This window comes from Streptococcus mitis, from assembly GCF_001579045.1.
Lineage (GTDB): Bacteria > Bacillota > Bacilli > Lactobacillales > Streptococcaceae > Streptococcus > Streptococcus mitis_D.
Genome location: NZ_KQ970262.1, coordinates 252,149 through 294,448, shown reverse-complemented (window position 1 = coordinate 294,448; position 42,300 = coordinate 252,149). Strand labels below are relative to the sequence as shown.

At 41.3% G+C, this 42,300-nt stretch carries 44 protein-coding genes, 4 pseudogenes and 1 other annotated feature; of the genes and pseudogenes, 46 read left to right on the top strand and 2 right to left on the bottom strand.

From position 1 onward, the window contains the following. Positions 1-29: 29 nt before the first annotated feature. The 15 genes and pseudogenes from SMIDD28_RS12485 (at position 30) to SMIDD28_RS04310 (ending at position 10,877) form a co-directional block, all read left to right on the top strand. Positions 30-839 carry a hyaluronate lyase N-terminal domain-containing protein gene (locus SMIDD28_RS12485; RefSeq protein ID WP_061424986.1) on the top strand — a complete coding sequence of 270 codons (810 nt, stop codon included), beginning with the start codon at positions 30-32 and terminating at the stop codon, positions 837-839. Between the two features lie 8 nt (positions 840-847). Further along, the gene (locus SMIDD28_RS04370; protein ID WP_061424984.1) at positions 848-1,249 is read left to right on the top strand and encodes a hypothetical protein; all 402 of its coding nucleotides are present in this window, start codon (positions 848-850) and stop codon (positions 1,247-1,249) included. A 3-nt stretch (positions 1,250-1,252) separates the two neighbouring features. Then, positions 1,253-1,630 (top strand): annotated as a pseudogene (locus SMIDD28_RS12115) (gp58-like family protein); the annotation flags it as partial. A 138-nt stretch (positions 1,631-1,768) separates the two neighbouring features. Next, positions 1,769-2,734 (top strand): annotated as a pseudogene (locus tag SMIDD28_RS12110) (tail fiber domain-containing protein); the annotation flags it as partial. Then, positions 2,727-2,930: a hypothetical protein gene (locus SMIDD28_RS04360; protein ID WP_061424980.1), complete on the top strand. Its 204-nt coding sequence runs from the start codon at positions 2,727-2,729 to the stop codon at positions 2,928-2,930. The pseudogene SMIDD28_RS12110 and the gene SMIDD28_RS04360, both read left to right, overlap by 8 nt. After that, a complete protein-coding gene (locus tag SMIDD28_RS04355) occupies positions 2,930-3,571 on the top strand; it encodes a hypothetical protein (protein ID WP_061424978.1) in 642 nt (213 codons plus the stop codon). Before SMIDD28_RS04360 ends, SMIDD28_RS04355 begins: the two co-directional genes overlap by 1 nt. A gap of 9 nt (positions 3,572-3,580) precedes the next feature. Then, complete coding sequence (locus SMIDD28_RS04350; protein WP_061424977.1) at positions 3,581-4,042, top strand: hypothetical protein; 462 nt, start codon at positions 3,581-3,583, stop codon at positions 4,040-4,042. Continuing rightward, a complete protein-coding gene (locus tag SMIDD28_RS04345; protein WP_061424975.1) occupies positions 4,032-4,508 on the top strand; it encodes a hypothetical protein in 477 nt (158 codons plus the stop codon). Before SMIDD28_RS04350 ends, SMIDD28_RS04345 begins: the two co-directional genes overlap by 11 nt. Before the next feature lie 4 nt (positions 4,509-4,512). Next, complete coding sequence (locus SMIDD28_RS04340) at positions 4,513-4,845, top strand: hypothetical protein (RefSeq protein ID WP_061424973.1); 333 nt, start codon at positions 4,513-4,515, stop codon at positions 4,843-4,845. Positions 4,846-4,850: 5 nt separating this feature from the next. Next, positions 4,851-5,495 carry a hypothetical protein gene (locus SMIDD28_RS04335; RefSeq protein WP_061424971.1) on the top strand — a complete coding sequence of 215 codons (645 nt, stop codon included), beginning with the start codon at positions 4,851-4,853 and terminating at the stop codon, positions 5,493-5,495. A gap of 14 nt (positions 5,496-5,509) precedes the next feature. After that, positions 5,510-5,845: a phage holin gene (locus tag SMIDD28_RS04330; RefSeq protein WP_061424969.1), complete on the top strand. Its 336-nt coding sequence runs from the start codon at positions 5,510-5,512 to the stop codon at positions 5,843-5,845. Beyond that, positions 5,845-6,801: an N-acetylmuramoyl-L-alanine amidase family protein gene (locus tag SMIDD28_RS04325; protein ID WP_061424967.1), complete on the top strand. Its 957-nt coding sequence runs from the start codon at positions 5,845-5,847 to the stop codon at positions 6,799-6,801. The genes SMIDD28_RS04330 and SMIDD28_RS04325 overlap by 1 nt, the downstream gene beginning before the upstream one ends. 516 nt (positions 6,802-7,317) lie before the next feature. Then, complete coding sequence (locus tag SMIDD28_RS04320; protein ID WP_061424965.1) at positions 7,318-8,118, top strand: dihydroorotate dehydrogenase electron transfer subunit; 801 nt, start codon at positions 7,318-7,320, stop codon at positions 8,116-8,118. Then, positions 8,081-9,067, top strand: a complete 987-nt coding sequence (locus SMIDD28_RS04315) for a dihydroorotate dehydrogenase (protein ID WP_196756355.1) — start codon at positions 8,081-8,083, stop codon at positions 9,065-9,067. The genes SMIDD28_RS04320 and SMIDD28_RS04315 overlap by 38 nt, the downstream gene beginning before the upstream one ends. A gap of 97 nt (positions 9,068-9,164) precedes the next feature. Continuing rightward, complete coding sequence (locus SMIDD28_RS04310; RefSeq protein WP_061424961.1) at positions 9,165-10,877, top strand: glucosaminidase domain-containing protein; 1,713 nt, start codon at positions 9,165-9,167, stop codon at positions 10,875-10,877. Between the two features lie 206 nt (positions 10,878-11,083). Here SMIDD28_RS04310 and pavA read toward each other — a convergent pair whose 3' ends face one another. Next, entirely contained in the window at positions 11,084-12,739 is a 1,656-nt protein-coding gene (pavA, locus tag SMIDD28_RS04305; RefSeq protein ID WP_061424960.1) for an Rqc2 family fibronectin-binding protein PavA, read from the bottom strand. Positions 12,740-12,843: 104 nt separating this feature from the next. On the opposite strand from pavA, the gene ybeY reads away from it, so the two are divergent. From ybeY to SMIDD28_RS04150, 31 genes and pseudogenes are all read left to right on the top strand, one after another. After that, positions 12,844-13,341: an rRNA maturation RNase YbeY gene (ybeY, locus tag SMIDD28_RS04300; protein WP_000275156.1), complete on the top strand. Its 498-nt coding sequence runs from the start codon at positions 12,844-12,846 to the stop codon at positions 13,339-13,341. Further along, complete coding sequence (locus tag SMIDD28_RS04295) at positions 13,322-13,717, top strand: diacylglycerol kinase family protein (protein ID WP_061424958.1); 396 nt, start codon at positions 13,322-13,324, stop codon at positions 13,715-13,717. The genes ybeY and SMIDD28_RS04295 overlap by 20 nt, the downstream gene beginning before the upstream one ends. A gap of 16 nt (positions 13,718-13,733) precedes the next feature. Beyond that, positions 13,734-14,633 (top strand): GTPase Era, encoded by a 900-nt coding sequence (era, locus tag SMIDD28_RS04290; protein ID WP_000143264.1) that lies wholly within the window; start codon positions 13,734-13,736, stop codon positions 14,631-14,633. 48 nt (positions 14,634-14,681) lie between these two features. After that, positions 14,682-15,506, top strand: coding sequence for a DNA-formamidopyrimidine glycosylase (mutM, locus tag SMIDD28_RS04285; RefSeq protein WP_061424956.1), 825 nt, complete (start codon positions 14,682-14,684; stop codon positions 15,504-15,506). Next, a complete protein-coding gene (gene coaE / locus SMIDD28_RS04280; protein ID WP_061424954.1) occupies positions 15,506-16,111 on the top strand; it encodes a dephospho-CoA kinase in 606 nt (201 codons plus the stop codon). The genes mutM and coaE overlap by 1 nt, the downstream gene beginning before the upstream one ends. After that, positions 16,098-17,296: pseudogene (locus SMIDD28_RS04275) on the top strand (multidrug efflux MFS transporter). Before coaE ends, SMIDD28_RS04275 begins: the two are co-directional and overlap by 14 nt. After that, on the top strand, positions 17,296-17,445 hold the full coding sequence (gene rpmG, locus SMIDD28_RS04270) for a 50S ribosomal protein L33 (RefSeq protein WP_061424952.1): 150 nt from the start codon (positions 17,296-17,298) through the stop codon (positions 17,443-17,445). Before SMIDD28_RS04275 ends, rpmG begins: the two are co-directional and overlap by 1 nt. A 39-nt stretch (positions 17,446-17,484) precedes the next feature. Then, positions 17,485-17,718 carry a preprotein translocase subunit SecG gene (gene secG / locus SMIDD28_RS04265; protein ID WP_000282517.1) on the top strand — a complete coding sequence of 78 codons (234 nt, stop codon included), beginning with the start codon at positions 17,485-17,487 and terminating at the stop codon, positions 17,716-17,718. A 100-nt stretch (positions 17,719-17,818) separates the two neighbouring features. Further along, positions 17,819-20,173, top strand: a complete 2,355-nt coding sequence (rnr, locus tag SMIDD28_RS04260) for a ribonuclease R (RefSeq protein ID WP_061424951.1) — start codon at positions 17,819-17,821, stop codon at positions 20,171-20,173. Further along, positions 20,136-20,603, top strand: a complete 468-nt coding sequence (gene smpB, locus SMIDD28_RS04255) for an SsrA-binding protein SmpB (protein ID WP_050074052.1) — start codon at positions 20,136-20,138, stop codon at positions 20,601-20,603. The genes rnr and smpB overlap by 38 nt, the downstream gene beginning before the upstream one ends. A gap of 15 nt (positions 20,604-20,618) precedes the next feature. Further along, on the top strand, positions 20,619-21,479 hold the full coding sequence (tehB, locus tag SMIDD28_RS04250) for an SAM-dependent methyltransferase TehB (protein WP_061424949.1): 861 nt from the start codon (positions 20,619-20,621) through the stop codon (positions 21,477-21,479). Positions 21,480-21,600: 121 nt separating this feature from the next. Next, positions 21,601-21,789 carry a type II toxin-antitoxin system HicA family toxin gene (locus SMIDD28_RS04245; protein WP_001122912.1) on the top strand — a complete coding sequence of 63 codons (189 nt, stop codon included), beginning with the start codon at positions 21,601-21,603 and terminating at the stop codon, positions 21,787-21,789. Positions 21,790-21,816: 27 nt separating this feature from the next. Further along, on the top strand, positions 21,817-22,194 hold the full coding sequence (locus SMIDD28_RS04240) for a type II toxin-antitoxin system HicB family antitoxin (protein ID WP_033688727.1): 378 nt from the start codon (positions 21,817-21,819) through the stop codon (positions 22,192-22,194). Positions 22,195-22,273: 79 nt separating this feature from the next. Next, positions 22,274-23,227, top strand: a complete 954-nt coding sequence (locus tag SMIDD28_RS04235) for a competence protein CoiA (protein WP_061424947.1) — start codon at positions 22,274-22,276, stop codon at positions 23,225-23,227. An 18-nt stretch (positions 23,228-23,245) separates the two neighbouring features. Then, positions 23,246-25,048, top strand: coding sequence for an oligoendopeptidase F (gene pepF, locus SMIDD28_RS04230; RefSeq protein ID WP_061424945.1), 1,803 nt, complete (start codon positions 23,246-23,248; stop codon positions 25,046-25,048). Between the two features lies 1 nt (position 25,049). Continuing rightward, complete coding sequence (locus SMIDD28_RS04225; RefSeq protein ID WP_004259562.1) at positions 25,050-25,763, top strand: O-methyltransferase; 714 nt, start codon at positions 25,050-25,052, stop codon at positions 25,761-25,763. Positions 25,764-25,829: 66 nt separating this feature from the next. Beyond that, positions 25,830-26,768: a peptidylprolyl isomerase PrsA gene (prsA, locus tag SMIDD28_RS04220; protein WP_061424943.1), complete on the top strand. Its 939-nt coding sequence runs from the start codon at positions 25,830-25,832 to the stop codon at positions 26,766-26,768. 205 nt (positions 26,769-26,973) lie between these two features. Further along, complete coding sequence (gene ftsW / locus SMIDD28_RS04215) at positions 26,974-28,197, top strand: cell division peptidoglycan polymerase FtsW (protein WP_061424941.1); 1,224 nt, start codon at positions 26,974-26,976, stop codon at positions 28,195-28,197. Positions 28,198-28,221: 24 nt separating this feature from the next. Next, positions 28,222-30,918, top strand: a complete 2,697-nt coding sequence (ppc, locus tag SMIDD28_RS04210; RefSeq protein WP_061424939.1) for a phosphoenolpyruvate carboxylase — start codon at positions 28,222-28,224, stop codon at positions 30,916-30,918. A 96-nt stretch (positions 30,919-31,014) separates the two neighbouring features. Beyond that, positions 31,015-31,232: a binding site (T-box leader), on the top strand. A gap of 217 nt (positions 31,233-31,449) precedes the next feature. Continuing rightward, positions 31,450-32,445: a tryptophan ABC transporter substrate-binding protein gene (trpX, locus tag SMIDD28_RS04205; RefSeq protein WP_000792149.1), complete on the top strand. Its 996-nt coding sequence runs from the start codon at positions 31,450-31,452 to the stop codon at positions 32,443-32,445. Positions 32,446-32,513: 68 nt separating this feature from the next. Beyond that, entirely contained in the window at positions 32,514-33,380 is an 867-nt protein-coding gene (locus SMIDD28_RS04200) for an ABC transporter permease (protein WP_061424937.1), read from the top strand. Continuing rightward, positions 33,377-34,135, top strand: coding sequence for an ABC transporter ATP-binding protein (locus tag SMIDD28_RS04195; protein WP_061424935.1), 759 nt, complete (start codon positions 33,377-33,379; stop codon positions 34,133-34,135). Before SMIDD28_RS04200 ends, SMIDD28_RS04195 begins: the two co-directional genes overlap by 4 nt. Before the next feature lie 89 nt (positions 34,136-34,224). Further along, positions 34,225-35,985 carry a DNA primase gene (gene dnaG / locus SMIDD28_RS04190; protein WP_061424933.1) on the top strand — a complete coding sequence of 587 codons (1,761 nt, stop codon included), beginning with the start codon at positions 34,225-34,227 and terminating at the stop codon, positions 35,983-35,985. A gap of 2 nt (positions 35,986-35,987) precedes the next feature. After that, positions 35,988-37,097, top strand: a complete 1,110-nt coding sequence (rpoD, locus tag SMIDD28_RS04185) for an RNA polymerase sigma factor RpoD (RefSeq protein WP_061424932.1) — start codon at positions 35,988-35,990, stop codon at positions 37,095-37,097. Positions 37,098-37,111: 14 nt separating this feature from the next. Then, positions 37,112-37,441 (top strand): metal-sulfur cluster assembly factor, encoded by a 330-nt coding sequence (locus SMIDD28_RS04180; protein WP_061425273.1) that lies wholly within the window; start codon positions 37,112-37,114, stop codon positions 37,439-37,441. Between the two features lie 115 nt (positions 37,442-37,556). Beyond that, complete coding sequence (gene cpoA / locus SMIDD28_RS04175) at positions 37,557-38,600, top strand: alpha-galactosylglucosyldiacylglycerol synthase (protein WP_061424930.1); 1,044 nt, start codon at positions 37,557-37,559, stop codon at positions 38,598-38,600. A 15-nt stretch (positions 38,601-38,615) separates the two neighbouring features. After that, entirely contained in the window at positions 38,616-39,941 is a 1,326-nt protein-coding gene (locus tag SMIDD28_RS04170) for a glycosyltransferase family 4 protein (RefSeq protein WP_061424928.1), read from the top strand. 28 nt (positions 39,942-39,969) lie between these two features. Beyond that, complete coding sequence (locus tag SMIDD28_RS04165) at positions 39,970-40,146, top strand: PspC domain-containing protein (protein ID WP_016399487.1); 177 nt, start codon at positions 39,970-39,972, stop codon at positions 40,144-40,146. 58 nt (positions 40,147-40,204) lie between these two features. Beyond that, complete coding sequence (locus SMIDD28_RS04160) at positions 40,205-40,339, top strand: DUF4044 domain-containing protein (RefSeq protein WP_000863859.1); 135 nt, start codon at positions 40,205-40,207, stop codon at positions 40,337-40,339. Between the two features lie 63 nt (positions 40,340-40,402). Continuing rightward, positions 40,403-41,712, top strand: a pseudogene (obgE, locus tag SMIDD28_RS04155) (GTPase ObgE). 9 nt (positions 41,713-41,721) lie between these two features. After that, the gene (locus tag SMIDD28_RS04150; RefSeq protein ID WP_007284777.1) at positions 41,722-41,880 is read left to right on the top strand and encodes a hypothetical protein; all 159 of its coding nucleotides are present in this window, start codon (positions 41,722-41,724) and stop codon (positions 41,878-41,880) included. A 43-nt stretch (positions 41,881-41,923) separates the two neighbouring features. Here the strand turns inward: SMIDD28_RS04150 and SMIDD28_RS04145 are convergent. Continuing rightward, a partial coding sequence (locus SMIDD28_RS04145) for an arginine repressor (protein ID WP_061424925.1) occupies positions 41,924-42,300 on the bottom strand: 377 nt, incomplete at its 5' end.

The window sequence follows — 42,300 nt, the reverse complement described above, 5'->3', positions numbered from 1 at the left end:
CCAACTTTTATTTTTGATGGAGGTATAACATGACGGAGACAATCCCGATAAGGGTACAACATAAGCGCATGTCGGCGAGTGATTGGGCAAGTAGCACTCTGGTCTTGCTTGATGGCGAGTTGGGCATTGAGAGCGACACAGGAAAGGTCAAGGTCGGAAATGGCAGTGACCGTTTCTCAGCCTTGCAGTATCTAACAGGTCCTAAAGGTGACCGTGGCGAACGTGGGGAAACAGGACCACGAGGTGCGGACGGTGTTATGCGATTCGAGAACCTGACAAGCCAACAGAGAGAGGGCTTGCGAGGAGATAACGGTCATAGCTTAAATGCCAATGTTCGTATCGAGGGAACCTATCGAAATGGTGCGACTAGTCAGTTGAATTTGATCGCGGACGTCTACTACGACGGAACACGGTTAACTAGTGGCTATACTGTTGATTACTACTATCGAGGTTTTGGAAATAACAACTGGCAAAGCTTGCCAAACCAAACGCCTGATGCAAATGGAAAGTTTGGCCAGTGGAACGCCTCTCAGCGTTCAGGAGGCTGGCTTGAGGTCTACATCGTTGTAACCTACAATGGCATTAAAGCAGCTGCAAGCACACGTCTTGATAATGTTAGCGATGGTGCCAGAGGCGCCGCAGGAGAACGTGGCCCAGCAGGACCAGAAGGTCAACGAGGACCCCAAGGAAATGCGGGTCCAGCAGGAGCGCCAGGGCAAAACATCATCAATCAAAACAGTGGGCAACCGATGAAATATTGGGCTGGCACAAGGTCTCAATATGACGCGATTCCTAACAAGGATAGCAATACTATCTATGACATCTATAGTAGTTCGTAGGAGGTAGTATGGCTAGAGAAGAAATTTACGTGGGTGGCAAGGAAATTATCCAGCGGTATGTAGGTGATAGGCTTGTTTGGGAGAAAGTTCGTTTTGAATTAGTTGGGACATTTTCTTGTTATATGGTAAAAAACGAATATAGAAAAAATATTACTATCTATTTTAGAGATTATGATGCTTTAGATACTTTGGTAAATGGTATTTATTATTTAAAATCAATAGAATATGGACTGAAATATCCATTCGTGAAAACAGTACTATCAAAAGAGTTTAGCTTTTCAGCAAAACTATCTTTTGAAAAAAATAGCGATTATGTTTACGGTTACTACAACTGGGTTCCAGCAGGTGAAACTAAACCTCGAGACTACATTTATATAGACATTCCATTCTATAAAAAAATAGGAGGCTAACACATGGACATAACCATTCAAAACGTTCGTTCGCCTGCTCTTGAGCATAACGGACGGTATTACAAGGTATTTCAGCCACGGACACGAGACGAACTGCTAAAACTGCACCACATGGGATGTGTGGGGGACACAGTGCTGACGGATATTCAGCTGGAGCAGGGGGATTTCCCGACTAGCTTCGTGGAGCCTACTGTAACGCAACGTACCCTGTCAGGTCTCTTCAAGGATATGCGTTCTATTGAAATAGAACTGAAAGACCCGAACAGCACTCTCTGGGGTAAAATCCAGCAGAATAACCAAGGGGCGCTGACCCAGTTCTTCGATACGAATATCAAAAGTGCCATCGCTCAGACGGCCAGAGAAATCAGGCAGGAAGTGCGAGACGCTGCTAACAGTGCGAGGGTACAAGTGACGCCTGAAGGTGTGACCATCGGTTCAACTACCTTAACTGGTGAGCAGTTAGCCTCTACTATTTCCGCAAGTCCGAGAGGGGTTGATATCATCGCTCCGCATGTTCGAGTACAGTCGGATATGTTGGTAGATGGTGCTGTAACAGCTAGAAAAATGGCTGCTGGTTCTGTCACTGCTGACCATATCCAAGCAGGTGCCATCACAGGCGATAAAATCAGCGTAGACGATGCCCTGATTCGGAACCTGACCGCTAGAGATGCCTTGATTGACAAGCTGACATCTAAGGAAATCTTCACAACCAAGATTGAATCTGTTGTATCTAGCTCAACTTTCTTACAGGCTTATCAAGGTGAAATTGGAGGGTTTACCATTGGTCGTTTTAATCAAGGAAGAGGTCGCTGGATTTCTGGTGTCAACCAATTCTCGGTCGGCATGGGAAACGGAGAAGGAGGCAGTTATAACGGTGAAAATACTGCTTTTTGGGCTAATTGGGGCTATAGTTGGGATAGACCTGGGCCTAATGCTTGGTATGTAACAACATCAGGGAATATGTATTGCAGAAACGGAGCAGACTTTCACGGTAAAACGGATTTTTCCAAAACATCAAGTTCTAATTTTTATGGAACGACTTATTTTGAAAACTCTCCAACGTTCAAGAACGGAATCCATATGTACGAACAGGAAATTTTGGGAAATGGTTGGAGTCCGAGGGAGGGACATCAAAATAAGGTCGTGTGGTGGAACCAAGTAGGCGAGGGAACGGTAAAACACTGGATAGATAAATCTTCAGATAGACGCTTGAAAGAAAACATCACAGAAACAGCTGTGAAAGCCTTGGATAAAATCAACAGACTGAACTTAGTCGCTTTTGATTTCATAGAAAGCAAGAAACACGAAGAAATCGGTTTGATTGCTCAAGAGGCTGAGACTATCGTTCCAGAAGTTATCTCACGAGATCCTGAGAATCCAGATGGCTATCTGCACATCGACTATACCGCATTCGTCCCCTACTTGCTGAAGGCAATCCAAGAACTAGATCAGAAAATAAAAGAATTGGAGAACATACATGGATAATCACACAATCGACAAGCTAGTAGCTGAGTCACTCGTTAACCGTTTGGCTGAGGGCGAATTGAATCGTGCGCATTTAGAGGCACGCTATACGCTGACTTTGGCTGAATTGCAGGCCTTTAAGGCAGTGCTGGAATATAGCCCAGCACTCAAAGAGTTATTTGACGAAACACAAGCTGAAATGAAAGGAGCTAACTAATGAATTACGAAGTAGCAATCAAGCCTTATTTGAAAGGCGCAGAAAATGTAACAGTAGTCGCAATTAAGATGGAAAATAATGGACGCTATAGCTACGAACAGGTAGAACTTCATGGTGACCATACACAGGATAATGAAGCGACTTTGATTCAAGCGGTGCTGGACCATATCCGCACTGAACTTGACCCAACGAGCGCCATCGTGCAAGCGCAGGCTAAGTTACAAGAAACTCAGGCTAAACTTCAAGAAGCAGAACAGAAACTGGCTGAGACAGAGGCTAAACAGACAGCTACAGACCAAGCTGTTAAGCACAATCAGGAAGAGACAGACCGCTATGGAAAGATTATCCATGCGGTCGTTTTAAATGCAGTAGCAGGCAAGACAATCGCTTATGGAACCAACTACAAGGAGTTGGTAGAATTGATTCCACTTGCTGAAGTTGGTAAACGCTACATGGCACATGACTTGATTACCCTTGAAGACCCAACACACGTTGAAGTGGACGGTGAAGGTAAACGTATCTTGATTCAGTTGAACAAGGAATTTACCTACAACGGTGAACCTGCAAGTGACTTTGCCCGAAACGGCCGTCTTGAAATGGACGGAACAGGCGCAGCGTGGAAGTACGAGCCTAAAGAATAGAGGTGCTTTATGGACGTCTTACAATCAACAGAGCATTTCTTCATGAACGTTTTGCCAGTTGCTACACCAATCGTCGTGGCATGGATGGGTTATAAAATGCCGAAGAAAACGAAAGAACAGACAGACCAAATCATTTCAGAATTGAGTGAAGTCAAGAAACAAATCAAAGATGTCCAGATTACTGCTGACGAGAACAACGCCAAAATTGACGAAGTACAGACAAAACTCAAACTACACGACGATGCGCACCTCGTAACAATGAGGATGCGCCTTGACCGTGATATTCGCAGAGCTATTCGTCGAGGTTTTACCACCAAGGATGAGTTCTATGTAGTCGAAAACATGCACAATAGCTATAAGGCTCTTGGTGGCAATGGCTACATCGACCACTTGTACAACAATTTTGAAGCGTTGCAAATCAGAGACGACATCTTAATTGAAAATGAGAAAGGGGCGCAGAATGGTCTGTAATCTCAATACGACCAATCTCGCACAAGTTGATGGCGGTTACCTCATTAAACAGGGTGATGTAGCTTCAACCTTTGGATTTGTCCTCTTAGATGAAGATTATCGAGCTGTCCCCTCTCTGGAGGGGGAGGTGGCGGTCGTTAGTCTGACCATGGACAAGTACCAGTGGAAGAAGAGGGTGACTGTCACAAACTCAGGCGTGAATTTTAATCTGGACGCTATCTTGCCAATTGGGAAATACCGCTTAGAGATTAGCGCTGGCGGATATATATTCCCGAGTGACAAAACGACACATATCAAGATAGTGGCTTCAGATAAGGAATTGGTCACAGAAGAAGTCCACGCTCTTAAGGAGCTGGATATCGCAAAGGAAATTGAAAAACAGCTTGCAGGTAGAACTGTAGGCGAGAGCCCAGTAGGTCAGGAATTGCCAGACCTACTCTTTTATTACAATTTAGGAAAGGTATAAAAAAATGGAAACTACAAAATTAACAGCATTTGCGCAGGCAGTAGGAGCAGATATCAAGGAAGTGAAACAAAGCGTCAGCACTAAAGTAGAAACTTCAGCGATGACACAGGCTATCTCACAAGCAGTCACTCAAGCTAAAACGGAAGTTAAAGCTGAAATCTTGGGAGAAGGTACCCCTGAAAACCTTGACACTTTGAAAGAAATTGCGGAAAAAATTACAAGCATGGGCAATGACGCTGGTGGTGCCCTCCTTGGCAAAATCACAGAAGTAAGTGGTCGTGTAGACCAGATTGCTGATCTTGATTTAGTAGCAACCTATAACGCAGCGAAAGCGTGATTGCCATGAGCAATTTAGAGGAATTTGCTCAAGCGGTTGGCCGTGATGTGAAACGATTCGAAACGGATTACACAAGCAAAGCAGATCTTGAAGCAAAAGATTACATCGAAGGGAAATCAGAATATCAAATCTTGAAGCACCAAGTGGAATCTTTAGTAAAGCAAACGCAGACTTTACAGGAGCAGCTGGCTCTTATTAAACCTGCACCGAGAAGGGCGCCGATGGCCTATACATTGGATAGATCAAGCGTTCCATGGACAATCTGGTTTGATAACGGATGTGGTTTGCAAATAAATGGTCATCCCACCAATGGGGCTGTCTATGGTTATGGTAGAGGTGTAAATTGTAGCTCTACTAGATGGGAGTATTTAACGCTTGTACAAAATATCATTTCATGTTCAAGAGGAACACTTACACTTGAATATTTAAAATCTAACATTATAAATGCTGATTTGTGGAGCTCTAATGTCACTACATTAAATCCTGTAAAAAATAAAGATGATTATGATTGGATCAATGCACGTTTTCATGAACAAAAGAGTCTTCAACCATGGGAATGGACTAAGCATTCTAACGTTATTAGAGTTATGTACGAATTGGGTATTTGGGACGCTAAAACCGTTGAAAGCTTAGGCGCAGTAAGGCGCTAGAAAGGAAAAAGCACATGACACAAATTACTGAAATTATTCTTGCATCCGCTACAGGGATTTTAACAATCCTTGCAGGTATTGCAGTCAAATCAATTAAAGACTACCTCATTCAAAAAGGTGGAGAAAAGGCGGTAAAAATCGCTGAAATCCTAGCTAAAAACGCAGTTCATGCTGTGGAGCAGGTAGCTCAAGAAACTGGCTTTAAAGGTGAGGAAAAGCTAGAACAAGCTAAAGTACATATGCTTGCAGAGCTTAAAAAGTACAATGTCACTATGACTAATAGAGAACTTGAAATGTTTGTAGAATCAGCAGTGAAGCAGATGAATGACGCATGGAAGGGACAAGAGTAATGGATATTGATACAAGCAGATATAGAGAAGACTTGCCTCAAGTAGGCTATGCGCCATACCGTCAAGTGCATGCACACTCAACAGGCAACCGTAACTCAACGGTGCAAAATGAGGCTGACTACCATTACAGAAAAGATCCTGAATTGGGCTTCTTTTCACACGTAGTCGGTAATGGTCGTGTTATGCAGGTAGGACCTGTTGATAATGGTGCCTGGGATGTTGGTGGTGGTTGGAATGCAGAAGGTTATGCGCAAGTTGAACTGATTGAAAGTCATGAATCGAAAGAAGAGTTTCTGATTGACTATCGTCTCTATATCGAACTCTTGCGTAATCTAGCAGACGAGGCTGGTATACCGAAAACGCTTGATACAGACGACTTGGCAGGTATCAAGACACACGAATACTGCACGAATAACCAACCTGACAACAACTCAGATCACATTGACCCTTATCCCTATCTTGCCAAATGGGGTATTAGCCGTGAACAGTTTAAGCAGGATATTGAAAACGGGTTAGGCTCTGAAAGAGGCTGGCAGAAGAATGATACAGGCTATTGGTATGTACACTCAGACGGCTCTTATCCAAAAGACAAGTTTGAGAAAATCAACGGAACCTGGTATTACTTCGACGGGTCAGGCTACATGCTTGCAGACCGCTGGAAGAAGCACTCAGACGGCAACTGGTACTGGTTTGATAACTCAGGAGAAATGGCGACAGGTTGGAAGAAAATCGCTGAGAAGTGGTACTATTTCGACGCAGAAGGCGCCATGAAGACAGGATGGGCCAAGTACAAAGACACTTGGTACTACCTAGACGGTAAAGAAGGCGCTATGGTATCAAACGCCTTCGTCCAATCCGCAGACGGCACAGGCTGGTACTACATCAAACCAGACGGAACAATGGCAGATAAGCCAGAGTTCACGGTAGAGCCAGAAGGCTTGATTACGACTAAATAATTTCAAAAAATAAAATGAAAGGAAAACTTTTCTAAAATGGTATCTACCGCAGGCTCAGGCTTGCGGTTTTTTTGATACCCAAAATGATACCCATAATCATTGACTATGTATTTTTACGGTAATTTTTGGGAATGTAACTTGTTGATTTTTCAAGATTTTGAAAGCTATTGCATAATAGTTTTCTTTTATTGCAACAACAAGTTTCTGTTTACCCAATCGCAAAATAAAAAGGTCCAGTGAACCTTTTTATCCCGAGCCTTGAAATAATCTCGTGAAGTCAAGTAGAATGTTCGTTTTCTACTTGACTTTTTTTTAGCTGAAAGAGTATACTAATAAAAATTTAACCTTTAAGGGGAGTCCAGAGAGACTCACAAGGTGTCAGATAAAAGAATAGTGCAATTTTCTAGAGGAGACTTTTTGAGTGTGCTCTCTTCTGTTGTACGATTTTAACTGAGGCCTTGCATTAGCAAGGTCTTTTCTTTATCTGGTCCCCTTAAAATTTAAGGAGGAAAAGTCATGAATCCCACATGTAAGAAACGTTTGGGTGCTATTCGCTTGGAAACCATGAAGGTGGTTGCACAGGAGGAAATCGCTCCAGCAATCTTTGAAATAGTCCTAGAAGGAGAAATGGTTGAAGCCATGCGAGCAGGCCAATTTCTTCATCTGCGTGTGCCTGATGATGCCCATCTTTTGCGTCGTCCTATTTCAATTTCGTCTATTGATAAGGTAAAGAAGCAGTGTCATCTCATTTATCGGATTGAAGGGGCTGGGACAGCTATTTTTTCAACCTTAAGTCAGGGAGATACTCTTGATGTAATGGGTCCTCAGGGAAATGGTTTTGACTTGTCTGACCTAGGTGAGCAGAGCCAGGTTCTCTTAGTTGGAGGGGGGATTGGTGTTCCTCCCTTGCTTGAGGTGGCCAAGGAATTGCATGCGCGTGGTGTGAAAGTAGTGACAGTCCTTGGTTTTGCTAACAAGGCTGCTGTTATCCTTGAAAAAGAATTAGCCCAATATGGTCAAGTATTTGTAACGACAGATGATGGCTCTTATGGTATCAAGGGAAATGTTTCTATTGTCATCAATGACTTAGATAGTCAGTTTGATGCTGTTTACTCATGTGGGGCTCCAGGAATGATGAAGTATATCAATCAAACTTTTTATGACCACCCAAGAGCCTATCTATCTCTGGAATCTCGTATGGCTTGTGGGATGGGAGCTTGTTATGCCTGCGTCCTAAAAGTGCCAGAAAGCGAGACGGTCAGCCAACGTGTCTGTGAAGATGGCCCTGTTTTCCGCACAGGAACAGTTGTATTATAAGGAGAAAATTATGACTACAAATCGTTTACAAGTTTCCCTACCTGGTTTGGATTTGAAAAATCCGATTATTCCAGCCTCAGGCTGTTTTGGTTTTGGTCAAGAGTATGCCAAGTACTATGATTTAGACCTTTTGGGTTCTATTATGATCAAGGCGACAACTCTTGAACCCCGTTTTGGCAATCCAACTCCAAGGGTAGCAGAGACACCTGCTGGTATGCTCAATGCAATCGGCTTGCAAAATCCGGGTTTGGAAGTTGTTTTGGCTGAAAAGTTACCTTGGTTGGAAAGAGAATATCCAAATCTTCCTATTATCGCCAATGTAGCTGGTTTTTCAAAACAAGAGTATGCGGCTGTTTCTCATGGGATTTCCAAGGTAGCTAATGTAAAGGCCATCGAGCTCAATATTTCTTGTCCCAATGTTGACCACTGTAATCACGGACTTTTAATTGGTCAAGATCCAGATTTGGCTTATGATGTGGTGAAAGCAGCTGTGGAAGCGTCTGATGTGCCAGTTTATGTCAAATTAACCCCTAGTGTGACCGATATCGTCACTGTCGCAAAAGCAGCAGAGGATGCAGGAGCCAGTGGCTTGACCATGATTAATACTCTGGTTGGAATGCGCTTTGACCTCAAAATCAGAAAACCAATCTTGGCTAATGGAACAGGCGGAATGTCTGGTCCAGCAGTCTTTCCAGTAGCCCTCAAACTCATCCGCCAAGTAGCTCAAACAACAGACCTGCCTATCATTGGAATGGGAGGAGTGGATTCGGCTGAAGCTGCCTTAGAAATGTATCTGGCTGGAGCATCGGCTATTGGAGTTGGAACAGCCAACTTTACCAATCCATATGCCTGCCCTGATATTATTGAAAATCTGCCAAAAGTCATGGACAAATACGGCATTAGCAGTCTGGAAGATCTACGCAAGGAAGTAAAAGAGTCTCTGAGGTAAACTGCAATCAATCTGTTCTTGATTTTTTATCAGTTTGTAATGTTGATTATAGAGAATTTTGATACAATAAAATAGAAAGAACAGAGGAAGAAGGTTAATGAAGAAATTAAGATTTATTTTTTTAGCCCTGCTATTTTTCTTAGTCAGACCAGAGAGTGCAATGGCTAGCGATGGTACTTGGCAAGGAAAACAATACCTGAAAGCAGATGGCAGTCAAGCAGCCAATGAGTGGATTTTCGATGCTCATTATCAATCTTGGTTTTATATAAAAGAAGATGCCAACTATGCTGAAAATGAATGGCTGAAACAAGGTGACGACTATTTTTACCTAAAATCTGGTGGCTATATGGCCAAGTCAGAATGGGTAGAAGACAAGGGAGCCTTCTATTATCTCGACCAAAATGGGAAAATGAAAAGAAATGCTTGGGTAGGTGCTTCCTATGTCGGTGCTACAGGTGCCAAGGTAATAGAAGATTGGGTATTTGATTCTCAATACGACGCTTGGTTTTATATCAAAGCAGATGGCCAGCACGCAGAGAAAGAATGGCTCCAAATCAAGGGCAAGGACTATTATTTCAAATCTGGTGGTTATTTGCTGACAAGTCAGTGGATTGAGCAGGCTTATGTGAATGCCAGTGGTGCCAAAGTACAGCAAGGTTGGCTTTTTGACAAACAATATCAATCTTGGTTTTACATTAAAGAAAATGGAAAACATGCTGAGAAAGAATGGATTTTCGAAAATGGTCACTATTATTATCTAAAATCAGGTGGCTATATGGCAGCAAGTGAATGGATTTGGGATAAGGAATCGTGGTTTTATCTCAAATCTGATGGTAAAATGGCTGAGAAAGAATGGTTATACGATTCTAAAAGTCAAGCCTGGTACTACTTCAAATCTGGCGGCTACATGGCGAAAAATGAGACAGTAGATGGTTATCAGCTTGGAAGTGATGGAAAGTGGCTTGGAGAAAAAGCTACAAATGAAAATGCTGCTTACTATCAAGTAGTACCTGTCACAGCAAATGTTTATAATGCAGATGGTGAAAAGCTGTCCTATATATCGCAAGCTAGTGTTGTCTGGCTAGATAAGGATAGAAAAAGTGATGACAAGCGCCTGGCTATTACTATTTCTGGTTTGTCAGGCTATATGAAAACAGAAGATTTACAAGCGCTAGATGCTAGTAAGGATTTTATCCCTTATTATGAGAGTGATGGCCACCATTTTTATCACTATGTGGCTCAGAATGCTAGTATCCCAGTAGCTTCTCATCTTTCTGATATGGAAGTAGGCAAGAAATATTATTCGGCAGATGGCCTGCATTTTGATGGTTTTAACCTTGAGAATCCCTTCCTTTTTAAAGATTTAACAGAGCCTACAAACTATAGTGCTGAAGATCTGGATAAGGTATTTAATCTGTTAAATATTGACAATAGCCTCTTGGAAAATAAGGGAGCTACCTTTAAGGAAGCCGAAGAACATTATCATATCAATGCCCTTTACCTCCTTGCTCATAGTGCCTTAGAAAGTGACTGGGGACGTAGCAATATTGCCAAAGATAAGAATAATTTCTTTGGCATTACAGCTTATGATACGACTCCATACCTTTCTGCCAAGACATTTGATGATGTGGATAAGGGAATTTTAGGTGCAACCAAGTGGATTAAGGAAAATTATATCGATAGGGGTAGAACTTTCCTTGGCAACAAGGCTTCTGGTATGAATGTGGAATATGCCTCAGATCCTTATTGGGGCGAAAAAATTGCTAGTGTGATGATGAAAATCAATGAAAAACTAGGTGGCAAAGATTAGTCCTATAATTGGATATGATTTGAGTATAATACTCAATGAAAATTAAAGAGCAAACTAGGAAACTAGCCGCAGGTTGCTCAAAACAGTGTTTTGAGGTTGTAGATAAGACTGACGAAGTCAGTCACATATATACGGCAAGGCGACGTTGACACGGTTTGAAGAGATTTTCGAAGAGTCTAAGCTAAAAATCCTGATTTCAAGTGAAATTAGGATTTTTTCATGGATACAATTTTTTCTGGGTCTGGTGTGACACGGAGGGTCTTTTGTCCTGTGTAGGTGACAAAGCCGGGTTTTCCACCAGTTGGTTTGTTGAGTTTCTTGACTTCAATCATATCTACCTGGACCAGATTTGACAGGCGACCTTGAGAGAAGTAGGCGGCTAGTTCTGCCGCGTCTGTCTTGACTTCATCAGATGGGTCAAGATTGCCTGAGATGACAACATGGCTTCCAGGAATGTCCTTGGCATGGAACCAAAGTTCCTCCTTGCGGGCCATTTTAAAGGTCAATTCCTCATTTTGCAGGTTATTGCGTCCGACATAGATGATGGTCTTGCCATCGCTTGCTAGATATTGTTCTGGCTTTTTGCGCTTCTGGATTTTCTCCCGTTGTCTTCTGCGGATAAAACCTGTTTGAATCAATTCTTCACGGATTTCAGCGATTTCTTCTAGTCCAGCTTGGTTGAGGACGGTTTCGACACTTTCCAGATAGAGAATAGTTGCCTTGGTTTCTTCAATCAGCTCAGTCAAGTATTTGACAGCTTCTTTTAGTTTCTGGTAACGTTTGAAATAGCGCTGGGCATTCTGGTTGGGAGTCAAGGCCTTATCAAGGGCAATCGTGATAGGTTGGTTAGTATAGTAGTTGTCTAGGATAACCTGGTCTTGGTCGTTGGGCACTTGATGAAGGAAAGTTGTTAGCAATTCCCCTTTTTGGCGAAATTCTTCAGCATTGTCTGTCGCTAGTAACTCTTTTTCTTGTTTTTTCAGCTTATGGCGATTTTTTTGAAGTTCATTTTCAACACGACGAATCAGTTCACTGGCTTGCTGTTTGACGCGGTCGCGCTCAGCCTTATCCTTATAGTAGGTGTCCAACAAATCAGAAAGACTGGCAAAAGGCTCTCCCACCTGATTTGCAAAAGGGACTGGACTGAAGGAAGTCTCAGTCAAGCATGGCTTGGTTTCTTGATTGAAAAAGTTACGGAAAGTGGACAATTTATCACTAACCAGAATGTTTTCTAATTCATTTGCCGTATCACGTCCCAGACCTTGAAAGAGGTTTTGAAGGTTTTTAGCTGTCGTTTCCTGTGTTTGCAGGATTTCAAAGAGCTTCTCATCCTTGATCGTGAAAGGATTGAGCGATTCCGTACTTGGCGGAGCGATATAGGTTGATCCAGGAAGCAAGGTGCGGTAGCTATTTTGTGAAAATCCGACGTGTTTAATAACTTCGAGGATTTTATGACTGCTTTTATCGACCAGTAGAATATTACTGTGTTTCCCCATGATTTCGATCATCAAGGTAGCCTGGATATGGTCTCCAATCTCGTTTTTATTGGAAACCGTAATTTCCACGATACGGTCATTTTCCACCTGCTCAATTGACTCAATTAGGGCACCCTGCAAATACTTTCTCAAAACCATAATAAAGGTAGAAGGTTGGGCTGGGTTTTCAAAAGTCGTTTGGGTCAGCTGAATGCGTCCAAAAACTGGATGGGCAGAAAGGAGCAGGCGATGGCTTTGGCGATTGCTGCGGATTTGCAAGACCAATTCTTGTTCAAAAGGCTGATTGATTTTCTGGATGCGGCCGTTCACTAACTCTCTTCGCAATTCCTCAACCATGTGGTGTAAAAAAAATCCGTCAAATGACATCGTTCTCTCCTTGTGATTGTATTCCATAGTATTATATCAAAAAGGTAGAATAAAATCATGGAAATGTGGTATAATAAAGCCAAGTAAAGAGAAACGAGAAGCACATGTATATTGAAATGGTAGATGAAACTGGTCAAGTTTCAAAAGAAATGTTGCAACAAACCCAAGAAATTTTGGAATTTGCAGCCCAAAAATTAGGCAAAGAAGACAAGGAGATGGCAGTTACCTTTGTGACCAATGAACGTAGTCATGAACTCAATCTGGAGTACCGTGATACAGACCGTCCGACAGATGTTATCAGCCTTGAATATAAGCCAGAGTTGGAAATTGCCTTTGACGAAGAGGACTTGCTTGAAAATCCTGAATTAGCAGAGATGATGTCTGAGTTTGATGCCTATATTGGGGAATTATTCATCTCTATCGATAAGGCTCATGAGCAGGCTGAGGAATATGGCCATAGCTTTGAGCGTGAGATGGGCTTCTTGGCAGTGCACGGCTTTTTACATATCAATGGCTATGATCACTACACTCCGGAAGAAGAAGCGGAGATGTTCGGTTTACAAGAAGAAATTTTGACAGCCTATGGACTCACAAGACAATAAACGAAAATGGAAAAATCGTGACCTGATATCCAGTTTAGAATTTGCCATCACAGGAATTTTTACTGCTATCAAGGAAGAACGCAATATGCGAAAACATGCAGTGACGGCTCTCGTTGTCATCCTTGCAGGTTTTATTTTTCAGGTGTCACGAATCGAATGGCTCTTTCTCCTATTGAGCATTTTCTTGGTAGTAGCCTTTGAAATTATCAACTCTGCTATTGAAAATGTGGTGGATTTAGCCAGTCACTATCACTTTTCTATGCTGGCTAAAAATGCCAAGGATATGGCAGCTGGCGCGGTATTAGTAGTCTCTCTTTTTGCAGCCTTAACAGGCGCATTGATTTTTCTCCCACGAATCTGGGATTTAATATTTTAAACAGTAAGAGGAAATTATGACTTTTAAATCAGGCTTTGTAGCCATTTTAGGACGTCCCAATGTTGGGAAGTCAACTTTTTTAAATCATGTCATGGGGCAAAAGATTGCCATCATGAGTGACAAGGCGCAGACAACACGCAATAAAATCATGGGAATTTACACGACTGATAAGGAACAAATCGTCTTTATCGACACACCAGGGATTCACAAGCCTAAAACAGCTCTTGGAGATTTCATGGTTGAGTCCGCCTACAGCACCCTTCGTGAAGTGGATACTGTTCTTTTTATGGTGCCTGCGGATGAAGCGCGTGGTAAGGGGGACGATATGATTATCGAGCGTCTTAAGGCTGCCAAGGTTCCTGTTATTCTGGTGGTGAACAAGATTGATAAGGTTCACCCAGACCAGCTTTTGTCTCAGATTGATGATTTCCGAAATCAGATGGACTTCAAGGAAATTGTTCCAATCTCAGCTCTTCAGGGAAATAACGTCTCTCGTCTAGTGGATATTTTGAGTGAAAATTTGGACGAAGGTTTCCAATATTTCCCGTCTGATCAAATCACAGATCATCCAGAACGATTCTTGGTTTCAGAAATGGTTCGCGAGAAAGTCTTGCACCTAACACGCGAAGAAATTCCTCACTCAGTTGCTGTGGTTGTTGACTCTATGAAACGAGATGAAGAGACAGACAAGGTTCACATCCGTGCAACCATCATGGTCGAGCGCGATAGCCAAAAAGGGATTATCATCGGAAAAGGTGGCGCTATGCTTAAGAAAATCGGTAGCATGGCCCGTCGTGATATCGAACTTATGCTAGGAGATAAGGTCTTCCTAGAAACCTGGGTCAAGGTCAAGAAAAACTGGCGCGATAAAAAGCTAGATTTGGCTGACTTTGGCTATAATGAAAAAGAATACTAAGTAGAGGTGGGCTCATGCCTGCTTCTTGTTTTTACAGAAGGAGGACGTATGCCTGAATTACCTGAGGTTGAAACCGTTCGTCGTGGCTTAGAAAAATTGATTTTGGGTAAGAAGATTTCGAGTATAGAAATTCGCTATCCCAAGATGATTAAGACAGATTTGGACGAGTTTCAAAAGGAAGTACCTAGTCAAGTTGTTGAGTCAATGGGACGTCGTGGTAAATATTTGCTTTTCTGCCTGACAGATAAGGTTTTGATTTCCCATTTGCGGATGGAGGGCAAGTATTTTTACTATCCAGAGCAAGCACCTGAACGCAAGCATGCCCATGTTTTCTTCCAGTTTGAAGATGGTGGTACGCTTGTTTATGAGGATGTACGCAAGTTTGGAACCATGGAACTCCTGGTGCCGGACCTTTTAGACGCCTACTTTATTTCTAAAAAATTAGGTCCTGAACCAAGCGAACAAGACTTTGATTTGCAGGTCTTTCAAGCTGCCCTATCCAAGTCTAAAAAGCCTATCAAATCCCATCTTTTAGATCAGACCTTGGTAGCTGGCCTTGGCAATATCTATGTGGATGAGGTTCTCTGGCGAGCTCAGGTTCATCCGGCAAGACCTTCCCAGACTTTGACGGCAGAAGAAGCGACAGCTATTCATGACCAAACCATTGCTGTTTTGGGACAGGCCGTTGAAAAAGGTGGCTCTACCATTCGGACCTATACCAATGCCTTTGGAGAAGATGGAACCATGCAGGATTTTCACCAGGTCTATGACAAGGCTGGTCAAGAATGTTCACGTTGTGGTACTGTGATTGAAAAAATCCAATTAGGCGGACGTGGAACTCACTTTTGTCCTCAGTGCCAAAGGAGGGGCTGATGGGAAAAATCATTGGAATCACTGGGGGAATTGCTTCTGGTAAGTCAACCGTGACAAATTTTCTAAGACAGCAAGGTTTTCAAGTAGTGGATGCTGACGCAGTCGTCCACCAACTACAGAAACCTGGTGGTCGTCTGTTTGAGGCTCTAGTCCAGCACTTTGGGCAAGAAATCATCCTTGAAAACGGAGAACTTAATCGCTCTCTCTTAGCTAGTCTCATCTTTTCAAATCCTGAAGAACGAGAATGGTCTAAGCGAATTCAAGGAGAGATTATCCGTGAGGAACTAGCTACATTAAGAGACCAATTGGCTCAGACAGAAGAGATTTTCTTCATGGATATTCCCCTACTTTTTGAGCAGGACTACAGTGCTTGGTTTGATGAGACTTGGTTGGTCTATGTGGATCGAGATGTCCAAGTAGAACGTCTAATGAAAAGAGACCACTTGTCCAAAGATGAAGCTGAGTCTCGTCTGACAGCCCAGTGGCCTTTAGAGAAAAAGAAAGATTTGGCCAGCCAAATTCTTGACAATAATGGGAATCAGGACCAGCTTCTTACTCAGGTGTTCTCCCTGCTTGAGGGAGGTAAGCAAGATGACAGAGATTAACTGGAAGGATAATCTGCGCATTGCTTGGTTCGGTAATTTTCTGACTGGAGCCAGTATTTCCTTAGTTGTGCCTTTTATGCCCATCTTTGTGGAAAATTTAGGTGTAGGGAGTGAGCAAGCTGCTTTTTATGCAGGCTTAGCTATTTCTGTCTCTGCTATTTCCGCGGCGCTCTTTTCTCCTATCTGGGGAATCCTTGCTGACAAATATGGCCGAAAACCCATGATGATTCGTGCTGGGCTTGCCATGACCATTACTATGGGAGGCTTAGCATTTGTCCCAAATATTTATTGGTTAATCTTTCTTCGTTTATTAAACGGTGTATTTGCAGGTTTTGTTCCCAATGCAACGGCCTTGATAGCCAGTCAGGTTCCCAAGGAGAAATCAGGTTCTGCCTTAGGTACTTTGTCTACAGGCGTAGTTGCAGGTACTCTAACTGGTCCCTTTATCGGGGGATTTATTGCAGAATTATTTGGCATTCGTACTGTGTTCTTACTGGTTGGTAGTTTTCTATTTTTAGCTGCTATTTTGACTATTTGCTTTATTAAGGAAGATTTTCAACCAGTAGCCAAGGAAAAGGCCATTCCAACAAAGGAATTATTTACATCAGTTAAATATCCCTATCTTTTGGTCAACCTCTTTCTGACCAGTTTTGTCATCCAATTTTCAGCTCAATCGATTGGCCCTATCTTAGCTCTGTATGTACGCGACTTAGGGCAGACAGAGAATCTTCTTTTTGTCTCTGGTTTGATGTATCCAGTATGGGCTTTTCCAGCATGATGAGTGCAGGTGTTATGGGCAAGCTAGGTGACAAGGTGGGCAATCATCGTCTCTTGGTTGTCGCCCAGTTTTATTCAGTTATCATCTATCTTCTCTGTGCCAATGCCTCTAGTCCCCTCCAACTGGGCCTCTATCGTTTCCTCTTTGGCTTGGGAACCGGTGCGCTGATACCTGGTGTCAATGCCCTTCTCAGCAAAATGACTCCAAAAGCCGGCATTTCGAGGGTCTTTGCCTTCAATCAGGTATTCTTTTATCTGGGAGGTGTCGTTGGTCCCATGGCAGGTTCTGCAGTAGCAGGTCAATTTGGCTACCATGCTGTCTTTTATGCGACAAGCCTTTGTGTTGCCTTTAGTTGTTTCTTTAACCTGCTTCAGTTTCGAACATTATTAAAAGTAAAGGAAATCTAGTGCGAGTAAAAATTAATCTCAAATGCTCCTCTTGTGGCAGTATCAATTACCTAACCAGTAAAAATTCAAAAACCCATTCAGACAAGATTGAGGTTTTAAAGTATTGTCCCAAGGAAAGAAAAGTAACCCTACATCTTGAATCTAAGTAGATTTTATGGTAAAATAATAAGGATTTTAAGGAGTTTGATATGTATAACCTATTATTAACCATTTTATTAGTATTATCTGTTGTGATTGTGATTGCGATTTTCATGCAACCAACCAAAAACCAATCCAGCAATGTATTTGATGCCAGCTCAGGTGATTTGTTTGAACGCAGTAAAGCACGCGGTTTTGAAGCTGTAATGCAGCGTTTGACAGGGATTTTAGTCTTTTTCTGGCTAGCCATTGCCTTAGCATTGACGGTATTATCAAGTAGATAAGAAAATAATGGGCAGGACTGGGTCTTTGCCTCTTTTTATTTTTAAAAGATATTTGAGAAGGTTTTGCAGTAAAAGAAAATTAAAAATCTAGAAAGAAAATATGAAAGATAGAATAAAAGAATATTTACAAGACAAGGGAAAGGTAACGGTCAATGACTTGGCTCAGGATTTGGGAAAAGACGGTTCCAAGGATTTTCGTGAGTTGATTAAAACCTTGTCCCTAATGGAAAGAAAGCACCAGATTCGCTTTGAAGAAGATGGCAGTCTGACCTTGGAAGCCAAGAAAAAACATGAGATTACCCTCAAGGGGATTTTTCATGCCCATAAAAATGGCTTTGGCTTTGTTAGTCTGGAAGGCGAGGAGGACGACCTTTTTGTAGGAAAAAACGATGTCAACTATGCTATTGATGGTGATACCGTTGAAGTCGTCATCAAGAAAGTCGCTGACCGCAATAAGGGAACAGCAGCAGAAGCAAAAATTATCGATATCGTAGAACATAGTTTGACAACTGTTGTTGGTCAAATCGTTCTAGATCAGGAAAAACCTAAGTATGCAGGCTACATTCGTTCGAAAAATCAGAAAATCAGTCAACCGATTTATGTGAAGAAACCAGCCCTTAAACTAGAGGGAACAGAAGTTATCAAGGTCTTTATTGACAAATACCCAAGCAAGAAACATGATTTCTTTGTTGCTAGTGTCCTCGATGTGGTTGGGCATTCAACGGATGTCGGAATTGATGTTCTTGAGGTCTTGGAATCAATGGACATTGTATCCGAGTTTCCAGAGGCTGTTGTCAAGGAAGCAGAAAGTGTGCCTGATGTTCCGTCTCAAAAGGATATGGAAGGTCGTCTTGATCTAAGAGATGAGATTACCTTTACTATTGACGGTGCGGATGCCAAGGACTTGGACGATGCGGTGCATATCAAAGCATTGAAAAATGGCAATATGGAGCTTGGTGTTCACATCGCAGATGTTTCCTACTATGTGACCGAGGGTTCTGCCCTTGATAAGGAAGCCCTTAACCGCGCGACTTCTGTCTATGTGACAGACCGTGTGGTGCCAATGCTGCCAGAACGCTTGTCAAACGGCATCTGCTCCCTCAATCCTCAAGTAGATCGCTTGACCCAGTCTGCCATTATGGAGATTGATAAACATGGTCGTGTGGTCAACTATACCATTACACAAACAGTTATCAAGACAAGCTTCCGTATGACCTATAGCGCTGTCAATGATATCCTAGCTGGCGACGAGGAAAAGAGACAAGAATATCAGAAAATTGTTCCAAGTATTCAACTCATGGCCAAACTTCATGAAACTTTAGAAAACATGCGTGTGAAACGTGGTGCCCTTAATTTTGATACCAATGAAGCGAAGATTTTAGTGGACAAGCAAGGTAAGCCTGTTGATATCGTTCTTCGTCAACGTGGTGTTGCCGAGCGCATGATTGAGTCCTTTATGCTGATGGCCAATGAAACAGTTGCTGAGCATTTCAGCAAGCTGGATTTGCCTTTCATCTATCGAATTCACGAGGAGCCAAAGGCTGAAAAGGTTCAGAAGTTTATTGATTATGCTTCAAGTTTTGGCTTGCGCATTTATGGGACTGCCAGTGAGATTAGTCAGGAGGCACTTCAAGACATCATGCGTGCTGTTGAGGGAGAGCCTTATGCGGATGTATTGTCCATGATGCTTCTTCGCTCTATGCAGCAGGCTCGCTATTCAGAGCACAATCACGGCCACTATGGACTAGCTGCTGACTATTATACTCACTTTACCAGTCCGATTCGTCGTTATCCAGACCTTCTTGTTCACCGTATGATTCGTGATTACGGCCGTTCTAAAGAAATGGCCGAGCATTTTGAGCAAGTGATTCCAGAGATTGCGACCCAGTCTTCCAACCGTGAACGTCGTGCCATTGAGGCTGAGCGTGAAGTCGAAGCTATGAAAAAGGCTGAGTATATGGAAGAATACGTGGGCGAGGAGTACGATGCGGTTGTGTCCAGCATTGTCAAGTTTGGTCTCTTTGTTGAATTGCCAAACACAGTTGAAGGATTGATTCACATCACTAATCTACCTGAATTTTATCATTTCAATGAACGGGATTTGACCCTGCGTGGGGAGAAATCAGGAACAACCTTCCGTGTAGGTCAGCAAATCCGTATCCGAGTTGAAAGAGCGGATAAGATGACGGGGGAAATTGATTTCTCTTATATCCCAAGTGAATTTGATGTGATTGAAAAAGGCTTGAAACAGTCTAGTCGAAATGACAGAGGACGTGGTTCAAGTCGTCGTTCAGATAAGAAAGAAGACAAGAGAAAATCAGGACGCTCAAATGATAAGCGCAAGCATTCACAAAAAGACAAGAAGAAAAAAGGAAAGAAACCTTTTTATAAGGAAGTAGCTAAGAAAGGAGCCAAACATGGTAAAGGGCGAGGGAAAGGTCGTCGCACAAAATAAAAAGGCGCGCCACGACTATACAATCGTAGATACGCTAGAGGCAGGGATGGTCCTGACAGGAACTGAAATCAAGAGTGTTCGAGCTGCTCGAATTAATCTCAAGGATGGCTTTGCCCAAGTAAAAAATGGAGAAGTCTGGTTGAGCAATGTTCATATCGCTCCTTACGAAGAGGGCAATATCTGGAACCAAGAACCAGAACGTCGTCGTAAACTCCTGCTCCATAAGAAACAAATCCAAAAATTAGAACAAGAGACTAAAGGGACAGGAATGACCCTGGTTCCTCTTAAAGTCTATATCAAAGATGGTTATGCCAAGCTCCTTTTAGGTTTAGCTAAAGGGAAGCATGACTATGATAAACGGGAGTCAATCAAACGTCGTGAGCAGAATCGCGATATTGCGCGCGTGATGAAAGCTGTTAATCAGCGATAAAAAGAGGAAATGAAAATGGAAAAACTAGTTGCCTATAAACGTATGCCTTTGTGGACTAAAGAAACCATGCCAGAGGCTGTTCAGCAAAAGCACAATACAAAAGTTGGGACTTGGGGAAAGATTACTGTTTTAAAAGGAACTCTCAAGTTTATTGAGTTGACAGAGGATGGGGAGGTTCTAGCTGAACACCTATTTGAAGCAGGGGCTGACAATCCCATGGCACAACCACAAGCCTGGCACCGAGTGGAGGCTGTAACAGACGATGTGGAATGGTATTTGGAATTTTATTGTAAACCTGAGGATTATTTTCCTAAGAAATACAATACCAATCCTGTTCATTCAGAGGTCCTAGAGGCCATGCAGACAGTAAAACCAGGGAAAGCCTTAGATTTGGGCTGTGGTCAAGGCCGTAACTCTCTCTTTCTTGCACAGAATGGTTTTGATGTGACGGCTGTGGATCAAAATGAATTGGCCCTTGAAATCTTGCAAAGCATTGTGGAGCAGGAAGACCTGGATATGCCTGTAGGTCTTTACGATATCAATTCAGCCAGTATTGGACAAGAGTATGATTTCATCGTATCGACAGTTGTTTTGATGTTTTTGCAAGCAGACCGCATTCCTGCAATTATCAAAAATATGCAGGAGCATACCACTATTGGTGGCTACAATCTTATCGTTTGTGCTATGGATACGGAAGATTACCCTTGCTCAGTGAACTTCCCATTCACATTTAAAGAAGGGGAATTGGCAGACTATTACAAGGACTGGGAATTGGTTAAGTACAATGAAAATCCAGGCCATTTGCACCGTCGTGACGAAAATGGCAATCGTATTCAACTACGCTTTGCGACCATGTTAGCTAAGAAAATCAAATAAAAATGAATGAAGATTAGGAATTTTTCTGATCTTTTTTTTCTTTTTTTACGAATAGATAAGATAGAAGAATTGACAAAAATACGCATTATAAGTATAATTTTAGCTAGAAAGGTGACCATACATGCCAATCACAGGTAAGGAAATGGTAAAATTAGCTCTTGCAAATGGATGGATTGAAGTTCGTAAGAGAGGAAGTCATCATCATTTTAAGAAAGAAGGAGTTCCCTATCTTGTCACTATTCCAGTTCACGGTAATGATGATCTAGGAAAAGGTCTAGAGAGAAAAATATTAAAAGATTTGGGATTATAGTTGATTTGGAAATTGTGGAGGTGTATTATGCTAAAATCTTATCCTGCTATTTTTCATAGAGAAGGCACTGGATACTGGGTTGAATTTCCTGAATTTGGAGGTGGGACAGAGGGAGCAACGATTGAACTTGCAATGAAAAATGCTCGGGAAATGCTTGAGAGTGTTTTAGCTTCTTATATTGATGAAGGACTGGCTTTGCCTACTCCTAGTGACATTGCTGAGTTGAAAGCTCCTGATGGATTTGTGACTTTGATTCAGGTCAATCCCTTACCTTTCGTAAAGAATAATAAAGCGATTCGAAAAAATGTTACGGTTCCAGAGTGGCTAGTCAGACTTGCGGATCGTGAGAAAGTGAACTATTCTGAAGTGTTGACACAAGCTCTTGAAAGTCGCTTGCAACTCTAAAATTATAGGGTGATGAAGATTAGGAAATTTCCTGATCTTTTTTCTTTTTTTACGAATAATATAGAAAAGGAGTGAAATCATGTTTGTTGCGAGAGATGCTAGGGGAGATTTGGTAAATGTGTTAGAGGATAAGCTTGAGAAGCAAGCCTACACCTGCCCAGCTTGTGGAGGTCAGCTCCGTTTGCGTCAAGGACCAAGTGTCCGGACCCATTTTGCCCACAAAACCTTAAAAGACTGTGATTTTTCCTCTGAAAATGAAAGTCAAGAACACTTGGAAAATAAGGAAGTCCTTTATCACTGGTTGAAAAAAGAGGCAGAGGTGCAATTAGAATACCCGCTTCCAGAGCTTAAACAGATTGCGGATGTATTTGTAAATGGTCATCTTGCTCTAGAAGTTCAATGTAGTCCCTTGCCTCAAAAAGTTCTTAAAGAGCGCAGTGAGGGCTATCGTAGTCAGGGTTACCAAGTACTGTGGTTGTTGGGAGAAAAACTGTGGTTCAAGGAGCGGTTGACTCGTCTGCAAGAAGGTTTTCTCTATTTCAGTCAAAACATGGGATTTTATGTTTGGGAATTAGACAAGGAGAAACAGGTTTTAAGGCTTAAATATCTCATTCACCAAGATCTCCGAGGTAAACTCCATTATCAGATTAAGGAATTTCCCTATGGTCACGGTAGTCTACTGGAGATATTACGTCTTCCCTATAAGAAACAAAAAATATCTAGTTTTAGTGTTTCTCAGGATAAGGACATCTGTCGTTATATCCGGCAACAACTCTATTATCAAAATCCTATTTGGATGAAAGAACAAGCAGAAGCCTATCAAAAGGGAGAAAATCTCCTGACTTATGGGCTAAAAGAATGGTATCCACAAATTCGACCGCTAATAGGTGAGTTTTGCCAAATTGAGCAAGATTTGACCAGCTATTATCAGTATTTTCAAACCTATTACCAAGAAAATCCTCAAAATGATTGGCAAAAGCTCTATCCACCAGCCTTTTATCAGCAATATTTCTTGAAAAATATGGTAGAATAGAAAGGATGGAGGAATCTAATGGTATTACAAAGACATGAAATAAATGAAAAAGATACATGGGATCTATCAACGATCTACCCAACTGACCAGGCTTGGGAAGAAGCCTTAAAAGATTTAACAGAACAATTGGAGACAGTAGCCCAGTATGAAGGCCATCTATTGGATAGTGCGGATAACCTACTAGAAATCACTGAATTTTCTCTTGAAATGGAACGCCAAATGGAGAAGCTTTACGTTTATGCTCATATGAAAAATGACCAGGACACACGTGAAGCCAAGTACCAAGAGTATTACGCCAAAGCAATGACTCTCTATAGCCAGCTGGACCAAGCCTTTTCATTCTATGAACCTGAATTTATGGAAATCAGTGAAAAGCAGTATGCTGACTTTTTAGAAGCTCAGCCAAAATTGCAGGTTTATCAACACTATTTTGATAAGCTTTTGCAAGGCAAGGAACACGTTCTTTCACAACGTGAAGAAGAATTATTGGCTGGCGCTGGAGAAATCTTTGGTTCGGCAAGTGAAACATTCGCTATCTTGGACAATGCGGATATTGTTTTCCCTTATGTTCTTGACGATGATGGTAAGGAAGTTCAGCTATCTCATGGGACTTACACACGTTTGATGGAGTCTAAAAATCGTGAGGTGCGTCGTGGTGCCTATCAAGCTCTTTATGCGACTTATGAACAATTCCAACATACCTATGCCAAAACCTTGCAAACCAATGTTAAAGTGCAAAACTACCGTGCAAAAGTTCGCAACTACAAGAGTGCGCGTCATGCAGCTCTTGCAGCAAATTTTGTTCCAGAAAGTGTTTATGACAATTTGGTAGTAGCAGTTCGCAAGCATTTGCCACTCTTGCATCGTTACCTTGAACTTCGTTCAAAGATTTTGGGGATTTCAGATCTCAAGATGTACGATGTCTACACACCGCTTTCATCTGTTGAATATAGTTTTACCTACCAAGAAGCCTTAAAAAAAGCAGAAGAAGCCTTGTCAGTCTTGGGTGAGGATTACTTGAGCCGCGTTAAACGTGCCTTCAGCGAGCGTTGGATTGATGTTTACGAAAATCAAGGCAAGCGTTCAGGTGCCTACTCTGGCGGTTCTTACGATACCAATGCCTTTATGCTCCTAAACTGGCAGGACAATCTAGACAATCTCTTTACCCTTGTTCATGAAACAGGTCACAGTATGCATTCCAGCTATACTCGTGAAACGCAGCCTTATGTTTACGGAGATTATTCTATCTTCTTGGCTGAGATTGCATCAACTACCAATGAAAATATCTTGACGGAGAAATTATTGGAAGAAGTGGAAGATGATGCAACGCGCTTTGCTATTCTCAATAACTTCCTAGACGGTTTCCGTGGGACAGTTTTCCGCCAAACTCAATTTGCTGAGTTTGAACACGCTATTCATCAAGCAGACCAAAATGGGGAAGTCTTGACAAGCGATTTCCTAAATAAACTCTACGCAGACTTGAACCAAGAATATTATGGTTTGAGTAAGGAAGACAATCCTGAAATCCAATACGAGTGGGCTCGCATTCCACACTTCTACTATAACTACTATGTATATCAATATTCAACAGGCTTTGCAGCAGCTTCAGCCCTGGCTGAAAAAATTGTCCATGGTAGTCAAGAAGACCGTGACCGCTATATCGACTACCTCAAGGCAGGTAAATCTGACTATCCACTTAATGTCATGAGAAAAGCTGGTGTTGATATGGAGAAAGAAGACTACCTCAACGATGCCTTTGCAGTCTTTGAACGTCGTTTGAATGAGTTTGAAGCCCTTGTTGAAAAATTGGGATTGGCATAAGATGGTTGAATCGTATAGTAAAAATGCCAACCATAATATGCGTCGCCCTGTCGTCAAGGAAGAAATTGTAGACTTGATGCGTCAGCGCCAAAAGCAAGTCACAGGATCTTTGAAAGAATTAGAAGACTTTGCCCGCAAGGAAAATATTCCCATTATTCCCCATGAAACGGTTGCTTATTTCCGTTTTCTCATGGAAACCATGCAACCTAAAAACATACTGGAAATTGGGACGGCTATCGGTTTTTCTGCCCTCTTGATGGCAGAACATGCGCCAAATGCAAAGATTACAACCATTGATCGCAATCCAGAAATGATTGGTTTTGCCAAGGAAAATTTTGCCCAGTTTGATAGTCGTAAGCAAATCACTCTCCTAGAGGGAGATGCGGTGGATGTCTTATCTACACTGACAGAGTCTTATGATTTCGTCTTTATGGACTCTGCCAAGTCTAAATACATCGTTTTTCTGCCAGAAATCCTCAAACATTTGGAAGTTGGAGGTGTGGTTGTCTTGGATGATATTTTTCAAGGTGGTGATGTTGCCAAGGACATTATGGAAGTTCGTCGTGGCCAGCGAACCATTTATCGAGGCCTTCAAAGACTATTTGATGCAACCTTAGACAATCCAGGACTCACCGCAACATTAGTACCTCTGGGAGACGGCATTCTCATGCTTCGTAAAAATGTAGCAGATGTTCAATTGCCTGACAGCGAATGATTTTCAGAAAAATTTAAGAAAATATAGTAAAATAGATAGAGTAACACTTATCTCAAAGGAGTAGACATGAAGAAAAAACTATTGGCAGGTGCCATTACACTATTATCAGTAGCAACTTTAGCAGCTTGTTCGAAAGGTTCAGAAGGAGCAGATCTTATCAGCATGAAAGGGGATGTCATCACAGAACATCAATTTTATGAGCAAGTGAAAAGCAACCCTTCAGCCCAACAAGTCTTGTTAAATATGACCATCCAAAAAGTTTTTGAAAAACAATATGGCTCAGAGCTTGATGATAAAGAGGTCGATGATACTATCGCCGAAGAAGAAAAACAATATGGTGAGAACTACCAACGTGTCTTGTCACAAGCAGGAATGACCCTTGAAACACGTAAAGCTCAAATTCGTACAAGTAAATTGGTTGAGTTGGCAGTTAAGAAGGCAGCAGAAGCTGAATTGACAGATGATGCTTACAAGAAGGCCTTTGACGAATACACTCCAGATGTAACGGCTCAAATCATCCGTCTTGATAATGAAGATAAGGCCAAAGAAGTTCTCGAAAAAGCCAAGGCAGAAGGTGCTGATTTTGCTCAATTAGCCAAAGATAACTCAACTGATGAGAAAACTAAAGCAAATGGTGGAGAAATCACCTTTGATTCTGCTTCAACGGAAGTACCTGAGCAAGTCAAGAAAGCCGCTTTCGCTTTAGATGTAAATGGTGTTTCTGATGTGATTACAGCAACTGGAACACAAGCTTACAGTAGCCAATATTACATTGTAAAACTCATTAAGAAAACAGAAAAATCATCTAATATTGATGACTACAAAGAAAAATTAAAAACTGTTATCTTGACTCAAAAACAAAATGATTCAACATTTGTTCAAAGCATTATCGGAAAAGAATTGCAAGCAGCCAATATCAAGGTTAAGGACCAAGCCTTCCAAAATATCTTTACCCAATATATCGGTGGTGGAGATTCAAGCTCAAGCAGTAGTACATCAAACTAATAGTCCAAATCAATACAAATCTCTTTTGAGGTTTGTATTTTTTGAACTTGAGTCTGGAAATGATTCTGTAAAAACAGTAAAATTCGAAGGATTGTAAGGTAAGAGTTTTTTTCTTTCTGAAAAAATGGTATAATAGCAATCAAAACTAGAAAATAAAACGGAATTTGGAACAGATTTGTCTGTATCCTAGTAGAGTGGTGATACTATGAAGATTAGTAAGAGGCACTTATTAAATTATTCCATCTTGATTCCTTACTTGCTTTTATCTATTTTGGGCTTGATTGTGGTCTATTCGACCACCAGTGCTATTTTAATTGAAGGAGGCAAGAGCGCCTTGCAATTGGTTCGAAACCAAGGAATCTTTTGGATTGTTAGTTTGATACTGATTGCCTTAATTTATAAATTGAAACTAGATTTTTTGAGAAATGAGCGACTAATCATTTTAGTTATCTTGATAGAAATGGTTTTATTGTTCTTGGCTCGTTTTATTGGTATTTCCGTAAACGGGGCATACGGTTGGATTTCGGTTGCAGGAGTAACTATTCAGCCAGCTGAGTACTTAAAAATCATTATTATTTGGTATTTGGCTCACCGATTCTCCAAACAGCAAGAAGAAATAGCTATTTATGATTTTCAAGTTTTGACTCAAAATCAATGGCTTCCCCGTGCTTTTAATGATTGGCGATTCGTTCTCCTGGTTCTGATTGGAAGTTTGGGAATTTTCCCTGATTTAGGGAATGCGACTATTTTAGTCTTGATTTCCTTGATTATGTATACAGTTAGTGGAATCGCTTATCGCTGGTTTTCAACCATTCTGGCGCTCGTATCTGCCGCTTCTGTCTTTGTCTTGACCACTATCAGCCTAATCGGTGTTGAGACCTTTTCAAAAATTCCAGTATTTGGCTATGTAGCCAAGCGCTTTAGTGCCTTTTTTAATCCTTTTGTCGATCGTGCTGATGCAGGTCACCAGTTATCTAATTCTTATTTTGCCATGGTCAATGGCGGTTGGTTTGGTCTAGGTCTTGGAAACTCGATTGAAAAACGAGGTTATTTACCAGAAGCTCATACAGACTTTGTCTTTTCTATCGTGATTGAAGAATTTGGCTTTGTTGGTGCCAGCCTTATTTTAGCTCTCTTGTTTTTCATGATTTTGCGGATTATCTTGGTCGGTATCCGAGCGGAAAATCCTTTCAATGCCATGGTTGCACTCGGTGTCGGAGGGATGATGTTGGTTCAGGTATTTGTCAATATCGGAGGGATTTCGGGCTTGATTCCATCCACAGGAGTAACCTTTCCCTTCTTATCCCAGGGTGGAAATAGTCTTCTAGTCTTGTCAGTGGCAGTGGCCTTTGTCTTAAATATTGATGCCAGTGAAAAACGCGCTAAGTTGTACCGAGAATTGGAAAATCAACCAATGAACCTTCTGTGAAGTAGAATAAAGAAAGGATAGTCTATGTCTCTTCAAAAATTAGAAAATTATAGTAATAAAAGTGTTGTGCAAGAAGAAGTATTGATTCTAACAGAATTGCTGGAAGATATTACTAAAAATATGCTTGCCCCAGAGACCTTTAAAAAAATCATGCAGTTGAAAGAATTATCAACGCAGGAAGATTATCAAGGTCTAAACCGTCTAGTGACTAGCTTATCAAATGATGAAATGGTCTATATTTCACGCTATTTTTCAATCTTACCTCTTTTGATTAATATTTCAGAGGATGTAGATTTAGCTTATGAAATCAATCATCAAAATAATATTGATCAGGACTACTTAGGTAAATTATCTACAACGATTAAATTGGTAGCAGAAAAAGAAAATGCCGTTGAGATCCTAGAACACTTGAATGTTGTCCCTGTTTTGACAGCCCATCCAACACAAGTGCAACGAAAAAGTATGTTGGATTTAACAAATCACATTCATAGTCTTTTGCGTAAATACCGTGATGTTAAGTTGGGGTTGATCAATAAAGAAAAATGGCACAATGATTTGCGCCGTTATATCGAAATTATCATGCAGACAGACATGATTCGTGAGAAAAAATTAAAAGTGACTAACGAAATCACGAATGCTATGGAATACTACAACAGCTCCTTTTTGAAAGCTGTACCTCACTTGACGACGGAGTATAAGCGCTTAGCGCAAGCCCATGGGCTGAATTTAAAACAGGCTAAACCAATCACCATGGGTATGTGGATAGGTGGTGACCGTGATGGGAATCCCTTTGTTACTGCAGAGACCTTGAAACAGTCTGCACTCACTCAGTGTGAAGTCATCATGAACTACTACGATGAAAAGATTTACCAACTTTATCGTGAATTTTCTCTTTCAACTAGCATTGTCAATGTAAGTAAGCAAGTCAGAGAAATGGCTCGTCAATCCAAGGATAACTCGATTTATCGCGAAAAAGAGCTTTACCGTCGTGCCTTGTTTGATATTCAATCAAAAATCCAAGCAACAAAAACCTATCTGATTGAGGATAAAGAAGTTGGAACTCGTTATGAAACCGCCAATGATTTTTACAAGGATTTGATTGCCATTCGAGATTCTCTACTAGAAAATAAGGGCGAGTCCTTGATTTCAGGTGATTTTGTGGAATTATTGCAGGCAGTAGAGATATTTGGTTTTTACCTAGCATCAATTGATATGCGACAAGACTCTAGCGTCTATGAAGCCTGTGTGGCAGAACTCTTGAAATCAGCAGGAATTCATTCTCGCTATAGTGAGTTGAGCGAAGAAGAAAAGTGTGATCTTCTCTTGAAAGAATTAGAAGAAGATCCCCGAATTCTTTCTGCGACTCACGCAGAAAAATCAGAATTATTAGCAAAAGAACTAGCTATTTTTAAGACGGCTCGTGTTTTGAAAGATAAGTTGGGAGATGATGTCATCCGTCAGACCATCATTTCGCATGCTACCAGCCTTTCTGATATGCTAGAATTAGCTATTCTATTAAAAGAAGTAGGACTGGTGGATACGGAAAGGGCGCGTGTTCAGATTGTTCCCCTTTTTGAAACAATTGAAGACTTGGATCATTCAGAGGAAACAATGAGAAAATATCTTTCTCTTAGCCTTGCCAAAAAATGGATTGCCTCACGAAATAACTACCAAGAAATCATGCTTGGCTACTCTGACAGTAATAAAGATGGCGGTTACTTGTCATCATGTTGGACCCTCTACAAGGCTCAACAACAATTGACTGCTATTGGAGATGAATTTGGCGTTAAGGTTACCTTCTTCCATGGTCGTGGTGGTACTGTCGGTCGTGGTGGCGGGCCAACCTATGAAGCCATCACATCTCAACCGCTCAAGTCTATCAAGGATCGTATTCGTTTGACTGAGCAAGGAGAAGTAATTGGCAATAAATACGGTAACAAAGATGCTGCCTACTATAACCTTGAAATGCTAGTATCGGCAGCCATTAACCGTATGATTACTCAGAAGAAGAGCGATACCAATACCTCAAATCGTTATGAAGCCATTATGGATCAAGTAGTGGACCGTAGTTACGATATCTACCGTGATTTGGTCTTTGGTAATGAGCATTTCTATGACTATTTCTTTGAGTCAAGTCCAATCAAGGCTATTTCAAGTTTTAATATTGGTTCTCGTCCAGCCGCTCGTAAGACGATTACTGAAATCGGTGGTTTGCGTGCCATCCCTTGGGTATTCTCATGGTCACAGAGTCGTGTTATGTTCCCTGGATGGTACGGGGTTGGTTCAAGCTTCAAGGAATTTATCGATAAAAATCCAGAGAATATTGCTATCTTACGAGATATGTACCAAAATTGGCCTTTCTTCCAATCGCTTCTTTCAAATGTTGATATGGTTTTGTCAAAATCAAATATGAATATTGCTTTTGAATATGCTAAACTTTGTGAAGACGAGCAAGTTAAGGCCATCTATGAGACTATTTTAAATGAATGGCAAGTTACTAAGAACGTTATCTTGGCTATTGAAGGACATGACGAACTCTTAGCTGACAATCCATATCTAAAAGCTAGTCTGGATTACCGTATGCCTTACTTTAATATTCTCAACTATATTCAGTTAGAGTTGATTAAACGCCAACGTCGTGGAGAATTGTCAAGTGATCAAGAACGATTGATTCATATCACCATCAACGGAATTGCGACAGGATTGCGTAATTCAGGTTGATACCTATCAAGCTTCCTCTTTTCTATAGGGGAAGTTTTTGAATATTTCAAAAAAATTCTCAAAGAGTCTTGACAAGTAGTTGAAAAATGATATAATTTAACCATTCAGAAAAGTAATCATATAAACTTTTTAGAGAGTCTGTGGTAGCTGAAAACAGATAAGTGATGATGATGAAAATTGGGCTGAATGTTATTTAGAATTTGAAATCATAAAAATTCGGTGAGCACACCTTACAGTGCATCTCGTTATTGCGAGACAGAGCGATAGGGAAATTCCCTGTAATTGAGGTGGTACCGCGCATCGACGTCCTCACACAAGTTTTTTGTGTGAGGACTTTTTTATCGGAGGTTTGTATGGAAAGAAAACGATGGCATCGCTTGTTTATACTCAATGAAAATCAAAAAGCAAACTAGGAAGCTAGCCGCAAGCTGTACTTGAGTACGGTAAGGCGATGCTGACGTGGTTTGAAGAGATTTTCGAAGAGTATTAGATAAGTGAAGTATTTTAAAGGAAATAAAAAGGAGAAATAGAATGAAAAATAAACGTTTAATTGGAATTATCGCTGCATTAGCAGTCTTAGTAGCAGGAAGCTTGATTTACTCTTCAATGAATAAACCAGAAGCTAAGAATGAGAAGAAAGTTGCCAAAGTTGGTGTCCTTCAGTTTGTGAGCCATCCATCTCTTGATTTGATTTATAAAGGGATCCAAGATGGACTTGCAGAAGAAGGATATAAAGATGATCAAGTTAAAATCGATTTTATGAACTCAGAAGGTGACCAAAGTAAGGTTGCGACAATGAGTAAACAATTGGTTGCAAATGGGAATGACCTTGTGGTTGGTATTGCGACACCAGCTGCTCAAGGTTTGGCTAGTGCCACAAAAGACCTACCGGTTATCATGGCTGCTATTACAGACCCAATTGGTGCTAACTTGGTCAAAGATTTGAAAAAACCAGGTGGCAACATTACAGGGGTGTCTGACCACAATCCCGCTCAACAACAAGTTGAACTCATCAAGGCTTTGACACCAAATGTGAAAACAATCGGAGCCCTTTACTCAAGTAGCGAAGACAATTCAAAAACACAGGTAGAAGAATTTAAGGCTTTTGCTGAAAAAGCAGGTTTGACAGTTGAAACATTTGCTGTTCCTTCAACAAATGAAATTGCTTCAACAGTTAACGTTATGACTAGCAAGGTTGATGCTATCTGGGTTCCAATCGACAACACCATTGCATCTGCATTTTCAACAGTTGTATCAAGCAATCAATCAGCTAAAAAACCAATCTATCCAAGTGCAACCGCAATGGTGGAAGCAGGTGGTTTGGCATCAGTTGTAGTTGACCAACATGACCTTGGTGTGGCAACAGGTAAAATGATTGCCCAAGTCTTGAAAGGTGCAAAACCAGCCGATACCCCAGTCAATGTCTTTTCAACTGGTAAATCAGTTATCAATAAAAAATTGGCACAAGAGCTAGGTATTACGATTCCTGAATCTGTTCTAAAAGAAGCAGGACAAGTCATCGAATAAATAAGATAGGGAGGAGGAGACTCTTCCCATTTTTTAAAAAGATGAATATAGAAAGGATTAAATAAAATATGATTGTTTCCATTATTTCTCAAGGATTTGTCTGGGCTATTTTAGGTCTGGGAATCTTTATGACATTTAGGATTTTAAACTTTCCAGATATGACGACAGAAGGTTCCTTCCCTCTTGGCGGAGCTGTTGCTGTTACTCTGATAACCAAAGGTGTAAATCCATTTATAGCGACACTGCTTGCTGTAGGAGCAGGTTGTTTGGCTGGTATGGCAGCAGGACTTCTTTATACAAAAGGGAAGATCCCCACCTTGCTCTCAGGGATTTTGGTGATGACTTCCTGTCACTCTATCATGCTCTTGATTATGGGACGTGCGAATTTAGGCCTGCTTGGAACCAAGCAAATTCAGGATGTTTTGCCTTTTGATTCGGATTTGAATCAACTCTTGACAGGTCTCATCTTTGTGAGTATTGTTATTGCTCTCATGCTCTTTTTCTTGGATACCAAACTAGGACAAGCCTATATTGCTACGGGTGACAATCCTGATATGGCTAGAAGTTTTGGGATTCATACTGGACGCATGGAGCTTATGGGCTTGATCTTATCAAATGGTGTGATTGCCCTTGCAGGAGCTCTCATTGCCCAGCAAGAAGGCTATGCCGATGTGTCTCGAGGAATCGGGGTTATCGTTGTGGGGCTTGCAAGTTTGATTATTGGAGAAGTCATCTTCAAGAGTTTGAGCTTGGCAGAACGTCTGGTTACCATCGTTGTAGGTTCTATTTCTTATCAATTCTTAGTGTGGGCAGTTATTGCGCTTGGCTTTAATACAAGTTACCTTCGTTTGTACAGCGCTGTGATTTTAGCAGTCTGTCTCATGATTCCAACATTTAAGCAAACAATCTTGAAAGGAGCCAAATTAAGCAAATGACAGCAATTGTAGAATTAAAAAATGCAACCAAAGTCGTTAAAAATGGCTTTGATGAAGAAAAGATTATTTTAAATGATATTTCCTTGGAAATTTTTGAACAGGATTTTATCACGATATTAGGTGGAAATGGTGCTGGTAAATCGACCCTTTTTAACACCATTGCAGGAACCTTGTCCTTAACCAGTGGAACCATCCGTATTTTAGGTGAGGATGTTACCAAGTATTCACCAGAGAAGAGAGCCAAGTATCTGTCACGTGTTTTCCAAGATCCTAAGATGGGGACAGCTCCTCGTATGACAGTGGCAGAGAATCTCTTGATTGCCAAGTTTCGTGGTGAAAAGCGGGGATTGTTACCAAGACGTTTGGCTAGCTATAAGGATGAATTTCAGGCAACCATTGAAAAAGTGGGAAATGGTCTTGAGAAACACTTGAATACACCGATTGAGTTTTTATCAGGTGGTCAAAGACAGGCCTTGAGTCTCTTGATGGCAACCTTGAAGCGACCTGAATTACTCTTGTTAGACGAGCATACTGCAGCTCTTGATCCAAAGACAAGTGTTGCCCTCATGGAATTGACGGATGAATTTGTCCAGAAAGACCAGTTGACAGCTCTTATGATTACTCACCACATGGAAGATGCTCTTAAATATGGTAATCGCTTGATTGTTATGAAAGAAGGACGGATTATCCAAGATTTGAACCAAGAAGAAAAAGCAAAAATGAAAATCTCTGATTATTATCAACTCTTTGAATAAAGTAGGGAAAATGAGTGAAATGGTTTACTTTTTTTCTGAAATAAAGTATACTATATAAAGTAAACTATGATAACATGGAGGTATTGTGTATGGTTGACAAACAAGTCATTGAAGAAATCAAAAACAATGCCAACATTGTGGAAGTCATAGGAGATGTGATTTCTTTACAAAAGGCAGGACGGAACTATCTAGGGCTCTGTCCTTTTCATGGTGAAAAAACACCTTCTTTCAACGTTGTAGAGGACAAGCAGTTTTACCACTGTTTTGGTTGTGGTCGCTCTGGTGATGTCTTTAAGTTCATCGAGGAGTACCAAGGGGTTCCCTTTATGGAGGCTGTCCAAATCTTAGGTCAGCGTGTCGGGATAGAGGTGGAAAAACCGCTTTATAGTGAACAGAAGCCAGCTTCCCCCCACCAAGCTCTTTATGATATGCACGAAGATGCTGCCAAATTTTATCATGCTATTCTCATGACAACGACCATGGGGGAGGAGGCCAGAAACTACCTTTATCAGCGTGGTTTGACAGATGAAGTGCTCAAGCATTTTCGGATTGGTTTGGCACCTCCAGAACGAAACTATCTCTATCAACGTTTGTCTGGTCAGTATCGTGATGAGGATTTCCTAGATTCAGGACTATTTTATCTCTCGGATGCAAATCAATTTGTAGACACTTTTCACAATCGCATCATGTTTCCCTTGACCAATGATCAGGGAAAGGTTATTGCCTTCTCAGGTCGTATCTGGCAGAAAACGGATTCACAAACTTCTAAGTATAAAAATAGCCGATCGACTGCAATTTTTAACAAAAGTTACGAATTATATCATATGGATAGGGCAAAAAAATCTTCTGGAAAAGCCAGCGAGATTTACCTGATGGAAGGATTCATGGATGTCATTGCAGCCTATCGGGCTGGAATAGAAAACGCTGTGGCATCTATGGGAACAGCCTTGAGTCGTGAGCATGTTGAGCATCTGAAAAGGTTAACCAAGAAGTTGGTTCTTGTTTACGATGGCGATAAGGCTGGGCAAGCCGCGACATTGAAAGCGCTAGACGAAATTGGTGATATGCCTGTGCAAATCGTCAGCATGCCTGATAACTTGGATCCGGATGAATATCTACAAAAAAATGGACCAGAAGACTTGGCCTATCTATTAACGAAAACTCGTATTAGTCCGATTGAGTTTTACATTCACCAGTATAAGCCTGAAAACAGTGAAAATCTGCAGGCTCAGATTGAGTTTATTGAAAAAATAGCTCCCTTGATTGTTCAAGAAAAGTCTATCACTGCTCAAAATAGCTATATTCATATTTTAGCTGACAGTCTGGCGTCCTTTGATTATGCCCAGATTGAGCAGATTGTGAATGAGAGTCGTCAGGCGCAAAGGCAGAATCGCATGGAAGGAATTTCCAGACCGACGCAAATCACTATGCCTGTCACCAAGCAGTTATCAGCTATTATGAGAGCAGAAGCCCATTTACTCTATCGGATGATGGAATCCCCTCTTGTTTTGAACGATTACCGTTTGCGAGAAGACTTTGCATTTGCCACACCTGAATTTCAGGTCTTATATGACTTGCTTGGCCAGTATGGAAATCTTCCTCCAGAAGTTTTAGCAGAACAGACAGAGGAAGTTGAAAGAGCTTGGTATCAGGTTTTAGCTCAGGATTTGCCTGCTGAGATGTCGCCGCAGGAACTTAGTGAAGTAGAGACGACTCGAAACAAGGCTCTCTTGAATCAGGACAATATGAGAATTAAAAAGAAGGTGCAGGAAGCTAGCCATGTAGGAGATACCGATACAGCCCTAGAAGAATTGGAACGTTTAATTTCCCAAAAGAGAAGAATGGAGTAATAATGGCAACAAAACAAAAAGAAGTAACAACATTTGACGTACAAGTAGCAGAATTTATCCGTAATCATAAACAAAAAGGGACAACAACAGACGATGAAATCAATGCTAGTCTTGTCGTTCCTTTTACCTTGGATGCTGATGGGATTGAAGACCTTTTGCAACGAATTCAGGATGCAGGAATTTCAATCACAGATAACGAAGGAAATCCAAGTGCACGTGTTCTTAGCACTGAAGAAGAACCGGAACTTAGTGATGAGGACTTAATTGGGTCAACTTCGGCTAAGGTTAATGACCCTGTCCGTATGTACTTGAAAGAAATCGGGGTCGTTCCTCTCTTGACCAATGAAGAGGAAAAAGAATTGGCACTAGCAGTTGAAGCTGGCGATATCGAAGCCAAACAACGCCTTGCGGAAGCCAACCTTCGTTTGGTTGTTTCCATTGCCAAACGCTATGTCGGCCGTGGTATGCAGTTCCTTGACTTGATTCAAGAAGGGAACATGGGCTTGATGAAGGCGGTTGACAAGTTTGACTATTCTAAAGGGTTCAAGTTCTCAACTTACGCAACTTGGTGGATTCGTCAGGCAATCACTCGTGCTATTGCGGATCAAGCTCGTACCATTCGTATCCCAGTCCATATGGTTGAAACGATTAACAAACTTGTTCGTGAACAACGTAATCTCCTTCAAGAATTGGGACAAGATCCGACACCAGAACAAATCGCTGAACGTATGGATATGACCCCTGATAAGGTTCGTGAAATCTTGAAGATTGCTCAAGAACCGGTATCCCTTGAAACTCCGATCGGTGAAGAGGATGATAGCCACCTTGGGGACTTTATCGAAGATGAAGTGATTGAAAATCCAGTGGACTATACAACTCGTATCGTCTTGCGTGAGCAGTTGGATGAGGTCTTGGATACTCTCACAGACCGTGAAGAAAATGTTTTGCGTCTACGTTTTGGATTAGATGATGGAAAAATGCGTACCCTTGAAGATGTGGGGAAAGTCTTTAATGTGACTCGCGAACGTATCCGTCAGATTGAAGCTAAAGCTTTGAGAAAACTACGTCAACCAAGTCGCAGCAAACCGCTTCGTGATTTTATTGAAGACTAAGAGTGAGGATGAATATGGCTTATACAGAAGATCAAATTGAAAACATCAAAACACGAATTTTATCAGCCTTGGAAGAAGTTATTGACCCTGAGTTGGGAATCGATATTGTCAATCTTGGTTTGATCTATGAGATTCGTTTTGACGGCGACACAGGGCAAACAGAGATTGATATGACGTTGACAACTATGGGATGTCCCCTAGCAGACCTTTTGACAGATCAGATTTATGATGCCATGACAGAGGTTCCAGAAGTAACGGATACTGAGGTCAAATTAGTTTGGTATCCAGCCTGGACTGTTGAAAAAATGAGTCGCTATGCACGCATTGCCCTAGGCATTAAGTAAACATATAAAAGCATGTGAGAGATTATTGGAAGAGCGAGGAAATTTCCCCCTCTTTTCCTCTAGTCTCTCCTTTCTTTTGCTGATTTTATTCCAAGAAAATGATATAATAGTAGTTATGGAAAAAAAGAAATTACGCATCAATATGTTGAGTTCAAGTGAGAAAGTAGCAGGACAAGGAGTTTCAGGTGCTTACCGTGAATTAGTTCGTCTTCTTCACCGTGATGCCAAGGACCAATTGATTGTTACAGAAAATCTTCCAATAGAGGCAGATGTGACTCACTTTCATACAATTGATTTCCCCTATTATTTATCAACATTCCAAAAGAAACGCTCAGGAAGGAAAATTGGCTATGTGCATTTCTTACCTGATACACTTGAGGGGAGTTTGAAAATTCCATTTTTCTTAAAGGGAATTGTGAAACGCTATGTATTTTCTTTTTACAACCGGATGGAGCACTTGGTGGTGGTCAATCCTATGTTTATCGAGGATTTGGTGGTGGCTGGTATTCCACGTGAAAAAGTGACCTATATCCCTAACTTTGTCAACAAGGAAAAATGGCATCCTCTTCCGCAAGAAGAGGTAGCGAGACTGCGTACAGAGCTAGGTCTTAGTGACAATCAGTTTATCGTAGTAGGTGCTGGTCAAGTTCAGAAACGTAAAGGGATTGATGACTTTATCCGTCTGGCTGAGGAATTGCCTCAGATTACCTTTATCTGGGCCGGTGGTTTCTCTTTTGGTGGTATGACAGATGGTTATGAACGCTATAAGAAAATGATGGAAAATCCCCCTAAAAATTTGATTTTTCCAGGTATTGTGTCACCAGAGCGTATGCGCGAATTGTATGCCCTAGCGAATCTTTTCTTGTTGCCTAGTTATAATGAGCTCTTTCCGATGACGATTTTAGAGGCTGCCAGTTGTGAAGCTCCGATTATGTTGCGTGATTTAGATCTTTATAAGGTAATTTTGGAGGGAAATTATCGGGCGACAGCAGATAGAGAAGAGATGAAAGAAGCTATTCTGGAATATCAAGCAAATCCTGTTGCCTTAAAAGACCTCAAAGAAAAGGCTAAGAATATTTCTAGAGAGTATTCTGAAGAGCATCTGTTACAAATCTGGTTGGACTTTTATGAGAAACAAGCCGCTTTAGGGAGAAAGTAAAAAGTGAGGTAATCTATGCGAATTGGTTTATTTACAGATACTTATTTTCCTCAGGTTTCTGGTGTTGCGACCAGTATTCGAACCTTGAAAACAGAACTTGAAAAGCAGGGGCATGCTGTTTTTATCTTTACGACGACAGATAAGGATGTCAATCGCTACGAAGATTGGCAAATTATCCGTATTCCAAGTGTTCCCTTTTTTGCTTTTAAGGATCGCCGCTTTGCCTATCGAGGTTTTAGCAAGGCGCTTGAAATTGCCAAGCAGTATCAGCTAGATATCATCCATACTCAGACAGAATTTTCTCTTGGCTTGTTGGGGATTTGGATTGCGCGAGAATTAAAAATTCCAGTCATCCATACCTATCACACCCAGTACGAAGACTATGTTCATTATATTGCCAAGGGGATGTTGATTCGTCCTAGTATGGTCAAGTATCTGGTCAGAGGTTTCCTGCACGATGTGGATGGGGTTGTTTGCCCGAGTGAGATTGTTCGTGACTTGCTATCTGATTATAAAGTCAAGGTTGAAAAGCGGGTCATTCCAACTGGAATTGAATTAGCCAAGTTTGAGCGTCCAGAAATCAAGCAAGAAAATTTGAAAGAACTGCGTAGTAAATTAGGAATTCAAGATGATGAAAAGATGTTGCTTAGTCTTTCCAGAATTTCCTATGAAAAAAATATTCAAGCAGTATTAGCAGCCTTTGCAGAAGTTCTGAGAGAGGAAGACAAGGTGAAACTGGTAGTTGCTGGGGATGGGCCTTATCTGGATGACCTCAAAGAGCAAGCCCAGAAACTAGAGATTCAAGATTCCGTTATCTTTACAGGTATGATTGCTCCTAGTGAGACGGCTCTTTACTATAAGGCGGCAGATTTCTTCATCTCTGCATCGACAAGTGAAACGCAGGGTTTGACATATTTGGAAAGCCTAGCTAGTGGAACGCCTGTCATTGCTCACGGAAATCCGTATCTGGACAATCTTATTAGTGATAAAATGTTTGGTACCTTGTATTACGGCGAGTATGATTTAGCTGGAGCTATTTTAGAGGCTCTAATTGCAACACCAGATATGAATGAGCATAGCTTATCAGAGAAATTATATGAGATTTCAGCTGAGAACTTTGGAAAACGGGTGCATGAATTTTATTTGGATGCCATTATTTCAAATAATTTCGAGAAAGATTTAGCCAAAGATGATACGGTTAGTCAGCGTATCTTTAAGACAGTTTTGTATCTTCCACAACAGGTGGTTGCTGTGCCTGTAAAAGGTTCTAGACGGATGCTGAAGGCTTCAAAAACACAGTTAATCAGCATCAGAGATTATTGGAAAGACCATGAAGAATAGAAAGAGGAACAGTATGAAAAAACAATTAATGAGAAGCGGTCGTGATAAAAAGATTGCGGGTGTTTGTGCCGGAGTGGCCCATTATCTAGATATGGATCCAACTATTGTTCGAGTCATTTGGGGTGTCCTTGCTTGCTGTTACGGAGCGGGAATTGTAGCCTATATCATTTTATGGATTATCGCACCAGTAGCAACTGACTATTGAAAACTAGCTGAATTCATGCTAAGATAATAGAAAATAGAATGTAACGAAGGAGAGAAAAATGGCATTTGGAGATAACGGAAATCGTAAAAAAACTATGTTTGAGAAAATAACCTTGTTTATCGTGATTATCATGCTAGTAGCAAGTTTATTGGGAATTTTTGCAACTGCAATTGGTGCCCTCAGCAATCTATAAAATAGATTCAAGAAAATTTAGTGACTGGGATTTCCCAGCCCTTTTTTAAAGTGAGAAGAAATAATGAGTATGTTTTTAGATACAGCCAAGATTAAGGTCAAGGCTGGTAATGGTGGCGATGGTATGGTTGCCTTTCGGCGTGAAAAATATGTCCCTAATGGTGGTCCTTGGGGTGGTGATGGTGGTCGTGGAGGCAATGTCGTCTTCGTTGTAGATGAAGGTCTACGTACCCTCATGGATTTCCGCTATAATCGCCATTTCAAGGCTGATTCTGGTGAGAAAGGAATGACCAAAGGGATGCATGGTCGTGGAGCTGAGGACCTTAGAGTTCGAGTGCCACAAGGTACGACTGTGCGTGATGCTGAGACAGGCAAGGTCTTGACAGATTTGATTGAACACGGTCAAGAATTTATTGTAGCCCACGGTGGTCGTGGTGGTCGTGGAAATATCCGCTTTGCGACACCAAAAAATCCTGCACCGGAAATCTCTGAAAATGGAGAACCAGGTCAGGAACGTGAGTTACAATTGGAACTAAAAATCTTGGCAGATGTCGGTTTAGTGGGTTTCCCATCAGTAGGGAAATCAACCCTTTTAAGTGTTATTACCTCAGCTAAACCTAAAATCGGCGCCTACCACTTTACGACCATTGTGCCAAATCTAGGTATGGTTCGCACCCAATCAGGTGAATCCTTTGCAGTAGCCGACTTGCCAGGTTTGATTGAAGGCGCTAGTCAAGGTGTTGGTTTGGGAACTCAGTTCCTCCGTCACATTGAGCGTACACGTGTCATCCTTCATATCATTGATATGTCAGCTAGTGAAGGTCGTGATCCTTATGAGGACTACCTAGCAATCAATAAAGAGTTGGAGTCATACAATCTTCGCCTCATGGAGCGTCCGCAGATTATTGTAGCCAATAAGATGGATATGCCTGAGAGTCAGGAAAATCTTGAAGAATTCAAGAAAAATTAGCTGAAAACTACGATGAATTTGAAGAGTTACCAGCTATCTTCCCGATTTCTGGTTTGACTAAGCAAGGTCTGGCTACACTTTTGGATGCTACAGCTGAATTGTTAGACAAGACACCAGAATTCTTGCTCTATGACGAGTCTGATATGGAAGAAGAAGCCTACTACGGCTTTGACGAGGAAGAGAAAGCCTTTGAAATTAGCCGTGATGACGATGCGACATGGGTACTTTCTGGTGAAAAACTCATGAAACTCTTTAATATGACCAACTTTGATCGTGATGAATCTGTCATGAAATTTGCCCGCCAACTTCGTGGTATGGGGGTTGATGAAGCCCTTCGTGCGCGTGGTGCTAAAGATGGTGACTTGGTCCGAATTGGTAAATTTGAGTTTGAATTTGTAGACTAGGAGACTGATATGGGAGATAAACCGATATCTTTCCGAGATGCGGATGGTAATTTTGTTTCCGCCGCAGACGTTTGGAATGAAAAGAAATTGGAAGAACTATTTAATCGTCTTAATCCAAATCGTGCCTTGAGGTTGGCACGAACTAAAAAAGACAATCCATCTCAGTAAATAAGATAAAAAAATTCCGTGCCTCATCAGACACGGGATTTTGCTATTCACCAAAGAAAAATGGTGGAGCGAATTTTTTTAATTCTTCAAAGCATTTTTGAGCAGCTTCTGCATCTTCGCAGATGACGAGACAGACATCATCGCCACAGAGAGTAGCGATAGCGTCAGGGAAGCTCAAAGCATCAATGATAGAACCAAAGGATTGAGCCAGTCCAGGAAGGGTTTTTAATAGGACTTGGTGTTGAACTGGGTGCATCAAGACAAGGGCGTCTTCCATGTAGAGTTCGAGACGTTTTTCCCATTTTGAGATAGAACCTGTATTAAGCACGTAGTAAGAGTTATCCTCTTCTCGGACTTTTGACAGGTTCATATTTTTGATGTCTCGTGAGAGAGTTGCCTGGGTAACTTGAATGTCGTTAT

Bases quoted from the DNA above. Each gene is read 5' to 3' on its own strand.
- SMIDD28_RS12485 (WP_061424986.1), top strand. From the start codon at position 30: ATGACGGAGACAATCCCGATAAGGGTACAACATAAGCGCATGTCGGCG.
- SMIDD28_RS04370 (WP_061424984.1), top strand. From the start codon at position 848: ATGGCTAGAGAAGAAATTTACGTGGGTGGCAAGGAAATTATCCAGCGG.
- SMIDD28_RS04360 (WP_061424980.1), top strand. From the start codon at position 2,727: ATGGATAATCACACAATCGACAAGCTAGTAGCTGAGTCACTCGTTAAC.
- SMIDD28_RS04355 (WP_061424978.1), top strand. From the start codon at position 2,930: ATGAATTACGAAGTAGCAATCAAGCCTTATTTGAAAGGCGCAGAAAAT.
- SMIDD28_RS04350 (WP_061424977.1), top strand. From the start codon at position 3,581: ATGGACGTCTTACAATCAACAGAGCATTTCTTCATGAACGTTTTGCCA.
- SMIDD28_RS04345 (WP_061424975.1), top strand. From the start codon at position 4,032: ATGGTCTGTAATCTCAATACGACCAATCTCGCACAAGTTGATGGCGGT.
- SMIDD28_RS04340 (WP_061424973.1), top strand. From the start codon at position 4,513: ATGGAAACTACAAAATTAACAGCATTTGCGCAGGCAGTAGGAGCAGAT.
- SMIDD28_RS04335 (WP_061424971.1), top strand. From the start codon at position 4,851: ATGAGCAATTTAGAGGAATTTGCTCAAGCGGTTGGCCGTGATGTGAAA.
- SMIDD28_RS04330 (WP_061424969.1), top strand. From the start codon at position 5,510: ATGACACAAATTACTGAAATTATTCTTGCATCCGCTACAGGGATTTTA.
- SMIDD28_RS04325 (WP_061424967.1), top strand. From the start codon at position 5,845: ATGGATATTGATACAAGCAGATATAGAGAAGACTTGCCTCAAGTAGGC.
- SMIDD28_RS04320 (WP_061424965.1), top strand. From the start codon at position 7,318: ATGAATCCCACATGTAAGAAACGTTTGGGTGCTATTCGCTTGGAAACC.
- SMIDD28_RS04315 (WP_196756355.1), top strand. From the start codon at position 8,081: ATGGCCCTGTTTTCCGCACAGGAACAGTTGTATTATAAGGAGAAAATT.
- SMIDD28_RS04310 (WP_061424961.1), top strand. From the start codon at position 9,165: ATGAAGAAATTAAGATTTATTTTTTTAGCCCTGCTATTTTTCTTAGTC.
- pavA (WP_061424960.1), bottom strand. From the start codon at position 12,739: ATGTCATTTGACGGATTTTTTTTACACCACATGGTTGAGGAATTGCGA.
- ybeY (WP_000275156.1), top strand. From the start codon at position 12,844: ATGTATATTGAAATGGTAGATGAAACTGGTCAAGTTTCAAAAGAAATG.
- SMIDD28_RS04295 (WP_061424958.1), top strand. From the start codon at position 13,322: ATGGACTCACAAGACAATAAACGAAAATGGAAAAATCGTGACCTGATA.
- era (WP_000143264.1), top strand. From the start codon at position 13,734: ATGACTTTTAAATCAGGCTTTGTAGCCATTTTAGGACGTCCCAATGTT.
- mutM (WP_061424956.1), top strand. From the start codon at position 14,682: ATGCCTGAATTACCTGAGGTTGAAACCGTTCGTCGTGGCTTAGAAAAA.
- coaE (WP_061424954.1), top strand. From the start codon at position 15,506: ATGGGAAAAATCATTGGAATCACTGGGGGAATTGCTTCTGGTAAGTCA.
- secG (WP_000282517.1), top strand. From the start codon at position 17,485: ATGTATAACCTATTATTAACCATTTTATTAGTATTATCTGTTGTGATT.
- rnr (WP_061424951.1), top strand. From the start codon at position 17,819: ATGAAAGATAGAATAAAAGAATATTTACAAGACAAGGGAAAGGTAACG.
- smpB (WP_050074052.1), top strand. From the start codon at position 20,136: ATGGTAAAGGGCGAGGGAAAGGTCGTCGCACAAAATAAAAAGGCGCGC.
- tehB (WP_061424949.1), top strand. From the start codon at position 20,619: ATGGAAAAACTAGTTGCCTATAAACGTATGCCTTTGTGGACTAAAGAA.
- SMIDD28_RS04245 (WP_001122912.1), top strand. From the start codon at position 21,601: ATGCCAATCACAGGTAAGGAAATGGTAAAATTAGCTCTTGCAAATGGA.
- SMIDD28_RS04240 (WP_033688727.1), top strand. From the start codon at position 21,817: ATGCTAAAATCTTATCCTGCTATTTTTCATAGAGAAGGCACTGGATAC.
- SMIDD28_RS04235 (WP_061424947.1), top strand. From the start codon at position 22,274: ATGTTTGTTGCGAGAGATGCTAGGGGAGATTTGGTAAATGTGTTAGAG.
- pepF (WP_061424945.1), top strand. From the start codon at position 23,246: ATGGTATTACAAAGACATGAAATAAATGAAAAAGATACATGGGATCTA.
- SMIDD28_RS04225 (WP_004259562.1), top strand. From the start codon at position 25,050: ATGGTTGAATCGTATAGTAAAAATGCCAACCATAATATGCGTCGCCCT.
- prsA (WP_061424943.1), top strand. From the start codon at position 25,830: ATGAAGAAAAAACTATTGGCAGGTGCCATTACACTATTATCAGTAGCA.
- ftsW (WP_061424941.1), top strand. From the start codon at position 26,974: ATGAAGATTAGTAAGAGGCACTTATTAAATTATTCCATCTTGATTCCT.
- ppc (WP_061424939.1), top strand. From the start codon at position 28,222: ATGTCTCTTCAAAAATTAGAAAATTATAGTAATAAAAGTGTTGTGCAA.
- trpX (WP_000792149.1), top strand. From the start codon at position 31,450: ATGAAAAATAAACGTTTAATTGGAATTATCGCTGCATTAGCAGTCTTA.
- SMIDD28_RS04200 (WP_061424937.1), top strand. From the start codon at position 32,514: ATGATTGTTTCCATTATTTCTCAAGGATTTGTCTGGGCTATTTTAGGT.
- SMIDD28_RS04195 (WP_061424935.1), top strand. From the start codon at position 33,377: ATGACAGCAATTGTAGAATTAAAAAATGCAACCAAAGTCGTTAAAAAT.
- dnaG (WP_061424933.1), top strand. From the start codon at position 34,225: ATGGTTGACAAACAAGTCATTGAAGAAATCAAAAACAATGCCAACATT.
- rpoD (WP_061424932.1), top strand. From the start codon at position 35,988: ATGGCAACAAAACAAAAAGAAGTAACAACATTTGACGTACAAGTAGCA.
- SMIDD28_RS04180 (WP_061425273.1), top strand. From the start codon at position 37,112: ATGGCTTATACAGAAGATCAAATTGAAAACATCAAAACACGAATTTTA.
- cpoA (WP_061424930.1), top strand. From the start codon at position 37,557: ATGGAAAAAAAGAAATTACGCATCAATATGTTGAGTTCAAGTGAGAAA.
- SMIDD28_RS04170 (WP_061424928.1), top strand. From the start codon at position 38,616: ATGCGAATTGGTTTATTTACAGATACTTATTTTCCTCAGGTTTCTGGT.
- SMIDD28_RS04165 (WP_016399487.1), top strand. From the start codon at position 39,970: ATGAGAAGCGGTCGTGATAAAAAGATTGCGGGTGTTTGTGCCGGAGTG.
- SMIDD28_RS04160 (WP_000863859.1), top strand. From the start codon at position 40,205: ATGGCATTTGGAGATAACGGAAATCGTAAAAAAACTATGTTTGAGAAA.
- SMIDD28_RS04150 (WP_007284777.1), top strand. From the start codon at position 41,722: ATGGGAGATAAACCGATATCTTTCCGAGATGCGGATGGTAATTTTGTT.